Below are 57,671 nucleotides of genomic sequence, written 5' to 3' on the forward strand. Positions count from 1 at the left end.
CATCACCTCGGCAGCGTCCTTCAACGGCTTCGACCGCATCGGCATGGCGCAATACCTGTCACGCATCGCCCTGCTGATGGACGGTAACGAGGAAACCACCCTCAACGCCGCCAAGACCGCCTGGATGGAAAGCCCCGCCTGGCAACCCCTGCGTCACGCCATGGAAGACAGCTTCGTGCTGGATGACTGGTTTGAAATCCTGCTGGCACAAAACGTGATCATGGATGGCCTGATCTACCCGCTGGTGTACGAACGTTTCATCCCCACGCTGGTAGCGCAAGGCGGCAGCACCTTCCTGATGATGACCCAGTTCATGGGCGAATGGCACAACGAAAACCTGCGCTGGACCAATCAGTTGCTGAAAGTCACCGCCGCCGAATCCGCCGAAAACGCGCAACTGCTGGCGACATGGGCTGGTCAGTGGCTGACCCGCATGGAACAGGCCGTCATGCCCATCGCGCAGCTGGCCTTCGGTGACGGCGCGACGCAACAGGTAGCGGAAGTCAAAGCAGAATTGCTGGCGCGGCTGGCAAAACAAGGCATCAAGGTGTGAGGAGGCCGATATGTCTGACAGCAAAGTATTCATGATTTTTCAGGACACGGCGGACGCCCGTCCTTTTATCGACGCACTGGCGCAGGAAAACCCGGCAGCCACCGTCATCCATCAACCCGGTCTGGTGCGTTTCGAGGCCATGGGTGAACTGGGTATCACCCGCAATGTGGTGGAAGAACTGGCAGGGCGTGACATTGACTTGCAGGAACTGCATCTCACGCTGATTTCCCTGTCCGGCAACATCGACGAAGACGACGATTACTTCCGCGTTACACGCCACTAAGGAGGAGCAACGAACATGGCTAAAAAACTCAACATGCGCAAGCGCTACGAACTGCTGACCCGTGGCCTGGGCTGGGAACCAAGCTACCAGCCGCGCGACAAAGTGTTTTCCAACGAAACCTACGAAGGCATCAAGATCACCGACTGGAGCAAGTGGGAAGACCCGTTCCGCCTGACCATTGACGCCTACTGGAAATACCAGGCCGAAAAGGACAAGAAACTGTACGCAGTCATGGACAGTTTCGCCCAGAACAACGCCCACCTGAACCTGGCCGACGCCAGCTACGTGAACGCGCTGAAACTGTTCATTCAGGGCGTGACCCCGCTGGAGTACTCCGCACACCGCAATTTCGCGCGGCTGGCGCGCCAGTTCGGCGGCGAAGGCGCGCAAATCGCCTGCCAGATGCAGTCGCTGGATGAACTGCGTCACGCCCAGACCCAAATCCACACCATCAGCCATTACAACAAGCATTTCAACGGGATGCATGACCCGTTCCACATGTTTGACCGGGTGTGGTATCTGTCGGTGCCGAAATCCTATTTCGATGACGCCAGCTCAGCCGGGCCATTCGAGTTCATCACCTCCATCTCGTTCGCGTTTGAATACCTGCTGACCAACCTGCTGTTCGTGCCCTTCATGTCGGGCGCGGCCTACAACGGCGACATGGCCACCGTGACCTTCGGCTTCTCCGCGCAGTCGGACGAATCCCGCCACATGACCCTGGGGCTGGAAATCATCAAGTTCCTGCTGGAACAGCACGAAGACAACGTGCCGATCGTACAGGGCTGGATCGACAAGCACTTCTGGCGCGCTTACCGCGTACTGGCGCTGGTTTCCGCCATGCAGGACTACATGCTGCCGGAAAGCCCGATGTCCTGGAAGGAAGCCTGGGAAATCTACTTCGTCGAAAACGCTGGCGCGCTGTTCAACGATCTGGCGCGTTACGGCCTGCGGATGCCGAAATATCACGAAGTCGCCACCGCTGAGGCCGAGCACCTGAGCCATCAGGTCTGGGGCACGCTGTATACTTTCGCCCATGCCGCTTCCATGCACTTCTGGCTGCCTAGCGAGAAGAAAATGGATTGGCTGTCCGAAAAGTATCCGAACACCTTCGACAAATACTACCGTCCGCGCTACGAGATGTGGGGGCAAATGGCGAAGGAAGGCAAGCGCTTCTTCAACATGGGTCTCCCGCAACTGTGTCAGGTTTGCCAGATTCCGATGCTGTTTACCGAAGTCAGCAAGGATGATCCGATGCAGATTGCCTACCGCGTCAGTGAATTCAACGGCGAGAAGTTCCACACCTGTTCCGACGGTTGCAAGGACATCTTCGACCACGAACCGGAAAAGTTTGTCCATGCCTGGCTGCCGGTGCACCAGATTTTCCAGGGCAACTGCGGCGGCCCAACGGTTCCGGACGTACTCGGTTGGTATCACTTCCACCCGGAAGACGGTGGCGATTACGCCGGTTCCGCCGACGAAGCCCGCTGGAAAGCCATGCACGGCGAAGCGGCTGAATCCAACCAATCCGAAGCCGCGTAAGGAGGACGACACATGGCAGTCAAAACACTCAAGGGCGAATACCCCATCGTGATGATGGATAGCGTCGACCGTTTCCATGGCAATCAACTCGTCTTTATTGGTTGGGATTACCACACCAGTATCTCTACGGCTGGCGCTTACCCGCTGCCGCCCGACATGCCGTTCGGCGCGCTCACCGAAGCGGTGCTGCCGAGCGTGATGGGGCCGCACCCCGACTTCCCGCAAATCCAGTGGGACAAGGTGGAATGGATGCTGGATGGCGAATCCTTCACCCCCGACATGGGCAAAAGCCTGAAGGACAACGGGGTCGGGCACAAGTCGCTGATCCGCTTCCGGACGCCGGGGCTGGAGGGGTATCAGGGGACGGGGAATTAATAAAGGGAGAGGGGGAGTGATTCCCCCTCCACGGAGGCTATCATGACCTACGAAGTAACCATCGAACCCACCGGCGACACCATCGAGGTCGAAGAAGGCCAGACCCTGCTGGATGCCGCCCTGCGCGCCGGTATCTACCTGCCGCACGCCTGCGGCCACGGCCTGTGCGGCACCTGCAAGGTCGAAGTGCTGAGCGGCGACATCGACCATGGCTCCGCCTCACCTTTCGCGCTGATGGACATGGAACGCGAGGAAGGCAAATGCCTTGCCTGCTGCGCCACGCCCTTAAGCGACCTGACGCTGGAAGCCGATCTTGAGGAAGAACCGGACGCGCACAACCACCCGGTACGCGATTTCACCGGCGTTGTTTCCAAGATCGAAACCCTGACGCCGCGCATCAAGGCCATTTTCATCGCGATTGAAAATGACGGGCTGGAGTTTCAGGCCGGGCACTACATCAACCTGCTGATTCCGGGGCTGGAAGACCAGCCGCGCGCGTTTTCCATCGCCAGCCCGCCTTCCGAAAAGCATTTGATCGAGCTGAACGTGGCGTTGGTGGAAGGTGGCAAAGGCACCACCTGGCTGCACAACGAACTGAAAGTCGGCGATGAAATCCGTTTTTCCGGCCCCTACGGGCGTTTCTACGTGCGCGAATCCGCACCGGAACCGATGATTTTCCTCGCGGGTGGCTCCGGCCTGTCCAGCCCCAAGTCGATGATCCTGGACTTGTTTGAAAGGGGTGAAACACGCCCGATCACCTTCATCTACGGCGCGCGCAACCAAGCCGAGCTGTATTACCGCGAGCTGTTCGAGGAACTGGCCGCCGAGCACTCCAATTTCACCTACCTGCCGGTGCTGTCGAACGAGCCGGAAGATTCCGGCTGGCAAGGCTTGCGCGGCTATGTGCACGAAGCGGCCAAAGCGCATTTTGACGGCAAGTTTGCCGGGAACAAGGCGTACATGTGCGGCCCGCCGCCGATGATCGACGCCTGTATCACCACCCTGATGCAGGGGCGGCTGTTCGAGAAGGAGATGTTCATGGAGAACTTCTACAACCAGGGCAGCCAGGCAGCGACCAAGAGTCCGCTGTTCAAGAATATCTGATTGACTCCTCCCCCTTGCTCCCTTGCGGACAGGGGGTTTTTTAGGAAATACACATGACGACACAGAATCCTGAAATTGCCAACAGCATCAATGCCGCAGGCGTGATGACCAATTACCACGATCAGGGCAGCGGCGCTCCGGTGCTGCTGATCCACGGTTCCGGCCCCGGCGTGAGCGCATGGGCGAACTGGCGGCTGACCATCCCCGATCTGGCGCAACAGTGCCGCGTGATTGCACCCGACATGGCCGGTTTCGGCTTCAGCGAACGTAAGCCGGATGCGGTCTACAACATGGATAACTGGGTCAAACAGGCAGTCGGTCTGCTGGATGCGCTGGAAATCGACAAGGCGTCGGTGGTCGGCAATTCCTTCGGCGGCGCGCTGGCGCTGGCCATGGCGATCCGCCACCCCGAGCGGGTCAACAAGCTGGTGCTGATGGGTAGCGTCGGCGTGCCGTTCGCCATTACCGACGGGCTGGACAAAGTATGGGGCTATGAGCCGTCGCTGGCAAATATGAAGGCGCTGCTCGACATCTTCGCCTACAGCCGCGCGCTGGTGACGGATGAACTGGCGGAACTGCGTTACAACGCCAGCATCCGCCCCGGTTTCCAGGAATCATTTTCCAGCATGTTCCCCGCGCCGCGTCAGCAGTGGGTGGATGCGATGACCAGCCCGCAGGAAGCAATCCGCGCGCTGCCGCACCATACGCTGATTGTGCACGGGCGCGATGACAAGGTGATTCCGTTACAGAATGCCTATGACTTGGTGAACCTGATCGACCGTTCCGAACTGCATGTGTTCGGGCAATGTGGGCACTGGACGCAGATTGAACATGCTGCGCGGTTTAATGCGCTGGTGGTGGGTTTTTTAGGGTAGCTCTTTGTTGTTAGTTATTCAGGCGTTACAGTATCCCGTTACTTACAATAACTTCATGACATATATAGGATAAGCGCTATGTCTTACACACATTCATCATACTCTTAATTAATAAAAAATCCTCAGCCCTCGCAAGTATAGCGGTCACCTGGTTCCTTCCGGGTGACTTTTTTTATAGATGCGAAAAAGTGCCGTCATTCCGGTGCATGTAACAAAATTCTGTTACTTTGATACCTTGTTGATAGTTGATAAATTTTCACTACTATAAAGGAAGTCGCATAGGAACGATCAGAATAATGAAATACCACCACCCATCTCTTGCCATTGCAGGAACCAACCTTGCTACCTGTCCTAACTGTAATTCCCCAGCTCGCCGAGTCCGGCCGAACTGGTGGCAGCGTTTATTTTCGCGTCTGAAATTTCACTATCACTGTTATTCCTGTGGAAGGCGTTTTTCACATAATGGTTAATGGATAAGTTAATTTTGCATCGAAAACTGCCATTCTGGATAACGGAACGCCTTGAAGAATAAATAATAACTTAAAGACATATTATGGTAGATTAATAAATAAAGTTATAAATCCCACTTTATGAAATATTCGATAACATTAGTCGGGCAAGCTGTCGTTGTTACGCACCATGGAAATTGATAATCATATTATACAGTCCGCGCTTAAACGGATTTTAACAAGCCGTTGTTTTCGATCACGTAAAATTCTGTGTAAATTTCTGGATTACATTGTTCAGGAAAGCATGGCAGGCAGACAATCTGAAATCACGCAATACGCAATAGCTACCAATGCGCTGCATAGACCGCCAGATTTCGAGGCTGGAGAAAATCCGTTGATCCGGGTGCAAGCCGGGCGTCTGCGTGATCAGCTGAGTGAGTATTATTTGACCGAAGGGCGCTTTGATCCAATCCGTATTGATTTACCGCTGGGTAGTTACTGCCCGACTTTCCAATGGCAGACAGACACGGCATTTCAATTACCAAGCCTGCGGGAAGGAACGGCATTCAGTCAGTCGTCGGGGCCCGGTGTTGCTTGCATTCCCCGCAATTTCATGACGAATGAGGCAGTTGGCTGGGCATTTATCACCCGTCTGACCCGTGATTATGTAACTGCGCTGACCCATTTCAGCTTTTGTCAGGTTATGTTTGCTGACGAAAATCTCTATCGTCAAACCAGCCCGTCAGAGGATATACCGCTCCAGTGCGATGCGGATTTCATATTATTTTTTGATTTGCATGTAAAAGATACTCACAACCAGCCCGTCAGAGGATATACCGCTCCAGTGCGATGCGGATTTCATATTATTTTTTGATTTGCATGTAAAAGATACTCACTTCAACCTGAAATGCAGTCTGGTGCATAGCCTTAACCAAAGAATTGTATGGGCGCATACATTTGAACTGGGTGAGTCTTACCCCGATGAGTTGACTTGTCAGCAGGTATTCAAGCGTATTTCCCATGACACTATAGGCTTTGAAAAAGGCATTGCACACGATCATTGGGCGCGTCAGATTCTGGAGTCAGGCAGACCCATTCCCCCACACCAGCAAATTCTGGTGGCATATCGCCAATACTGTTGGGGCTTGTCTCAAGACGGTTTCCATACGGCTTTGCATATCTGTAAGAAGCGGTTGGAATTGCATCCACAGGATGTAACAGCCCTTATCCTGTTTGGTGATTATTGTGGCTGGGAATATATAATGAAATATCAGGCCATTAGTCACATAGAAGAGCATGTTGAACAAATAGCCGCCGCCCTGCTACGACTTGCCCCAGGTAATGCTTACTCACATTTTTTCTATGCCTTAGCCTGTATGTTCAATGGGGAAGACGCTGCCGCTGTGGAAGCTATGATGCGCTCACAAGCCATTAATTCACTGGACAGCCACCTCAACAATTCCATCGGTCTGCTCCATATCGCGTTGGAACAATGGGAGGCAGGGGTCGAACTCATCCAGGACAGTATCAATATCAGCCCGATTTACCCTAACTGGTATCATCTTGCGCTATGCATCTACCATTATCGGGAAGGCCGCCATCTGGCTGCCATGCGGGAAGCCAACAAGGTCAAGTTTCGGCATCTGTGGGGGTCAGTGTTACGGGCAGCCATTTCTCAACATGTTCACCTGCCGGAAAAGAGTACTCAGGAATACGGGCAATTAAAAAAAGAGGCTCATTATGTGTTTCGGGGTCTTGCCGAATGCCCCTTGAAATTGGCAACGACCTCCCCCAACTGATAACCATCCGATAAGCCAGAATAGGGAAGCCGGTGGGGAGTTTGATCAGCATAGCCAGCCTGACCAGTGATGAAGCCTGCTACCAGCAAGTCCGCGCGTTGCACTGGCCTGATGGGGTGGTGTGCCCGCATTGCGGTTCACGGGAAACCATCCGCCGGGGCAAAGATGACCGGCAGCCGGAACGGCAACGCTACCAGTGCAAAGGTTGCAACAAGCGTTTTGATGACCTGACGGGGACGGTGTTTGAGGGGCATCATCAGCCGCTGAAGGTATGGATATTATGCCTGTACCTGATGCCGCTGAACCTGTCCAACCAGCAAATCGCCCACGAACTGGGATTGAACAAAGACGATGTGCAGGCCATGACGGGCCAGTTACGGCAGGGTATTGAGAAAAAAAACACCGGTAAGCCTGTCTGGGAATGTTGAATTGGATGAAGTTTACGTCAAAGCTGGGCATAAGGGACACCCGGCAGCCGTTATGCGTGCAGGCCGCAAGGGGCGGTGCCGGGGGCTGAAAGGCGCACCGGGGCGCGGCACGCTGGAGAAAGACAAACCGCCCATCTTTGGCATGATCCAACGCTCTGGGGAGGTAGTGATCCGTATGTTGGCGAACGTCAAACAGGCCACGATCAAGCCCCTGATACTGGAAGCCGTGGCGGCTGGCACGCTGGTGTATACCGACGAGTACAGCATTTACAGCCAGTTGGAAGAGTGGGGTTACGATCATAAGACAGTCAACCACGGCGCGGGTGAATATGCCCGTGATGAGGATGGCGACGGTTTCCATGAAGTCCACGTCAACACCATGGAAGGTTTTGGCTCTATGTGAATCGTAGTGGGTAGATTATCCTAAGGGTATGAACAGCGACACACTATTTGGAATGGCCTTGGGGCTGACCTCACCTTGGCAGGTGGACAGCATCGACTTCAGCGGGACGGAAGGACGCCAGGAATTGCACATCCGTATCAGCTTCGCGCGTGGCAGCCGTTTTGCCGACCAAAGCGGGGAACCTTGCCCGGTGCATGACACGGTGGAGCGGCGTTGGCAGCACCTGAACTTCTTTGAGCATACCTGTTACCTGCATTGCCGTGTCCCGCGCATCCGCACCGGATCGGGTCAGGTTGAGACGGTTGCCGTCCCCTGGGCGCGTCCCGGAAGTGGCTTCACGCTGCTGTTTGAGGCGCTGGCCATGGCACTGATCGAACGGGAGATGCCGGTCAACCGGGTGGCGGAACTGATGCGGGTCAACCCGCAACGCATCTGGACGGTGTTCAACCACTGGGTTTGTGAAGGCCGCCAGCAGGATGACCCGTCCGGCATCACCCGGCTGGGGGTGGACGAGACCTCCACCCGCAAAGGGCACAACTACATCACCGTGGGGGTTGACCTGGATGCCCGCCGCGTCGCCCATGCCACCGAAGGCAAGGGCAAGGAAACGCTGTCCCAGATCCAGAAACACCTAGCCAGCCATGAGGTGAAACCGTCACAAATCACCGATGTCAGCATTGACCTGTCGCCTGCATTCATTGCCGGAGTAGGGAAGCCTTCCCGGATGCCGCCATCACCTTTGACCATTTCCACGTCACCCAGTTGCTGAACAAGGCCATGGACAAGGTGCGCAAGCTGGAGCGCAAGGAACATGCCGACCTCAAAGGCCACAAGTACACCTTCCTGAAAAACTACGATAACCTGTCAGAACAGCAGGAGCAGTCACTGGCAGCGTTCATCACCCTCTACCCCACGCTGGGTACTGCCCACCGTCTCAAGGTGCTGTTCAACGACCTGTGGACAATGCCCGACAGGAAAACGGCGGAAGCCTTCCTGCAACAATGGTGTGATGAGGTGGATTCTGCTGGCATCCCGGCCTTCCAGACGTTTGCCAACACCGTCCGGGCGCACTGGTCGGGGATCATCCGGTTCGTTGAATCACACATCTCCAACGGCATCCTCGAAGGCATCAACCACAAAATACAGTTGGCCAAACGGCGGGCGCGGGGGTTCCGCAATACCCACAACCTCATCAACATGGTTTACTTCCTGTGCGGCAAACTGGAGTTCAGTTACCCACGGTATTCCACATAGAGCCAAGGTTTTTGGTCGCTGCTACGTTCATGGTTACGCCCGCACCGGGGCATTTCCCAGGAAAAACTGCCGTGTTACCTCGCCTTCTTCGAGTGCCTGCACAACATCAGGAAACGCGGACAAGCTGCTCTACATTCCTTGTTGTCCCTGCTGATGGGCTAAGACCCTGAAACACATAATGAGCCAAAAAAGAATACCCCAACTTCGTGCAGGATAGTCTTAAACTGACCCAGGGGCTACCGCAAACAACCACCCGGGTTGTGCATAAACTATGGGCAAAACTGCTAAAAAGTACGCCTTCAAACTGAACCCTTCATCAAGAATCCCAAACATAAGCATCCATCGCCAGCCCGCCATAACAATACTCCGGCGTTAGACGGGTCAGCGACTCGTCTTCGCCGCTTGCACCCAAAGCCACAAACAACGGTAGCAAATGTTCCTCGGTCGGGTGCGAATCCACCCCATGCGGAGCCTGCCGCCGGTAATCCAGCAAAGCTGGCAGGTCGCGTGCCGCCAGCTTTTCCCCCAGCCAGTCGCTGAAAACCTGCGCTTGCGGCAACGGCGTCTGCGTCCGGCTCAGCCAGCCGAAATTGTGCGTTACCGCGCCGGAAGCCATGATCAGGATGCCTTCTTCACGCAAGGGGCGTAGCGCCTGCCCTAGCCGCCAGTGCCATTCCGTACCCGCGTGCGGCTGAATGGAAAGCTGTACAACCGGTATATCCGCCTGCGGATACATATTGCGCAGTGGAATCCATGCGCCGTGATCCAACCCGCGCTGCTGATGTTCTCCCAGCGTGAAGCCACCAGCCGCCAGACATTCCCCAACCCGTTGCGCCAGTTCCGGCATCCCAGCTGCGGGATACTGCATCTCATACAGGGTGCGCGGAAACCCGCCGAAATCATGGATGGTCTGCGGCTGCGCTGCGGTGCTGATCATCGGCTGGGCAGTTTCCCAATGTGCCGACAGCAGTAGGATGGCACGCGGACGCGGCAATTCTTGCCCCAATTGTTGCCAGCACTGCACGGTTGCACCGTCCTGCAAGGCTACATCAGGGGAACCGTGAGAGATGAATACTAACGGGCTGAGCATGAGCTTTTCTTCCTTTCAGCATGAATGTACTCATTGTTGCGCTGAAATAGAGGTTGATAAAGATAGAAAAAGTACATTTATTATGAAAAAAAGGTTAATAACCTCAAGAAAAAAGCCACAAGGATAACCGCTTGTGGCCAAGAAGGAGTCAATCGTTTGTGCTCGGCATTTCGTTATCGACAATTTATAAAAATATCGATATTATTAATTTAAGCGATAATTGTGCTGTTTGTCGAGTGTTTTTCTCTGTATTCAGGTAGCTTGATGAAATGCTTATTCCGGCTTGCGGATTTCATCAATTAGTCATGCCAGAACTTACTCATGAAATAGCAAGTTATTGAAATTAAAGGTTTTAGTAGGCTGGCATACGGCTTGCTAAAACAGCTATACAGGGCGTCAAGAGGAGGCGTCCGAATACAACGGTTTTACATTCATCTGGAGGAGGATGATTCATGAAGAGAATTCTGGCGGCTGTTGTTCTGGGCAGTATTTCAGTGGGGGTTCATGCGGAAGGTCACTACGTACCCGGTATCGAAGGCGTCAAGGCAGCCAGCGTACCACCCGCCGGTAATTACTACATCGGTTATCTGGTCAACTACAACGTCGACTCGCTGAAAGCACCCGGCACCAGTGATGATATTCCTGTCAGCAATACCGGCACGGTGACCGCGTTGGCGCATCGTTTCGTGCACATGACTGACAAGAAGGTGCTGGGCGCGGATTACGGCGTGGAAGCCATCGTGCCGATGATCAAGAAAGATTTCGATTTCCAGGCAGCTGGTTACAACAACGATAAGTCGGGCATCGGCGATGTGTATGTCGGCCCGCTCGTACTGGGCTGGCATGGCGATAACTGGGACGCAGTGGGTGCCGCCGGTGTCTGGCTGGATACCGCCAACAGCGATGAGCTGGCTTCCCCCGGCAATGGTTACAAGGGAACCATGCTGACTGGCGGTGGCACGGCTTATCTCAACGCTGACAAGAGTGTTTCCGCCTCCGGTCTGATGCGCTATGAGCTGAACGGCAAAAAGGATGGCGGCTTTGAGCCGGGTGACCAGGTTTCCCTGGAATGGGGGTTGGGCAAAAAGGTCAGTGAAACCACTGAACTGGGGCTGGTTGGCTACGACCAGTGGCAAGTCAGCAAGGACAAGGGTACCGGTGCTACTGACGACAAGTTCAGCAGACATGCCGTGGGTGTTGAAGGCAGTTATCTGGTGAAAAGCCTGGGAGGCATCCTCAAGGCCGGTTACTACGACGAGTACAAGGTAAATGCGGGTAGTGGCCCTGCCCCAACCGGCAACCTGTTCCGCGTCAATTTCGTCAAGCCGTTCTAACACCTTGTAGCAAAGGAATTCCGCCATGTTCGGATTATCAGCCCACAAGGTCGCTATCCCGGAAACGGGCGAAAGCTTTTCCTGCAAGGACAAGGAAGCCCTGCTGGCCGCCATGGTCAAGCTGGGGCGCAAGGGTATCCCGGTCGGCTGCCTGAACGGCGGCTGCGGGGTGTGCAAGGTGCGCGTCCTGCAAGGTGATGTAACGCCCACCGGCCCGATCAGCCGCGCGCATGTTTCTGCAGAAGAGGAAGCATCGCACATCACGCTGGCTTGCAGGGCCACCCCGACGACCGATGTATCGCTGGAAATTCTGGGCAAGATGAAAAAATCATTTCTTGCCCAGTGCGGTAAGCCCAAAGCGGGCTAACTCACAATTCATCACGTTACGTAACTCGAGAGAGAGGAGATTATTATGGGAGTGATGCGAATCGGCCATATCAATATCAATATCATGGATATGGAGGCTGCCCTCAACCACTATGAAAAAGTGTTGGGGATGAAAACCGTTCATACGGATGAGGCGGGTAACAAATACCTGAAATGCTGGGATGAATGGGATAAATACTCCCTGATTCTTCAGGAAACCGATCAGGCTGGCCTTAACCACGTTGCCTACAAGGTGGAAAAGGAATCCGACCTGGATGAACTGCAACAGCGTATCGAAAATTCTGGCGTCAGTACGGAAATGCTGCCAGAAGGCACCATGCCATTCACTGGCCGCCTGCTGAAATTCCTTCTACCCAGCGGTCATGAAATGCGCCTGTATGCGACCAAGGAATGCGTCGGTACTGACGTAGGCTCCACCAACCCTGATCCGTGGCCGGATGACATTAAGGGTGCGGGCGCGCATTGGCTGGATCACTGCCTGTTGATGTGCGAAATGGACCCTGAAAAAGGCGTAAACAAAGTAGTGGAATCCACCAACTTCATGATGAATGTGCTGGACTTCAACCTGGCAGAACAGGTCATGGTTGGGCCGGAAGGCAACATTCAGGCGGCAACCTGGTTGTTCCGTACCTCCACCCCGCACGACATCGCTTTCGTGGCTGGCTCGCGCATGGGTCTGCACCATTTCGCCTTCTTCCTCGACGGCTGGAGCGACGTGCTGAAAGCGGCTGACATCATGGCGAAAAACCGTGTCAAGGTCGACGTGGCGCCAACCCGTCACGGTATTACCCGTGGTGAAACCATTTACTTCTTCGATCCATCCGGTAACCGTAATGAAACCTTTGCCGGTCTGGGTTACATGGCACAACCTGACCGTCCGGTTATTACCTGGACGGAAGACCAATTGTGGCGCGGTATTTTCTTCCACTCCGGGGAAGAGTCCGGTTCCTTCACGACGGCTTACACTTGATACCCATGAACAGTATCAGTGTCAGCCAGACCTTGATCGACTGGCAGGCTGCTGCCACTGCCGCGCAAGCGGCGGTGGCGGAAGCTGCCGCCATCGGGGTAAAAATCAACGTGGCGGTGGTCGACCCCTCCGGTACATTGATGTCATTCCTGCGGATGCCGGGTGCGCCACTGCATTCCGTCGAGATTGCCATCGATAAAGCCTACACCGCCGCCAGCTTTGGTTTACCCACCCATTTGTGGCAGGAAGCGTTACAGGAACATTCGCCTGGTGTTCAGGACGGCATTCCGCGTCGCCCGCGTTTTGTCGCTTTCGGCGGTGGTTTGCCAATCATGCATAACGGTGAACGCATTGGCGCGATCGGTGTTTCCGGTGCCACTGAGGAACAGGACCAGCAATGTGCACAGGCCGGATTACGGGCTATCGGAGCCGATGGCGCCTAGTGGTTTCTTGCTTTCTCCTCATTACCGCCCTGTAATCAAACAACAGCCACTAATGGTTACGGGGTATGGGTGATGATGAAACAGGGCAAAACATGGCGGATAGCCGTCATCGGTGCAGGTGGTATCGGCTGCTATTACGGCGCAAGGCTGCTGACTCAAGGCCACGATGTCTGGTTTGTGGCGCGGGGTGCACATTTGCGCGCCCTGCAAGCCACCGGCCTTAGCCTCAGTCACCCTGATTTCAATTTCAACGGCAAGGTGGAGGCGTGCAGTCTGAATGAGTTACTGGCGCAACAACAACCCGCTGATCTGGATGCATTGCTGATCTGCACCAAGGCAACCGCAACACAGGAAGTGGCAGCACTCCTGCATGACTGGTTTACGCGAACCGGCCAAAAAGTGCCGGTCATTTCCCTGCAAAACGGTATCGATAACGAACCACAACTGGCTGACATGCTGGGTGCGGATTGCGTTATCGGTGGTCTGGCGGTACGTATTGGCGGGCACATCACCTGCCCCGGTGTGGTGGAAGCAACCGGTGTGGCACAGGTGATTATGGGTACATGGCCTCATGCAGGCAGTGTTGCCGACCAGTGTTTTGGCGAGTTGCTGCCACCGTTGGTGGAGGCGTTCAATCAGGCAGGCATCCCCACCCGGCAAGTGACTGACATCCGCCGCGAACTGTGGCGCAAGCTGCTGATCAACAACGGGGTCAATCCGCTGTCGGCGCTGACCGGGCTGGATACTCGCACCCTCAGCAACCACCCGCAATTCGGCTCCATCGTCCATCAGCTCATGCTGGAAGCCGCTTCGGTCGCCCGCGCTGACGACGAGCCGCTGACCACGCAGGATGCGGATGAAATGTACGAGCTGATCCGCGCCTTCGACCCCATCAAAACCTCGATGCTGGTCGATCTGGAAAAAGGCCGCCAACTGGAAGTCGACGCCATCAGCGGCGCGGTTATCCGGCGCGCGCGGCAACTGGGGCTTGCCGTTCCCTATACCGAAACCGTACATGCCCTACTTAAACATCAACTGGAAGGAACATAACTCATGGATCTGCAATTGCAAGGCAAACGCGCCCTGATTACCGGCTCAACCGCGGGTATTGGCTTTGCCAGCGCCCGTGAACTGGCCGCCGAAGGAGCCAGCGTTGTCATCAATGGCCGCAGTGTTGATAGGGTAGAGACAGCCCGTCAACAACTTTTGGCTGAATTCCCCCAGGCTAATGTACGGGGTGTCGCCGCAGACTTATCGACAGCTATCGGGGTTTGGTCGTTGGTGAATGCTGTGCCAGAAGTTGATATTTTGGTCAACAACCTGGGTATTTTTGATCCCCAGCCGTTTGAAGCCATTGAGGATGAAGAATGGTTTCGCTTTTTCGAGGTCAATGTCATGAGTGGTGTGCGTCTTTCCCGCCAGTATTTGCCACGCATGAAAGCGGCCAATTGGGGGCGGATCATTTTCATCTCCAGTGAATCCGGCCTGTGCCCGCCAGCGGAAATGGTGCATTATGGCATGACCAAATCCGCACAGTTATCTGTGTCCCGTGGGCTGGCGGAAACTTGCGCTGGCACCAATGTCACTGTCAATTCCGTCTTGCCTGGCCCGACCCGTACCGAGGGTGTGGGTGACTTTTTCGGCAAACTGGCGGCAGAAGCCGGGCAGACACTGGCGGAAACCGAAACGGACTTTTTTGCCAACGCCCGCCCGACGTCGATCATCAAACGGTTTATCGAGCCGCAGGAAATTGCTGCGATGGTCACTTACCTGTGTAGCCCGCGTGCTGCTGCGACCAATGGGGCGGCCGTGCGGGTGGAAGGCGGTATTGTTCGCGCCCTGATGTGAGGAATGTGTATGACTGCACCGACTACCAATGATTTGCTGGATTGCCCCCCCGGTCAGGAATGCCCTGTCACCGTCAGTGTCGCCCGTAAAGTCAAAGCGGGTAAGGAAGCAGCCTACGAAGACTGGCTGCATGGGGTAAACGCGGCAGCGCATCGGTTTCAGGGGCATCAGGGTTCTAATGTGTTTCGTTGAAAAACGCCGCAGGATTGTTGAGACTGCACGGCTTGTCCGTTTGAAAAAGTTTTCTTCCATGTTGTCACGACTGGTTTCCTCCGGTGTTCTCGCCAGCGTTTGTCTGCTGGGCATGGCGCTGGGCAGCGTCCTGCATTTGCTGGTTCCCGCCGTTCCCTTGTGGGTCAGTGGCCTGTGCGGTTGGTCGGCGCTGGTTTTCATGTTGCTGGGCAGCCGTTCGTTACAGCCTTTTACCCAGTTTTTCCTGCTGGCGGGTGCGGGGGGATTGCTGCTGGTGTGGGGTATCCTGCGGGGCGGGCATGTATCCACGACCGATATTCTGCTGCAAAACAACGGGCTGCTGGTGATGCTGTATTGCGTCGGTTTCTTGCGTCTGATTGCAGCGGGGGAGGGTGCGGTGCAAGAGTCTCTCCCCATGGGTAGAAAGGCTTTTCTGCAAACCTTGCTGGGAATGCAGTTGCTGGGTGCGGTGATCAATATTTCGATCCTGATGCTGATGGCGGAACGGCTGCGTGCCGGTGGCGCACTGGACAGGCGGGCAGCAGTCGTGCTGAGCCGGGGATTTTCCATGGCGGCTTACTGGTCGCCGTTTTTCGCGGCAATGGCGGTGGCTTTGACTTATGCACCGGGGGCGCAACTGTATTCGGTGGTGCTGACGGGGCTGGGGCTGATGCTGGTTTCCCTGCTGGTTAGCGTGCTGGAACTGGGTGGGTGGCGGTTGCAAAAGGTGGCGGACTTTCGCGGGCATCCGTTGCATTTTTCCAGCTTGATTATTCCGTTGATGCTGGCGGTTAGCGTGATGGTGCTGCACGCATGGCTGCCATCCGTGCCGGTACTGATGGAGGTCAGTATCACTTCAGTGTTGCTGACCGTGGTATTTCTGTGGATCAAGCGTCCGCAGAGCGTGCGGCGGGAACTGACGGCGCATGTACAAGCCAGCGGTGCGCGGATGGCGCGGGAGGTGTCGCTGTTTCTGGGCGCGGGGTTGTTAAGCGTCGGTGTCCAGACCCTATCCGGCACGTTCGATTGGCAGCCATTCAGCCACTTTGGCGGATTGCAGGCGAGTCTGGCGCTGGCGGCCGCCATTCTGGTATCGCTGTCCGGGGTGCATCCGGTGGTCAGCGTTAGCGTGCTGGGTTCGCTGCTTACCTCGCTGCCTGTTGATCCGAATATGCTGGCGGTGTTGTTCCTGTGTTTCTGGAGTTTGGGCGTGGTGGCCAGCCCATTTTCCGGGCTTAACACCGTTCTGCGCGGCCAGTTCGATGTATCCGGGATGGCGTTGTTCAAGGGCAACATCCGCTATGTGCTGCTGATGTGGCTGGTCGCTTCTCTAGTGTTTTTTGGAAAAATGGGATAGGCGGCAAGAAAGTCTGGTGCAGGAATATGCGGGTAAAGGCATTACCGCCAATCTGGTGTGCCCCGGCCTGACCCGCACGGCACGGCTGGAAGCGTTAATTGCGACGACATCCACCCGTACCGGTCAGGATGAGGCAACTTTTCCTTTTTCGTGCAGGTGATTGATGGAGAAATAAAATCTTGACAATTTGTTTGCACCAACTAATATTAACGAACGTTAATTAATTTTCTATTCCATGAAAACCAATCAAACCAAACCACATCTATTGGAAACCGCTATCACTTTGTTTTCCAAAAAAGGTTACAACGGCGTTTCCATGCGGGACATTGCCAAAGAAGTGGGGATTAGCCCGCCTGCGCTTTATAACCATTTTGACAGCAAGGAAGCGCTTTACCGTGCGGCGATTTCGACAACATTTGAAGACAAGTCCACCCGTTTGCTGGCAACCATGTCAGCCAGCGATGAACCGTTGCAATGTCTGCGGCTCTTCATCCAGATCCTTGTTGAAGAAATGCAGGCAGACCGACGGTTTCATCGCCTGATACAGTGGGAATTTCTTGATGCTGATGCAGAGCGCCTGGCTTTCCTGGGAAATTTTATCTTTAACAAGGTGCACCAGCCGTTCATCCATTTACTGGAAAAACTGAAACCGGGCTGTGATGCGGTATTGCTGTCAGACATGATTTTTGGAATGGCAAAACAGCATTTTGAGATGGAGCCCGTGTTGCCTTACATGTCAACGTATGAGGCCGGGAAACGAACAGCTACCGAAGTGGCTGACATGATGCTAACTGTCCTCACCCCTTTTTTCCATACGGTGGACAAATGATCCGGCCTGAAGATTTACCTTTGTTTTCCATGAGGTTGCCATGAAACTTCCCAGTACACTACCCGCATCTGCTGTTCTTGGCCTGATGCTGCTGTTTCTGGTTGGCTGTCAGTCAGACCAGCAGGCCGCAGCTAACGGGGCGGATGTTGCCCGTCCTCCGGCTGCCGTTGATGTCAGAACGTTGGTCGCCAAAGATATTGAACTGAAAGAAACCAGTTCAGGGCGGGTGGCTGCCTTCCGGGAGGCGGAAGTACGCCCCCAGATTAGCGGTATTATCCAGAAGCGCCTGTTTGAAGAAGGCAGCACCGTCAAAAAAGGGGATGTTCTGTATCAGGTTGATCCAGCCCCCCTACCAGGCAGCGTTGGAAAGTGCCAAGGCTGGGCTGGCGGTAGCCCAGGCCGATCTGAACAGTACCCGTAACAAGGCTGAGCGTTACCGTAAGCTTGCGGCGCAATTGGTAGTTAGCAAACAGGATACAGAAGATACCACCGCAGCCTGGAAGCTGGCGGAAGCCCAGATACAGGTTGCCAAGGCTGCTATCCAGAGCGCCAATATCAATCTGGGCTATACCCGGATTACTGCACCGATCAGTGGTGTTATCAGCCGCTCCAGTGTTACCGAAGGGGCGTTGGTGTCGGCACAGCAAACAACAGCACTGGCAACCATCCGCCAGTTGTCACCTGTATATGTAGACATAAAGCGTAATGCGCTGACGGCTATGAAATCCAGCCAGCAAACCGCCCCGGAAGTTTTACTCACCCTGGAGGATGGGACAGCTTACCCTGAAACAGGCGTGCTCAAGTCCTCTGAATCCAGCGTGGATGAGGGAACCGGTATGCTGAATGCCCGTGCCCTGTTTGAAAACAAGGATGGTTTGTTATTGCCGGGGATGTTTGTCCGCGCCAGCCTTGCCACGGAAACTGTCAGAAATGCCCTGTTGGTTCCCCAGCAGGGTATTCAGCGAACCCCGAATGGTGGCACGTCTGCCTTGGTGGTTAATACGGAAAACAAGGTGGAAAGCCGTGAAGTCGTCGTTACTGAGGCCATTGCAGATCAATGGCTGGTTCGTTCCGGCCTGGTTGCGGGTGACCGGGTGATTTACTCCGGACTGCAAAAGGTCAAAGTAGGTGACACCGTACAACCGCTTGAGGATGGTAAACCTGTTGATGATGGTTCCAAGGCTACAGGAAGCGGTGAATCAGACGATGACGATGCAGGCAACCCCGCTTCCGGGCAAAAACAGGAGTAGGTCATGGCTAACTTTTTTATTGACCGCCCGGTTTTTGCCTGGGTGATTGCCATCGTCATCATGATGGCGGGTATTTTGTCGCTCAACCAGTTGCCGGTACAGCAATACCCCACTATTGCGCCACCTGCCATTTCCGTCACTGCCTATTATCCGGGGGCTTCCTCCAAAACGCTGGAAGACAGCGTAACCCAGGTCATTGAGCAAAGCATGACGGGGTTGGATAACTTGCTGTATATGTCTTCCCAGAGCGACAGTTCCGGCAATGCGACGGTTTCACTGACCTTTGCGGCGGGAACTGACCCGGATATTGCCCAGGTGCAGGTGCAAAACAAGCTGAAAGCGGCAGAAGCGCTGTTGCCTAATTCAGTCAAACAGCAAGGGGTCAATGTTACCAAGTCTTCCAGTGCTTTCCTGATGGTCGTGGGGTTGGTATCCAGCGACGGTAGCATGAGTCGTTACGATCTGGCTGACTATGCCTACAGTACCTTGCGTGATCCCTTGTCACGGGTAAACGGTGTCGGCAGCCTACGTATTTTCGGTTCCCAATACGCTATGCGAATTTGGATGAATCCGGAGAAACTGACAGCGTTTGGCCTGACGCCCGTGGATGTGGTGAATGCCGTTTCCGCCCAGAATACCCAGGTTTCTGCTGGTCAACTGGGTGGGCTGCCTGCGGAAAAGGGGCAACAGCTTAATGCCAGTATCATTGCGCAGACCCGTTTTGAAAGCAGCCAGGAATTCGAAAATATCCTGCTCAAGGTCAACACAGACGGCTCACAAGTCCGTCTGAAAGACGTGGCGCGTGTCGAGCGGGGTGCGGAAATCTATGGCGCGGATGCCCGCTATAATGGGCAGGCTGCTTCCGGTATGGCGATCCAGCTGGCAACTGGCGCGAATGCTCTGGACACGGCTGAACGGGTCAAGGCCAAACTGGATGAGCTGAAAGCCTTTTTTCCGGCAGGGCTAGAAGTCGTTTACCCTTACGATACGACACCGTTTGTAAAAATTTCCATTGAAGAAGTGGTATACACCCTGCTTGAAGCGGTTGTGTTGGTATTTCTGGTCATGTACCTCTTCCTCGGTAACCTGCGCGCGACCCTGATTCCTACCATTGCGGTGCCGGTGGTGTTACTGGGTACATTCGGCGTGCTGGCGGCGTTCGGCTTCAGTATCAATACACTGACGATGTTCGGTATGGTGCTGGCCATCGGTTTGCTGGTTGATGATGCCATCGTGGTAGTGGAAAACGTTGAACGGGTGATGGAGGAAGACAAGCTCTCTCCGCGTGAGGCAACCCGCAAATCCATGGGGCAAATTATCAGTGCGTTGGTGGGTATTGCTCTGGTGCTGTCGGCAGTGTTTATACCCATGGCATTTTTTGGTGGTTCGACCGGGGCAATTTACCGGCAATTCTCCATTACCATCGTGTCGGCCATGATCCTGTCGGTAGTCGTGGCGGTGGTGTTGGCTCCCGCCCTGTGCGCAACTATCCTCAAACCGGCCGAACATGCCGGGGAAGAAGCCAAGGGCTTCTTTGGCTGGTTTAATCGTTTGTTCGGCCGGGCAACCCGGGGTTATGGGCGGGGTGTGTCTGCTATCATTAAACGCCCTGTTCGCCTGATGCTCATTTACCTTGTGTTACTGCTGGGGCTTGGGTTCATGTACCAGCGTTTGCCAACCTCCTTTCTGCCGACAGAAGATCAGGGCGTGATCATGACCCTGGTGCAACTCCCCGCTGGCGCAACCCAGGAACGCACACTGGGTGTATTGGGGCAAGTTAACGACTATTTCCAGCAAGAGGATGACGTGGTTTCGGTATTTACCGTAGCGGGCTTCAGCTTTGCCGGGCAGGGGCAAAACATGGGCATGGCGTTTGTCAAACTCAAGGATTGGGATGAACGCCCATTGCCGTCGCAAAGTTCCAGTACTCTGGTCGGCAAGGCGTTTGTGGCATTAAGCCAGATCCGTGATGCCACTATCTTCCCGATCAACCTGCCACCGATACCGGAATTGGGTACGGCTGCCGGTTTTGATGTCATGCTTCAGGATTACAGTAACCAGGGCCACGCAAAGTTGATGGCAGCACGCAACCAGTTACTGGGAATGGCGGCGCAGGATGCCCGGCTGACCGCCGTCCGCCCTAACGGGATGGAGGATGTCGCCAACTTCCGCATCGATATTGACGAAGAAAAGCTGAGTGCACTTGGTTTGAGCATCACCGATGTGAATACAACCCTGAGCGCCGCCTGGGGGTCTGCCTATGTCAATGACTTTATTGACGAAGGGCGGGTGAAAAAGGTCTTTGTCCAAGGTGACGCCGCTTACCGGATGAAGCCGGAAGATCTGGATCAGTGGCATGTGCGCAATGCATCTGGCGAAATGGTGCCATTCAGCGCTTTTGCCAGCACGCATTGGGACTACGGCTCCCCCCGGCTGGAACGTTTTAACGGCTCCCCGTCGGTGAACCTGCAAGGGCAGGCCGCACCGGGTTTAAGGTGATTTACCTCAAAGACATTACCCAAAAACAGGGCGAATCAGAATGTCCCATTTTGGTAAAGCAGCATTTCTTTCCAGCCTCGCCTCAACAGCCTCCATAGCTTTTTTGCTGAGGGTCACACCCTTCTCATAAACCTTGTGGCTGAATTCGACCATGGGGTTGATGCCTTTCCAGGTCATGGTTTTTGCCCATTCCAGCAGGGTTTCGGCATCCTTGAGCTGGGTGCCGTTCCAGTGTTGTTCCAGAATCCCCCAGCAGCGTTCAATCGGGTTGTACTTGCTGTGGTAAGGCGGGTAGTACAGCAGGTGGACTGTCTTACCGGTATGGTTGGCGAATTCCACCATGCGCTTGAGGAATTGCGTCCTGATCCCGCTGCTTTCCGGGCCATTGTCCGCTTTGATCTGGATGCACTGGCAGAGGCGTCCTTGTCAGCAGAAGGCATCTGTTCCCATACCCGGCACAGGGAATCCACGATGAAGTCACTGGTTTTGCTGGAACTGCCGAAGGTCAGGTAAACCTGCCCACTGTCCTCATCCAGTACGCCAAAAGGGATGTATTTCTCTTTGCAGCCCATCTCATGGTCAGCGGCTTTATTGTCACCCCGTGTTTTCCCGCCCCGTGAGTAGTCACCGATGTTGACGGTCGCCTTGCAGTCCATGCTCAGGCGTTTGACCGCCCCATCGGCAAACTGCCCATCGTTGGCCTGGATATTGGCGAAGATGGCGTCGGTTTCTGGAATTTTTTTTGCGGCTTGGCTTTCTCCACCTTGCGCAGGCGGTAGCCATTCCGGTTGAGTATCCGCGCCATGGTGCTGGGGGCGGGCACTTGTCCACCGCTGAAACCCATGGCCTGTAACTGCCGGATGGCTTCCGCCGCCGTCAGGCGGGTGTAGGCGATGCTGCTGCGGAATGTCGGGTCTTGCTGGCTATGTGCTTCCGCCAGCGCCAGCAAGGCGGCTGCCGCTTCCGGCTGGGTTTCCTCCCAGCGCTTCTGGCCACAATACGCCGCCTGCGCACCCACGCAAACCATGCCGCTGCGCTGTTCCTCCAAACCCAACTGCACCCCCTCCCGACCCCAGCCAAAACACCTTTCAGTCTGGCGGGCGTTGCCTGCACAATATTTCCGGCTCATGTCCGCCTGGAACGCACGGCGGGTGCTGCCAGACATTTTCGAGGCCGCCAGTTTCAGGTCGGCTATCTGGGATTCACTCAGGATCGGGTTAGCTGTTTGGGGTTCGGGGGGCATGGGGATAGGGACTCCGCTTGTCGATAAGACAAGTGTAGCCATTGCGGGGGAATCTTTCAGGGAAATCCCCTAAGTACGGGTGATGCCTTGAACGCCATTGAGGAACTGGTTGCCCGCTTGCCCAGTGGTTTTGGCTTGTCCTGGTCGGGGATGTCCTTCCAGGAAAAGGCGAGTGGTTCGCAGACAATCCTGCTGTACGGTATCTCCTTGCTGGTGGTGTTCCTGTTTCTGGCTGCATTGTATGAAAGTTGGTCGGTACCGTTTGCCGTCATGCTGGTTGTGCCGCTGGGTATTCTGGGGGCGCTGGCGTTGACGATGGCTCGCGGGTTCAACAATGATGTGTACTTCCAGGTGGGCTTGCTGACCACTATCGGTTTGTCGGCCAAGAACGCCATCCTGATTGTTGAATTTACCAAAGCGCTGGTGGATGAAGGTATGGGCGTCGTTGAGGCTACCCTGCAAGCTGCCCGGATGCGTTTACGCCCAATCCTTATGACTTCGTTGGCCTTCGTATTCGGCGTGTTGCCATTGGCTATCAGTACTGGTGCGGGCGCTGCCAGCCGTCAAGCCATCGGCACGGCGGTGGTTGGAGGGATGCTGTCGGCAACCTTCCTGGCTATATTCTTTGTACCCCTGTTTTACGTCCTGATCATGCGTTTGGTGCGCCGTAAATCTACGCCAGTCAGCGAGGAGAGCCAGCCATGATTGTCCGTTTTGTTCCTTTGCTTGGCATAGTGCTGGTGGCAGGTTGTGCTACCAGCACGTCCTGCCCTTCCCGTCAATCATACAGCATAATATCCCCAATCGACTGCGCCCACTGGGCAAATTCCGGGATGCTGAAAATATCATCCCCGATGGCACGCAACATGTCCGACACCAACATCACGCCCATTTCCTTGAGCGGGAAAGCTTTGGCGTAATTGAGGATATGCCCGTAAGTGACCGCCGCTTCCGGCGTGCCCTTGGCGCGGATAGCGCGGCCTACCAGCGAAGACGCTACCGCATACTGCAAATCCACTTCCTTGGGAGCCTTGATGTCTTCACCGCGCAGGATTGCGTCCAGATCGGGCATCTGGTCAAGGCTGTCGACGAAAGCTTTCAGCTCAATCCCCGCCGCCGGGCCGACGCAGGCTTGCAGCGTCCCCAGCAACAGGGCAGGGGAGCTGTCGAATTTTTGCAGGGCACGATGGGCAAATTCCCACGAACGCGGTGTTGGGAACGCCACCGGGTTATGCGCCGGGTCGAAGTTGAACAACTGCTCCGGGCGAAAACGCAGGAAACCGATGATGCGTTCGTCGATATTGTGTTTGTACGCCCACGCCACCCAGTCATCCAGATTCAGGTCGACCTCGAAATGCGAAAAGCGGTTCGCCAGCGGTGCAGGCATGGTGTAGGTCACGCCGCGGTCGCCCTGACGGTTGCCTGCCGCGAAAATCGCCCAGCCATCCGGCACGCGGTAATCCCCCAACCGCCGGTCCAGGATTAACTGATAGGCAGCAGCGGAAACGCTCGGCACAGCAGAGGTAATTTCATCCAGAAACAGGATGCCCATCGCCCCATGCCGCTCTTCATCCGGCAGCATGGAGGGGATCGCCCATTCCACCATCTCCTTGTCACGGAACGGGATGCCGCGTAAATCACTCGGTTCCATCTGCGACAGACGGATGTCGATCACCGGCACACTATGGCGTATCCCCACCTGCGCCACTATCTGCGACTTGCCGACGCCGGGCGGCCCCCACAACATGACCGGGGTGTGATGCCCTTCCAGAGTACCGAGAAATTCTTTATCGAGGATGGAACTGAGGTGCGCTGGCCGCATGAGGAATCCTTATTTTGCTGTCACAAAGCGTTTGATGATAAGGCGTGTTGACAAAGGTGTGCAAATTGACGCAAAAGCCGCGTATCATTTCACGTTTCCGTAACGTTCATCACGATCATGGCCAAAGCAAAAAAGAAAGCCGCCCCCGGCAGCAAAACCATTGCCCTCAACAAACAGGTGCGGCACGAATATTTCATTGAGCAGACCTACGAGGCCGGTCTGGTGCTGCAAGGTTGGGAAGTGAAAAGCCTGCGCGACGGGCGCATCCAGCTGAAAGACAGCTACGTGATCCTGGAAAAGGGCGAAGCCTTCCTGTTCGGGGCGCAAATCAGCGCGTTGCTGTCCGCTTCCACCCACATCATCCCCGACTCGCGCCGTACCCGCAAACTGCTGCTGCACGCGCACGAAATCGAGCGCCTCAACAACGCCGTCGACCGCAAGGGTTACACCGTCGTGCCACTGGCCATGTACTGGAAAAACAACCGGGTAAAAGTTGAAATCGGCTTGGCGAAAGGCAAGCAGTTACACGACAAGCGTGACACCGAAAAAGCCCGCGACTGGGGTCGGGAGAAAGCCCGCATCATGAAAAAAGGCTAAATTTCTTGGGTCTTAAAGCCCTCCTCCCCTTGAGGGTCGACACCTCAAGGGGAGGGGTGAGGGGGCGACTACCTCCCAGCCTCCCGATCCAGCTCACCGCTATGCAGCTTCACCAGATAATCATTCAGCGCTTTTTTCACCTTGCCACTCAGCAAATACAAACCGATAAAGTTCGGGAACGCCATCGCCAGCACCAGCAGGTCGGTGAAGTCCAGCATATTGGCCGCGCTGGCAATCGATGCCAGTACGATAAACACCAGGAACATAACCTTGTAAACGATGGAAAGCTTTTCCCCAAACAGGTATACCCAGCAACGTTCCCCGTAGTAAGACCAGGAAATCATCGTACTGTAAGCGAATAGGAACACTGACAGGGTCAGGATCAGCGGGAACCAGTCAGAAACTGTGCGGAAAGCCACTGCTGTCAATGCAGCGCCCTGGCTGGCGGCACGGATGCTTTCGGTTTCCGGCGCGTTGTAAACCCCGGTCAGAATAATAACCAGCGCTGTCATGGTGCAAATCACGATGGTGTCGATGAAAGGTTCATACAAAGCCACCATGCCCTGACGGACAGGGTATTTTACGGAAGCAGTGGAATGCACGATCGCCGCAGAGCCAAGTCCCGCCTCACTGGAGAACACTGCCCGCTTGAAGCCCTGCACGATAGCCCCAACTACACCGCCAGCAACTGCCATAGGCGAGAAGGCTTCCGTGACGATCTTGCCCAGTGCCGCCGGTACGCCACCGATATTGTTGAGGATGATCCACAAACAGGCCAGCAGGTAAATGATGACCATGGTTGGCACAATGGCTTCCGCCGTATGCGCGATGCGGCGCAGGCCACCGATGATGACCAGACCGGTCAGGATTGCCATCAGCAGGCCATACATCCAGCGGTTGTCAGCAAAGAACGGGATGACCTCTTTCACTGCACCCAGCGACTGGCTGACCTGGAAAGCGCTGCCCGCGCCAAACGAGCCGAAAATGGTAAAAACCGCAAACATGGCGGCGAGGAATTTGCCCAGTCCAACCATGCCGTGTTCCGCAAAGCCCTTGGACAGGTATTCCATCGCCCCGCCCATCAGACGGCCATCGGGACGTACTTCACGATACATTTGCGCCAGGGTTGCTTCGGTAAACTTGGTGGTCATGCCGAGAAAGCCTGCCACTATCATCCAGAAAGTTGCGCCGGGGCCGCCGAGTGAAATGGCAATAGCCACACCCGCGATGTTGCCCAGACCGACAGTGGCCGACAGTGCCGTGGTCAGGGCCTGGAAAGAGGTAACCTCACCCTGATCATCCGCCGTGCGGTATTTGCCGCGCATGACGCGAAAAGCATGTCTCATCATGCGCAGGTTGACGAAACTGAAACGCAGGGTCAGAAACACTGCGCCGACAATCAGCCATGCCACGATGAAGGGCATGGATGGCTCGCCCGGAAATACGTCAAAGAAAATGATTTCCGACAGCCAGCCATTGATGACGCCAAAGACGTTGTTGATGCTCTCACCGATGCCGCCGCCTCCAGCCAGCACCAGTCCCGGTAACAGCGCCAGCAACAGGGCGGTTACTGCGGTGTATCGACAGTTTGTTCTCATTCGTGGACTCCTCTCCAACCGATTCATTTATTGGTCATATTGCCTCAAAGACTATAGCATAGTGCGTTGGCGAGTCTTGGCCGCCAAGCGATGAATTTCAGCAAAATACCCGACGGATAACAACACTGTGCCTTATTCAACCCTGCAAAACCTGTGCATCGTCATGGTCGAAACTTCCCACCCCGGCAACATCGGCTCGGCGGCGCGCGCGATGAAAACCATGGGCATCCGCGACTTGCGGCTGGTTTCCCCGCGCAAACCGTATTCACAGGAAACCTGGGCGCTGGCTTCTGGTGCCAACGACATCGTGGAACAAGCAAAAATCACGCCATCCCTGCCCGAAGCGCTGGCGGATTGCCAGTATGTGATCGGTGCCAGCGCGCGTTCCGAACGTACCCTGCAATGGCCGCAACTGGATGCGCGTGAATGCGGCCAGCACGTGGCGCAACACCTTGCCCAGCAAAAAATTGCGTTGGTATTCGGGCGCGAACGCACCGGCCTGAGCAATGAAGAACTGGAACACTGCAACGCGCTGGTGCATATCCCGATGGCATTCGACTACCTGTCGCTGAATATCGCCATGGCGGTGCAGGTGTTGTCTTATGAATGCGCGATGGCGGCAAGGCAGGCCATTACCGTGCCTGCTGCCTCTGAAGAGGGTGAAGAGCTGGCGAACGCACAAGCCATGGAAGGCTTCTACGTCCATCTGGAACAGTCCCTGATCGACGTGCGTTTCCTTGACCCGGAAAATCCGCGCCTGCTGATGCGGCGGTTGCGGCGGCTGTTCGGGCGGGCAGGGGTGACGGTAAGCGAAATGAATATCCTGCGCGGGATGTTGGCGGCGTTTGGGGGAAGCAAGTTCCGCGAACGTGCCTGATGCCGGATAACCTTTCAGTACACCTGAAACAGCTGGCGGTGATGGTTGGTCTGGGCGCAAATCCGGCAATATTGCCGCACGGCATTGTCACTGACAGGATAATGGAACGTACAGCCACACGCCTTGCAACTTGCCTGTATCAATTCAACCCTGTCGTTTTTGACTTGTCCCATCGGTTTGATGTGTATGGCCTGCTGGTCACAGGCATTTTCACACACAAGGCAGCCGGTGCAGTGGTCGGCCTGAATCCGATAGGCCAGCGCCAGCCCGTTTTCCGTCTTTTCCAGTTGCAGCGCCTGATGCGGGCAAAGCTGCACGCAGGCGTCGCAGCCATTACAGCTTGTCGCTTCCATGACTGGCACAAACGGGAAGATCGCCTGATGTGGGGCATCCTCTGAGGGTGTTGGCAAGGTCGCAGGCCAGGGCAAGCTGTCATCCGGCTCCGGCGTGCTGGCTCCCGACTGCTCCAGCCCCTTTTCCACCGCAAACGTAATCGCCTGCCGCAAAAACTGCCGCCGCGAAACCTCACCCTCTTTCCCCCCCCTTTGCAAAAGGGGGGCCGGGGGGGATTTTCTTCTCTCAACCCATTCCATTGGTAAGACTTGCGCGTGCCTGATGGTAGGGGCATCCCGGCTGGCCAGCAGCACATTCAGCAGCGCCAGCTGTTCGCGGAAAGGATCCCCACCCCCGTAGCGGGGGCAGGTTTCGCAATTTCCGCGACAGGACAACACCTGCCTGTAACCAGCGCGGTAATGCTCCAGCAACAGGCTGGCATCCAGTGCGTGGAGGCAGGGAACCACACCGTCACCTGTGTACCCTTCCCCAAGCATTTCACAGGCGAACAGCAGGGTTTTCCGGCCTTCCAGCAAACGTGCAGCCGGTAGCAGGGGCTGCCCTAGCGCGGACTCAGTACAGGCCGCGACGCACAGGCCGCAGCCATCACACAGCCCGGTGTCAATTTGCAGGCTGTCGTCATCCAGTATCCAGGCATCCCTGGGGCAGACATCCACGCAACGGGTGCATTCCGCCACTTCGCAGCGGGCGTGGACGCAACGCTCCGGGATGATTTCCGGAATCACCCAATCCCGTTTCAATTGCTGGAACCAGCCAGTCCGTAAACCCATGCTTTACCAGCTTGGCGCAGCGCCGGGGAAATATTGCATGGGTTGGGGCGTGGTAGCACTGATCCGCTGCGCCTTCAGCCGCGCTTCAATGGTTTCGTGGCTTTCACGCGGAACCTCCAGTATGTCGGCCAGCAGGTCACGGATGTGTTCCGCATACAGCGCGGTCAATAGGGCTAGTGAGGCGTAAAACGGGGTGGCGCAGCGCTGTGCTACCCGCCTGCCGAAGGGTAACAGCCAGCGCAGCAGGTGTTCGTCCATGAATCGGGTAGTTTCTTGTAACAGGGGCTGCTGCGCCGGACTGTGGGATGCCTGTTCCAGCAGATGCGCTACGAACAGTAATTCATTCACCAGATGGTCGTCGGCCATGATCCGCCAGTTGGGGGCGGCCAAGCCGTGACGCTGGTAGTATTCGCGTACCTCAAACATGGGTTGTTGGCAGGTCAGCTCCTCGTCATCCAGCCAGACCGATTCGCTGGGGTGGGCGTGCAGGCTGCCGTTGAGGTAAATGCTGGCGAAATCGGTAGCCAGCGCGTTTACCATGCTGGCTGGCGGTTCCTGCGGCCATTCCTGCACAGTGGTTTGCAGGACATGGACTGCCAGTTGGAAGTCCTGGTCAGGAATATCCAGCAACAATGGCTCAGGGAAGCGCAATGATTGCAAGCCGTGCATCTGTTCCGAAGTCAGCTCACTGGCGTGCAGGTCGGCCAGCAGGCGCAAATCTTCGCTCGCACCCTGGCAGAAAGCCTGGATCAGGTTAGTGTCTTCAGCCATTGCCACCCCCTTTGGCTGGAGTGGCAGGCGTAGGCGCTACTGCCGGTTGTTGTTGGGGCGCAGCCGCCTGTTCAACCTTGCCCTGACTATGTGCCACAAACACAATCGAGGGTTTGGTCAGTTCCGGGTTGGCCATGCTTTTGACCTGCCCGACCAGATTGTCCTTTTCGTGCGGAGCCATCGCCTTGGTGGGGTAAGTTCCGGCGCGCAACTGGTCGATCGGGCCGATGTCCAGTACCCGCATCATGCAGGCCATCACGCAGTACGGTTTGCGCCCTGCGTCAATTTCATCCACGCACATGTTGCACTTGGAAACGATGTTCTGCTCGGGGATGAACTGCGGCGCGCCAAACGGGCAGGCGGCTTCGCAACGGCGGCAGCCGATGCACAGGCTGGAGTCGATGTCGACGATGCCATCCTGCTTGCGCTTGAAAATCGCGCCGGTTGGGCAGGTCGGCAGGCAGGCCGGTTCCGCGCAGTGGTTGCACGACATGTTGACCTTGTAAGCGTAGACAGCCGGGTAAGTCCCGCCTTCTACATACATGACACGGCGAAAACGCGGGCCAGGTGGCAGGCCGTTTTTGTCTTTGCAGGCGATTTCGCAGGCGCGGCAGCCGATACAGTCAACGTTGTTGTGGATGAAACCGAACTGCTGTTCAGGGACTACCGGCGTGTAGACCTCTTTCTTGCGGCGTTTGATCGCCTCCTTGATGGCTCCCTTGTCCTTTGCAGCATTGTCATTTGCCATGGGAAAGTTCCTCCTGAGGATTACAGGTCACGCCGGAAGACGTGGCTACGGGCGGTGGCCAGCCTGTCCCAACCGGGTTTGTGTGCCAGATCGGTTTTCTGGATGTTGCACAGCACCGTGTTGTAGGCGAAGGAACCTGCCGGGCTGGGTTCATCCAGTGTCAGCATATCCGGGTTGCCGGAGCGGTCTACGCCGTTTTCATCCAAGTCCAGCCATGCGCCTTCGTGCAATACCAGCACGCCCGGCATACAACGCTCGGTGACATAAGCGGGGACTACCACCTTGCCACGGTCATTGAACACTTCCACCGTATCGCCGGTCTTGATGCCGAGCTTTTTGGCGTCAGAGGCGTTGATGGTGACTTCCTGTTCATAAGTTTCACGCAGCCAGCCGATGTTGTTGAAAATCGAATGGGTACGCCAGCGCGGGTGCGGTGAAATCAGGTGGAAGGGGTGCTTGACGGTCTTTTCCTTGTCGCCCAGGTATTCCCACGGCACGATCCACTTGGGGATGGCGGGGATTTCATGCCCATAAGCGGTCTTGGTCCAGTCGTCATAGCGCGCCAGGGTGGTGGAAAAGATTTCGATCCTGCCGGATGCGGTAGGCCAGGGCAGACCTTTTTCCACGTTGTCCTGGAAGGCGACATGCGGGCGCGGCAGGATGAACTTGTAAATGCCGCGCTGCTGGAACTCATCCCAGGACATATCCACATGCTGGTGCGCCATCACCTTGTGTTCCCACCAATCCTTCAGGTAAGCGTTATCCACAGCGTCGTTGTGGTGGAAGTATTCGCGGTTGGCCTTGGGGTTATATCGCCTGCCAAAACCTTCGCCGCCCAGCCGGTAGGCCAGTTCGGTGTAGATTTGCAGGTCGGTTTTGCTTTCCCCTAGCGGTTCGATGACTTTGGGGCGGTGGATGTAATAATGCCCCTTGTACCAGGGCAGCGCCACGTCATGGCGTTCGAAGTGGGTCGCCACTGGCAGCAGCACATCTGCGTACAAGCCGGAGGGGGTAATGGTGGAGTCATTGCACACTACCAGATCCAGCTTATTGATGGCCTGAATTTCCTTGTTGATATTGGTCAATTGGTTGAACCAGTCGGAACCTTGCCAGAAAATGCCACGGATGTTGGGAATGACGCCATCGCCAGCCCGCCCATCTGGCCACAGGCCGATGTCTTCCCGCTTGACGTTCGGGTAGTTGAGTACGCAATGTGCCCAGCGGTCAGACTTGATGGATTCATAGAATACGTTGGCAAATTCGTCGTAAGGGTAAGCCACCCCTTCCGCGTGCCACGCCTTGCCGATACCTTCCGCACAGCCGCCCAGCACGCCAATGTTGCCGGTCATGGCTTGCAATGCGGCAGCCATGCGGTTGTACTGTTCGCCGTAAGCGTTGCGCCCCGGTGCCCAGGAAGCTTTCAGCGCCGCTGGTTTGGTGGTGGCGTACATCTGTGCCAGCTTCTTGATGTCCTCCGCCGACACGCCGCAGATTTCCGCCGCCCATTCCGGGGTTTTGGGGGTGTCGTCGTATTTGCCGAGGATGTAATCCTTGAAGTTTTCCTGACCCTTCGCCCAGTCCGGCATGGTGCCAGCGTCCATACCTTGCACGAAGCGGTTGATGAAGTTTTGGTCTTGCCAGTTGTTGGCGAAAATGTGGTGCGCCATCCCTGCCATCATCGCCGCGTCGGTGTTGGGGCGGATTGGAATCCACCACGCATCGTAAGCCGAAGCCGAGTCAGTGTATTGCGGGTCAACCAGCACGAACTTGCAGCCCTGCTGTTTCGCCATGCGCATGTAGTAGAAGGTATTGCCACCGTGGAAGGTATATGCCGGGTTCCAGCCCCACATGATGATCAGTTTGGAATGGGCGAAAGCGTCATCTTCGTTGCCGTCTTCAATCGTGCCGTAGGTAATGCGTGAGCTGAATTTGGTTCCCTCATACGATGGCACTGACCAGGAACTGGTGCGGCAGCCGTACATGCCGAGGAAGCGCCCCAGCAATCCCTCAATCTGGTCAGACTTGTGCAGCACGCCGTAGGATGCGCCCGCATAACTCTGGTCGAGCAGGGCGGTGGGGCCGTATTTGGCTTTCAGCTCTTCCATCTTTTCCGCTACATGATCCAGCGCCGCATCCCAAGAGGCACGTTTGAACTTGCCTTCGCCGCGCGCACCGGTACGTACCATCGGGTACAGCAGGCGTTCCTGCGAATACAGGCGGGAACGGTAGGAGCGCCCGCGCAGGCAGGCGCGCACTTGCGGCTCCTCGAACGTATCCTTGCCGAATTCGCCACCTTTCTGATAACGGCCATCGTCGGTGGACAGGCGCACGATCACGTCACCTTTCTTGTGTGCCACCAACATGTGGCGGGAACCGCAGTTATGCGCGCAACTGGTGACGACGGTGGTCAAGTCATTGTCGCGCGGATAGGGTTCGTAGGCGAAGGCTTTGGCTTCCTTTGGTTTGAGCGTAAGCCCTCCGGCAGCTACCGCAGCGGAACCCAGCACCGTGGTTTTGAGGAAGTTGCGCCGATCCATTTTCAGCGAGGACTTCAGTTTGTCTTTCCAGTCTTGTCCGCTCATGGCTTGCTCCCTTCAATCAAAAAACGCAGGTCAGATTCGGTGGGGCGGTCTTTTGCCCAGTCAGGCGCGGGGGTAGCCCCTGGCCACGGGTGGCGTGGGTAGGGGAAACTGATCCGGTACCAAGCCCGGCCACCGTGGCAGCCGTAGCAGGTGTCGCTGTTGGCTGCACCTTCCTTCTCAATGGCTTCAGCATTGAGGAAATTAACCTTGTGGCGCACGGTGCGGATACCGGCATGGCACAGCAGGCAGTTGTTCTGGAAGGCAACGCCGCTTTCATGCCATGGCCCCGATAGACCCATGTTCACGTAGGGAAACTGGCCGTGGCACATCAGGCATACATTCGGGTCGACCATCTTGCGCATGGTCAGGTTCGTGGGGGAATCCGCTGTGCCAAAATTGGTTTCTTCACGCGGGTCATTGCCCTGATGGCAGGTGGTGCAGCTCATATTGGCGATTTTCTTGATGAAAGGCGCAGTCAGGTGGCGCTGATGGAAGGTCATCTGTTCGCCTTCGTAAGTGTCCAGCGTTTGGTACCAGGCGAGGGTGTCAGCGGTTTTTAATCCTGCTGGTGAGGCTTCGCGCACCTTGGTGTCGAGCACTTCCTGATGGCATTTTAGGCAGTCAGCATCCGTCGCCTTGTCGATGGCAGGCTTGAAATGGATGGGATCCCTGCGGGTGCGTCCGTAATCGCTGGTGACTGTCGCCGTAGCTGGCTCTGCTGCCGGGGCGCTTACTGGTTGGGAAGATACCTGACTGGTTGCTTGTTCACCCGGTGTCTGGGGTGTTTGTGTGGGTGCAACTGTGGTGCTTGCAGTGTTTGCAGTTGGGGCAGGGGGGGGCGTTGAACTGCCAGCGTTTGACAGGAAATGGATGCCAAATCCTCCCGCGATGGCGATAACTACGGCTACCGCCCCAATCCACCATTTATCCTTGCCTGAATCCATGAACGTGACTCCTGTTGGGTTCCCCATCTTCACAGCCCTTCTCCCGCTGGGGGGAGAAGGGCTTGACGGTTAGTTAGGGTTTACCGGCCTGCTGGAGGCGTCCAGGTTTGGCCTTGCATCCCGGACATGCCGCCCATTCCAGACATGCCGTTCATACCGCCCATGCCGTCCATGCCTGACATTCCGGACATACCGTTCATGCCCGACATACCGCCCATTCCGGACATCCCGTTCATACCACCCATGCCCTGCATCCCGGACATGCCGCTCATGCCGTCCATGCCTGACATTCCGGACATACCATTCATGCCCGACATGCCGCCCATGCCTGACATCCCGGACATACCGTTCATGCCCGACATACCACTCATGCCGCTTTGGGCAGGAACCCATACCCACTGGCCTGCCATACCTGACATCCCGGACATACCGTTCATACCCGACATGCCGCCCATGCCCTGCATCCCGGACATACCGCTCATGCCATCCATCCCGGACATACCGTTCATGCCATCCATCCCGGACATACCGTTCATACCCGACATGCCGCCCATGCCCTGCATCCCGGACATACCGTTCATGCCGCCCATGCCCTGCATCCCGGACATACCGTTCATGCCGCCCATGCCCTGCATCCCGGACATACCGTTCATGCCTTGCATCCCGGACATGCCGCTCATGCCAGTCTGGTTAGGAACCCATTTCCAGTAACCTTGTTGTTGGCCAGCCATCCCGGACATTCCATTCATACCCGACATGCCGTCCATGCCTGACATTCCGGACATCCCGTTCATGCCCGACATGCCGCCCATGCCCTGCATCCCGGACATGCCGTCCATGCCTGACATTCCGGACATCCCGTTCATGCCTGACATACCACCCATGCCTTGCATCCCGGACATGCCGCTCATGCCGTCCATGCCTGACATTCCGGACATCCCGTTCATACCCGACATGCCGCCCATGCCTTGCATCCCGGACATGCCGCTCATACCTTGTTGGTCAGCAAATGCGACCGGGGTGAGCAGGATTGCGCCAACCATGACTGCCAGAGCCTTTTTAACCAATTGCTTCATTTGAAACCTCCTTGAAATGGATTTTGAGTGTGATGCCAAACTTATTCACCGGTATGCCAGCCACGAATGTCGTAGTAGTCAGTCATGCCGGGGTGAGTGAAAGGGGTAAACCAGTTGCCCTGGTTTTCAAGAAAATGCAGCGAGGCGGGATAGGGTTGTTCCACTCCCCGGAGGGAGGCTGTGTACCAAGCCGAATCATGCTGGACTTCGGTGATGACGGGAGCAGTTGCGGGACGTTCCGCCGGGTTTGTACCCGCAATGTAAACAGGTTCATTGGCCTGCGCATTACTGGCAGCCAGCGATAACAGGGTGATTTGCATCAGAGGGTAGATGAAATAACGCATTCGCATATTGAAGTGTCTCCTCTCACTGGTCTTTCACTCACTTGTATTGTTTGCAGTATGCGTGCCAGGCACTGGATAAAAACCACAAGCTAATGAAAACAATAAATTTATTGTTATTTCGGGAAGAGGTTTGCACACTTGTTTAACCTGTTTTTTATGACAGAATGTCATATTTTCGAGTGACATTCTGTCATGAGAAATGATCAGCAGGACATTTTGTCATGAACTGGTTTAAACTCGCATTATCGTTATAACCAGGGAACTCATGTGTATGTCGGATCCTGCACGGATATTTCATGAACAACATCTGAGCCGCCGCTTCATCGTGTTTTTGTTCGGGGTGTTGGGGTTGGTATCGGTGTGCTTCCTGCTGATGTTTTATTATTTCTACAATGCCCAGATTGCCGGGGAGCGTACCCAGGCTTCCCACGCCGTCAGCCTGTTGCTGGAATCTTCGCTGCAACGCGCCATGTTGCGCCGTGACCTGCCGGGTTTGCGTGACATCATCAGCGACCTGGGCAAGGAGGAAAACGTGCGTGAAGTCATGATCCTGAACCCGGCGGGGGAAGTACGCTTTGCCTCCCGGCAGGAACGGTTGGGGCAACAGGCGGGACAGATCATCCAGCAGTTTTGTCCAGGGTGTACCTCCGCCAGCCTGCCGGTGGAGCCAGTAAGCCGCTTTCTGGTGGCAGGGGGAGGCGAAATATTACGTACCTTCCACCCGGTCAGGAACCGGCCAGAATGCATGGAATGCCACGGCAGCGCAGCGGAACACCCTGTCAACGGCATCCTGGTGGTTGACCATGACGCCGCGCCGATCCGCAACAAAGGTCTGATGAACATCTTGGTGCTGGTGGGGGCTGGCAGCATCGCGGTGCTGTTCAGCGCCTGGGCGGCGTGGTGGTTCATGCAGCGTTACGTGCTGCAACCGGTCAAACGTCTGGATACCGCCAGCCGCGCCCTGTCGTGGGGGAAACTGGCGACCCGCGTGCCGGTCAGCGGGCGTGATGAAATGGCGAACCTCGCCGCGACTTTCAACCACATGGCCGAACGCCTGCAACACAGCCACCAGGCACTGCAAAGCCGCGAACAGTTCCTACAGGGCTTGGTCGACGCCGTACCCGATGGCGTGCGCGTGATTGGCCCGGATTACCGTATCGTGGTCGCCAACCGCGCCTATGCCGACATGAGCGGTTTTGCAACGCCCGCCGGGCTGCGCCAGCAATACTGTTACAAGGTGACGCGCCAGGGCGATGCCCCTTGTCCACCATCCCTGCACACTTGCCCGCTGGAGGTGCTCAAGGGGCCGCAGGCCAGCCTGAAATTCATGGAAACCCTGCAACGTCCGGATGCTTCGCTGCTGTCCACTGAAGTCTATGCTGCCTGTCTGCCGGTGGCGGACAGCGCTGGTTTCATGGTGGTGGAATCGGTGCGCGACCTGGAAAAGACCGTGCAATATTCCCACGAACAGAAACTGGCCTCGCTGGGCGAACTGGCGGCAGGCGTGGCGCATGAAATCCATAACCCGCTGGCTTCGGTGCGCATTGCCCTGCAAGCCAGCGACCAGATACTGGATGTTTCCCAGGAAGACGTGACTGAACTGAAAGACTACCTGCATCTGGTGGATGAACAGGTGGAACAATGCCTGGATGTGACCCGCCGCCTGATGAAGCTGGGTACGCTTGCCAGCAGCCACCCCGAACTGGTGGAAGTGAACACCGTCATCCGCGAAACCCTGTCGCTGCTGCGTTTCGAACGCGAACAGCGCGGCATCAAGCAAACGCTGGAACTGGATTCCGGTAACCCGCGCATCCTGACCGCCGACAACAACCTGCGCATGATCATCCTCAACCTGGCGCAAAATGCTTTCCACGCCATGCCGGAGGGCGGCGAACTGGCCATTGCCAGCCGTTATCAGGGTGACGAGGTGCAAATCTGCGTCAGGGACACCGGCACAGGCATTGCCGACGAGGTGTTGCCGCACATTTTCGACCCGTTCTTCAGTCGCCGGGTTGACCAGCGCGGCTCAGGGTTGGGGTTGACCATTACCCGTTCCCTGATCCAGCAGCATGGCGGGCGTATTGAGGTAACAGCACATGCACTGGGCAATACCGAATTCGTCCTGCATTTCCCTGACGCTGATGCCGCCAGCAAGGAGGCCGCATGATCCCCCTGATTCTGGTGATTGATGATGATATAACCCTCAACCGCCTGATGGTTGGGCAACTCAACCGCATGGGCTATGCCGCCGCAGGGGTGCATTCCTGGACAGAGGGGCAGAACTACCTGCAACAGCACGACCCGCATTTGGTGCTGCTGGATTGCCAATTGCCGGACGCCAGGGGCAGGGATGTGCTGCCGCATCTGGTTGCCGATTACCCCGTCATCCTTATCACCGCTTTCGGCAGCGTTAAGGAGGCAGTGGTGTCGATGCAGGCCGGGGCGGCGGAGTATTTGCTCAAGCCGGTCAACATGGATGAATTGCAACTGGTGATTCGCAGGGTACTGGACGCGCACAGCATGAAACGCGAGTTCCTCTACCTCAAAGAACAGGTGCAAAAGCGCAAATCCTTCATGGTCGGCAGCAGTGCCGCGCTCAAGGAAGTTGAACACATGATTGACGCGGTGGCACCCAGCATGATGACTGTGTTGATACAGGGCGAAAGCGGCGTGGGCAAGGAACTGGTGGCGCGCGAACTCCACGAACGTAGCCAGGTCGCCAACCACGGCTACGTGGCGCTGGACTGCTGCACCATGCAGGAAAGCCTGTTCGAATCGGAACTGTTCGGGCATGAAAAGGGCGCTTTCACCGGCGCGGATCGTCAGAAACAGGGGCTAATCGAAAGCGCCGAGGGTGGCACGCTGTTCCTGGATGAAATCGGTGAAATCACCCCCGCCATTCAGGCCAAGCTGCTGCGGGTGCTGGAAACCGGCAGGTTCCGCCGCGTGGGGGGAACCCGCGACCTGACCGCCAATGTGCGCATTGTCGCCGCCACTAACCGCGACCTGCTGGCCATGTCGCGGGAAGGCGAATTCCGTGCCGACTTGTTTTACCGCCTGAATGCTTTCACCATCTATGTGCCACCGCTGCGGGAGCGCAAGGACGACATTACCGCGCTAGTGGAGCATTTCATCAACAACCACGATTTTTCCCGCCGGGTTAACAAACACCTGACGGACAAGGCACTCGACAAGCTGCGGGCTTACCCATGGCCTGGCAATATCCGCGAGCTGAAAAACATGGTGGAACGTGCCATTATCCTCTCTGGCGATGCGGCGAAGATTCAGCCGGAACACATCACCCTCAGCCCCGAAATTTCCCCGGCGACAATGCCATCATCCAGCCGTAAGGGGATCAGTCTGGATTTCGATGAGTTGCCAACCCTGGAAGATCTGGAACGGAATTACCTCAACTTGCTGCTGGACAGGTATGAAGGGCATCGGGGCAAGGTGGCGCGTGCGCTGGGGATCAGTGAACGGAATGTTTACCGGTTACTGAAGAAGTATGATTACATGGAAGCTTGAATTAACTTTTGATTGAATACTTTAATGATAAATGCCAAAGAATACATGGGCGACTTGATCGGCGGCGGCCTGTTGATGGCTGAGAGTCGGATTGTCGCGGAAACCTTGCTGAAAGACCTGCCAGAAGAAGACTGGAAGTGCTTGTTTGAGGTTGAAAACATCCTGCAAAAACCCTCCCGGCATTCATCCATCCGTTATGCGCGCGCCATCCGGCGGCGTTTGACCCCTTTGGGCAAGGAATTCATCCAGGCATTGCTGAAAGCCCCTGAAGCAGAATATGTGCAGATGTTGTTGCTGGCTGTCCTGATTCACTCTCCCGTGCTGGCCGATTTCATGCGTCTGGTAGTGGCGGAACATAAACGGCTGTATAAACTTGTGCTTCCCACAGGATCATGGGATTTTTTTATTGCAGAACGGATTCAATTAATGCCAGACTTGGACAGTTTTTCTGTCTCAACATTGAACAAAATTGGTACAAATGCCGTCAGAGTACTGGTTGAAAGCGGCTATCTGAATTCCAACCGACAACGCGAATTCCAGCCGGTCTACCTGCTTCCTGAAGTGCGCCAGTGGCTGCTGATACTTAACCACCCTGAACTTGAAGATGCCATGGAATGCACAACCTGACTTACCTGCACAACCGGCTTGATCTGATCCTGAAACGGCTGGAAGATCCGCGTTTCCTGCGAAACGACGGCTTGGGCAATGAAATCGGCTTTTGGCTGTTTGATTACCCCGCTGAATATGAAATACAGGTTCGCCAACACGTTGCTCTGTTAACCGACAAGCTCCAGAAACGTAACCGTCAGTTTGTTTGCATGAATATTTTCCAGGTGTTGGTGGAGATGCTGGCGTCACGCAACTTGCTGGAACGTACTTTCGAGCGTGAACGTCAGGTGGGAGCGGATGCCTTGCGCAAGACGCTGGCCGGGCCGCTCAGCCAAGACAAGGTGGCGCGTTACATGGCGGATCAGATCAAGCCGGAAAACCAGGAATTTGTCATCCTGTGGGGCTTAGGCAGCGCATGGCCGCTGGTGCGTGGGCATGAGCTATTAAGCGCCTTACAGGATGTGATGGGCAAAACACCGTTATTGTTGTTTTACCCCGGCACCTACAGCGGGCAAGACCTGCATCCGTTCGGGTTGGTGGAATCACGCAATTATTACCGCGCTTTCAAACTGGTGCCGGAAGACGGCAAAACTACACTTTCCGCGTAAGCTGAAACAAGGGCTTTCATGAACGTCGAACACATTTTCAATAAACCGTTGACCCGTGACATCAACGGGGTGGTCAAGGCCGAACAACTGGATAACGCCAGCGTTTATGTGGAACTGGATGAATATGTGGTAACGCGGGAACTGGAGCAGCATTTCCGCCATTTCTTTGAAACCTACACCCCCTCACTGACCAGCCGTAGCCCTGCCATGGCAGGCAAGATCGGGGTATGGGTATCCGGTTTCTTCGGTTCCGGTAAATCGCACTTCATCAAAATCCTGTCTTACCTGCTGGAAAACCGGCAGACCGATAAAGACGGGCAGCAACGCCGAGCCATCGACTTCTTTCAGGAAAAGTGTGATGCCAGCGCCATCGACGCAACGCTTTACTCCGACATGCATAGTGCCGCGCATCATGCCGCCGATGTCATCCTGTTCAACATTGATTCCCGCGCCAATACCGATGAACAGGAAAACGCCATCCTCAAGGTGTTCCTCAAGGTGTTCAATGAGCGCGTGGGCTATTGTGCTGATTTCCCGCATATCGCCCATCTGGAGCGGGAACTGGATGGCAGGGGGCAATATCAGGCGTTCAAGGACAAATTTGCCGGGCTGACGGGTTCAACCTGGGAAAAGGAACGCGATGCTTTCGACTTTTACCGCGATGAACTGATGACCAGTCTGGCTGCCGCCAGCAAGCAAAGCGAGCCTTCGGTCAGGCAGTGGGTTGAACAACTGGAAAACAATTTCCCACTCGACATCCGCAATTTCTGCAAGTGGGTGAATGACTACATCGAGCACAACGGCGGGCGCAATGTGCTGTTCCTGGTGGATGAAGTCGGGCAGTTCGTGGGCAAGAATTCGCAGATGATGCTCAAGCTGCAAACCATTACCGAAGATTTGGGCACCTATTGCGGTGGCCGCGCCTGGGTTATCGTGACGGCACAAGCCGATATTGATGCCGCCATCGGTCAGCTCGACAAGCGTCAGGGGGATGATTTTTCCAAGATTCAGGGGCGTTTTTACACCCGCTTGCAGCTTTCCAGCACCAATACTGCCGAAGTCATCCAGAAACGTCTGTTGGAAAAAACGGAGCCTGCCAGGGCGCAGCTGGAGGCTCTTTTTGCCGACAAAGGCGACATCCTGCGCAACCAGCTCAGTTTCGACAAAACCACCACGGCGGAACTGAAAAGCTATACCGATACACGCTCGTTCGTCGATAACTACCCCTTCATTCCCTACCATTATGCGCTGGTGCAGAAGGTGTTCGAGTCGATCCGCACCAAGGGGGCAACCGGCAAACATCTGGCGATGGGGGAACGCTCCTTGCTGGATGCTTTCCAGTCCGCCGCCAAGCAGGTCAAGGATCAGGCGCTGGATGTGTTGATCCCGTTCCACCGCTTCTATGCGCCCATCGAAAGCTTTCTGGAGCCTGCGGTCAAGCGCACCATTGATCAGGCGTGTGAGCTGGATTCCCTGACTGCCTTTGACGCCGACATCCTCAAAACCCTGTTTCTGATCCGCTATGTGGAGGCGGTCAAAAGCACGCTCGACAATCTGGTGACGCTCACGGTTGAGCGGATTGATACCGACAAGGTGGCGTTGCGCCGTCAGATTGAAGAGAGTCTGAACCGGCTGGAACGGCAGTTACTGATTGCCCGCAATGGCGATGAGTTCATTTTCCTGACCAATGAAGAGAAGGAAATTGAAAACGAAATCCGCCACACCGAGATTGAGTCATCCGAACAGACCCACAAGCTGTCACAGATCGTGTTTGATACCCTCTTGCAACGCCAAACCGCTTACCGCTACCCGGTCAACAAACAGGATTTCAGGGTCAGCCGCTTCTGTAACGGGCATCCGCGTGATGGGGCGAATCTGGAAGATTTGGTGGTGAAAGTGGTGTCACCGCTAGACCCTGCCTACGACAGTTACCATCTGGAAGCCAATTGCATCAAGCACACGCTGGCAAACGATGGCTGCATCCTGATCAGGCTGGGCGAAAACAAGCGTTTGTGGGATGAGCTGACCACCTTCATCAAGACCGAGCGTTTTCTGAAAGTGGCGTCCGGCCAGCGCCCGGAACAGGAACACCTGTTGCGCGACAAGGCATTTGAAAACACCCAGCGCGAAAAGCGCCTGTATACCGAATTCACTGCCCTGTTCACGGATGCGGATGTCTATGCCATTGGCGCAAGGCTGCAACCCAAAAACACCACACCCTCCACCCTGGTGGATGAAACGTACCGTTATGTGCTGGAGAACACCTTCAGCAAGCTGAACATGCTGCGCCCGACCCAGGGCGACCTCAACCGCGAACTGCAAGCGGTGCTGACTGCTGATGATGTGGCGCAACTGGGGCTGGATTTGAATGTACCGGAATGCAACCCGGAAGCCATGCGCGAAATCGAGAGGTATGTCAGCCTGAAAATCAGCCGCAATGATGCCGTGTACCTGAAAGATGTGCTGAACCAGTTTACCCGCCGCCCGTATGGCTGGCAGGAAAACGAAATCCTGCTGTTGCTGGCGCGGTTGGGGTTGGCGGGCAAGCTCAGTTTTACCCTGCAAGCCGCCGATTTGCCGTTGAAAAAAGCCTATCAGCCGTTTACCAGTGTGCGTTCACGCGCTGACATCCGTCTCCAGAAAATCCGCCAGCATGACGAGCGCCAGCTCCAGAAAACGGCGGCGTTGGTGAAAGACCTGTTCCAGAAACCGTTCACCGGCTCCGGGGAAAAGGAGCTGGCGGAATTGATCCGCCGCGAGTTAAGCCAATGGCATGACAGCCTGAAAACCTTCCGCAGCAAGGCGCAGACCGGTCAGTACCCCGGTAAGGCCGACATCGACAAGGGTATTGTGCTGGTGGTGGGTTTGCTGGAACAAAGCAACAGTTTCACCCTGATTGAGCAGATGTTGCAAGATGCTGCGGCGCTGGAAGACTTTGCCGAAGACTTCGAGGATCTGGACAACTTCTACAACAGCCAGTTCCAGACCTGGCAGACGCTGGCGACAGCCCTGCATAACCAGTTTAAAGACAATCGGCAGGCGCTTGAAAAGGATGACACCGCCCGTAATGCGGTGGCGGAACTAGAAGGCATCTACAACAGCGCATCCCCCTATGGACAGTTACGGCGTATCAGTCCGCTGATTGAACAGGTACAAAAGATCAACCAGCAATTGTTGGAAGAAAAGCGCCCTCATGCGTTGAATCGGGTCGCTCAGCGTATCAACAATATCACCGCTGCCTTGGACGCAGCAGGCGCTCCTTCCGAATTGCGGAACCGCGCTCTGCACCCATTACAACAATGCCGCCAGACTATTGAGAAAGCAGTTTCTATCCCGCTGATCCTCTCCCAACAGACCGAAGCCAATACGCTGGAAGATGAAGCTTACGACCTGATCAACCGCCACATCGAGGAAAAGGTCAAGCAGCCGTCTCCACCACCGCCATCACCCGGCAAAAGTGGTGATACTCCACCACCTCCACCACCCAAGCCCGTTACACCGGTCAAGAAAACCATCACCGTGCGGGCTGTGGGCAGCCATGGGGAAACTATTCTGGAAACCGAGGCGCAGGTCGGGGAATACATCCGCCAGTTGCAGGAGAGCCTGTTGAAAGCTGTCCGCGCCGGGGATCGGGTACGGGTGAAATGACAAACCGGGAAAAATTCTTCATACTTCCATTTTTCAAAAGTTAGTGGAATTTTCTGATGCAAACGCTCACGCAAGTGCTGCTGGAACAGGGTTGGGACAAGCGCGTGCTGGATGATACACAGTTTGCCAGGCTGGTTGGTGGTACGGATGCGCGGCGCTACGGGCTGGTCAACCGCGCCTTGCAGGCAGGCGAGCTGCTGCGCCTGAAACGCGGCCTGTATGTCATGAGTCCACGTTTCCGCCAGAGCTTGCCGCATCCGTTTGTGGTGGCGCAGGCGTTGCTGCCCGCCAGCTATGTCTCGTTTGAAGCCGTGCTGGCCCATCACGGCTGGATTCCTGAAGCAGTCTACGCTACCACGTCGGTGACGCCGGGGCGCAAATCCATCCGCCATGATGTGCCAGGCTACGGACAATTCGTGTTTCACCCGCTGGCGCTGGCAAGCGGTTATTTCCTGAGCGGCGTGCAACGGGTGGAACTGGCGGGGCAACACTGCCTGCTGGCCAGTCCCTTGCGTGCCTTGCTGGACTTGGCGTGCCTGCGCAAGTGGGAGTGGCAGGGGCTGCCTGCATTGCTGGACGGGCTGCGTCTGGATGAGGATGAGCTGTGTAGCGTGACCCATGCCGACATCGTACAGCTTCAACCGGTTTACAAGCATCAGCGGGCGCGGGATTATCTGGACGCGCTGGCGGGTGCGCTCAGCAGCGGGCGGGAGGCGGCATGATCGATATTATCCAGCAGCGGCTGGCCCGCTATCAGGCGGGCAATCTGGCGGAAGAAATGCAGGCGCTCAAGGAAATCCTGCAAGAACTGGCACTGTATGGCTTGTGGCGCGGCGGTTTTTTTGAAGTGGCGGCGTTTCAGGGTGGAACCAGTTTGCGGATACTGCACCAGTTGCCGCGCTTTTCGGAAGACCTGGATTTTATCCTGCGCCAGCCACCCGTGGATTTTGACTGGCAGCCGTATCTGCAACAACTGCTGGCCACCCTGGAACTGTTCGGGCTACAGCCGGAAGTGCTGGACAAAAGCCGCATGGAGCAACCGATCCGCAAAGCCGTGCTGAAAGATGATTCGATTGCCCAGCAACTGAACCTCGCGTTCTATCCGGCACAGGCCGGTAGCCGCGCCACCCCGCACAAGCTGAAAATCAAGCTGGAAATCGACATCAACCCACCGGCTGGCTCGGGGTTTGACTGGCGCTATCTGGATTTTCCGCTGGATTTTGAAGTCTGCCATCAGGATTTACCCAGCAATTTCGCCCTGAAAATCCATGCGCTGCTGTGCCGCCCTTATGTGAAAGGGCGTGACTGGTACGATTTCAACTGGTATGTAAAACAAGGCATCAAACCCAATTTGCCGCACTTGCAGGCCGCCTTGCAACAGGCCGGGCCATGGCAGGGGCAAGACCTGCAAGTCGATGCTGCGTGGTTAAAACAGACCTTGCTGGACAAAATTGCCATAATTGACTGGAAAACCGCCGTGCAGGATGTGGAGCGGTTTGTGCTTACCATCGAACAGGCCAGCCTGCGCCTGTGGAGCGAGCGTTTTTATACCCAGCGGGTGGAACAGTTATTCAAGGAACAACCATGATCACACGTTTCTACATTGACAACTTCAAATCGCTGGTCGATTTTGACCTTGAACTCGCCAAGTTCAACTGCCTGATCGGGCTGAACGGCGCGGGCAAAAGCACCGTGCTGCAAGCGCTGGACTTCGTAAGTCATTGGATGACACAAGGCGGGGTCGAAAAATGGCTAGAACTGCGTGACTGGAATATGAAAGATGTCAAATCCAGCCTCACCAAAAACAAGCACATCAAAATCGTACTTGAGATCAAGCTCAACGATGGCACTAGTAACGCAAACTTCCGTTGGGAGGCAACCTTTAACCCCGGAAAAATGTGCTGTATCAATGAAAAGTTAGTAGTCGTTGGTTTTCCAGTTTCTTTATTTGAATCAGATGGTAAACGTTATTCTATCTGTCAACTATATAATCAGAAACCTCTTACCGTATTTGAAAGTGTGAAATATGAGGAGTTTAATTTCTGCGGAAAATCAAGAGAAAAAAATTATTATAAGTGTGATTACTACAAAGATATTGATTTTGAATATCAGGGTTCACTTTTGTCTCAGTTAACCGACCACCGTCTAGGGGATTTTGTTCGGAGGTTTAAACAGGAACTCAGTCGACTACGTGCATTTGATTCATTTTCCCCTGACTGCTTGCGAGTTGCTGCAAAGAAAGATGAGCAAAATGACAAACAGGATATTGGTATCAACGGCACACAAATCGCCAAATTTATCCGCGATCTAAAGCAGGAAGAGAAAGATAGTTTGCTGAAAAGTTTGCAAGGCTATTATCCGCAGGTCACGGAGATTATCACCAAACTTAACCGTGCAACCGATAGCATTGAGCTGGAAATCGTCGAGCAATACAGCCCGGATTCCAAACCAGTCAGAACCAAAGCCGACCATATCAATGATGGCTTGTTGCGCACATTGGCACTGCTGGCGGAACAATACAGCCCGCTGGAAACCCTGCTATTCGATGAAATCGAAAACGGTATCAATCCCGAAGTCACGGAAAAAGTGGTGGATGCGCTGGTCAGTTCCCCCAAGCAGATTATTGTCACCACCCACAGCCCCATGATCCTCAATTACATGAGTGACGAGGTAGCCAAGGAAGCTGTTACGTTGATTTACAAAAACAGTCACGGTCATACCCACGCTACACGCTTCTTTAATGTGCCATCAGCGGCTAAAAAGCTCACAAGCCTTGCGCCGGGTGATGCCATGCTGGACTTATACCTGCAAGAGGTAGCCCAAGAAGCGGAAGCCACCTATGCTCAATAAAATTGCAGTGACAGGGGAAGGCCCAACAGATATGGGGTGTTGCCGCAACCAGCAGCCTGATTGCACTGGTGACGATTTTGAAGTGGGGGCAGTGGCACATTTGCTGTTTAAACTGGTTTACCACCATTTGCCTGAATGGAATGCCGATTTGCTGGATGCTGCTAATCCTGCCGCGCACATGAGTTTTGTGTTAGGCAGTTGGTTGGGGCAGCAAAGTAGTGCTAGACGCAAAATACGCCCTAGCACACGGGTCAAAAAAGGCTTTGTGGAACACGCCCAACGTGCAGAAGCGTTAGCACAGTACGCTTTGAGCCATCAGCATGAACTGGCAGCTTATTTCCACGATACCGACCGGCTGGAACGTCAGGATTTGGTGGCGGCTATTGAAGAAGGTTTCCGCGCTGCTGAATTTGCCGAGCGCGGCATTGCCCTTGTGCCTAAACCGACTTCGGAGGCGTGGTTCATTTGTGCCACCAAGCCCCACCCTTACCAACATTGCCCCCAGCTTGAGGATGAGCTTTCTGGTAATGACCGCTCACCGCAACGCGCACCTAAAACGGTGCTGGGGCAGTACCTCCAGAACCCGGATTATACCCGCCATGACCTGAATGAGTTGGTCGGGCAGCTTGATGTTACCCGTATTGATATGCCCAGCTTTAATGAGCTGCGTGCCCAAGTCACCACTGCCATCACCGTTGTGTGTGGGCAGTAAAGGAATCACCCAATCTCATGAACACCGGCAAAATCAAAATCTACGCACCCGCTGCCCGCCGCGCTTTCATCGCCGCCGTTACCCAGCGCCTCAACCTGTTCGGCATCAGCGCCGACAAGCAGGGCAAGCTCAGGGTTGAGCCTGCCACGGTCACCGGGTCGGTGCTGCAAATCGGTGGGCAAAGCTTTGACGCCGGGCTGGCACGCCCGCGTGAGCGGCTGGTAGCGCGTGCCCAGGCACAGGGCATGACTTTCTTGGTGGAACAGGTGGCGTATACCTGGTTCAACCGCTTGTGCGCGATCCGCTTCATGGAGTTGCAGGGGTATCTGGAGCATGGTTTCCGCGTGCTGTCGCACCCTGAGCAGGCCAAGGGCTTTCAGGTGCTGGATCATGTGCCGGAAGTGGCGGCGGCACTGGGGCTGGACGTGGAACATCTGGTCGGGCTGAAACTCGCGGGCAATCAGGATGAGGCGCTGTTCCGCGCGATGCTGCTGGGGCAGTGCCATGCGCTGCATCAGGCGATGCCGTTCCTATTCGAGGCGCTGGATGATGACACTGAACTGCTGCTGCCGGACAACCTGACGCGCACCGATTCGCTGTTGCGTCCGCTGGTGGACAATATCCCGGAAGACGACTGGCAGCAGGTGGAGATCATCGGCTGGCTGTACCAGTTTTACATTGCCGAGCGCAAGGATGAGGTGATTGGCAAGGTGGTGAAAAGCGCGGACATCCCCGCCGCCACGCAGTTGTTCACCCCCAACTGGATTGTGCAGTATCTGGTGCAGAACTCGATCGGGCGGCAGTGGTTGCAGACTTACCCGGCGTCCTCCCTGAAGGCGCGGATGCCGTATTACATCGAGCCTGCGCAACAGACGGCGGAGGTGGCGGCGCAACTGGCGGCGCTGACCCCGGAAAGCCTTGATCCTGAACAGTTGAAGGTGCTCGATCCGGCCTGCGGGTCGGGGCATATTCTGGTGGAAGCCTATCAGGTGTTGAAGGCGATTTATGAGGAACGCGGCTACCGTAGCCGTGAGATTCCGCAACTGATTCTGGAAAAGAACCTGTTCGGGCTGGACATTGATGACCGGGCGGCGCAACTGGCGGGGTTTGCGCTGATGATGCTGGCGCGGGCGGATGACCGGCGCATCTTTACGCGGCAGGTGAGGTTGAATGTACTGGCGATGCAGGCTTCGCTGCTGTCTTCCGCCGCATCTTCCCCCCCATCCCCGGCCCTTCCCCCGCAAGGGGGGCAGGGAGCAGGAGCGGACTTGCCGGGTCTGTGGCGGGCGCTGAACCTGCGCGGTGACTGGCAGAAAGGTACGTCCGCCGATTTGTTTGGTGGCGGGCAGATGCAGCTTGCGGATGCCGCCAACGATCCGGTGTATCAGCTGCTGCTGACGCTGGTGGGTTTGTTCCGCGAGGCCAAAACCTTCGGCTCGCTGATTGACGTGCCCGCCAGGCTGCTGCCGGAACTGCAAGCCTTGCAGACCCTGCTGGAAGAGCTGGCGGAACGCGGCGACACCATGCAGCAACCCGCCGCGCGGACGCTGTTGCCGCTGGTGCGGCAAGCCATCATCCTTGCCCAGCGTTACGATGCCGTCGTCGCCAACCCGCCCTACATGGGCAGCAAGGGCATGAATGCCGACCTCAAAACCTTTGCAGGCAAACACTACCCCAACAGCAAGGCTGACCTGTTCGCCATGTTCATGGAACGCGCTTTCGAGCTGTTGAAAGCCAATGGCTATAACGCACAGGTCAACATGCAATCGTGGATGTTCCTGTCCAGCTACGAAAAACTCCGCGAATCCCTGCTGGATACCCGCACATTCATCACCATGGCGCATTTGGGCGCACGGGCATTCGGGCAAATTTCCGGTGAAGTTGTACAAACCACCGCATGGGTATTAGCAACGTCTCACCTTGCCAATTACCAACCTGTCTTTTTTCGCCTCATAGAGGGCAACGAAGAAGAAAAGCAACACGCCTTACTCGCCCGCGAAAATCGCCACAGTCATACCAAGCAAACCGACTTCAATAAAATCCCCGGTAGCCCTATTGCTTATTGGATCAGGGATAATGTTATTAATGTATTTCAATCTACGCAATTGCTTGGTAATGAGTCAGACGTGCGCCAAGGTCTTGCAACTGCGGATGATGACAGATTTCTTCGTTATTGGAGTGAAGTAGGCTATAAGAAAATTGAATTTTATTCAGGCCAAGGTAGTAAGTGGTGTCCCTTTACTAAAGGGGGGGCTTTTCGTAAGTGGTATGGAAATAATGAATATATTGTAAACTGGCAAGATAATGGATTTGAACTTAAGGCATTTGAGCGCTCAGTCATAAGGAATGAATATACTTATTTTGAGGAAGGTTTGACATGGACTTTAATTAGTAGCGGGTCAACAGCCTTTCGATTTGTGCCAAAAGGTTCAGTATATGGTCATAAAGGGCCATGTATTCAATCGAAAAAAAATCATCAAATTCTTTTGTTATTAAACTCTTGTGTTAGTAAGTATATTCTGAATATTTTCAGTAGCGGACTTGGATTTGAAGTTGGGCATTTAAATAAATTTCCGGTTATTTTAAGAGACAACCAATTTTATTCTGACCTTATAAAAGTAGCCAAAGAAGATTGGGATTCGTTTGAGACGAGTTGGGACTTTGCGGAGAATCCGTTGCTGGCGGCGAAGCGCGAGAGCGTGAAGCTGGCGTTTGACGCATGGCAGGCGGCGAACAAGGCCGCCGTGACAGAAATGCAGCAACTGGAGGAGGAGAACAACCGCCTGTTCATCGACGCCTACGGCCTGCAAGACGAACTCACCCCCGACGTACCACTGGAGCAAATCACCCTCACCGTCAACCCCCGCTACCGCTACGGCGGCAACGCCAGCGACGCCGAACTCGCGCAACGCTTCCAGTCCGACACCTGCGCCGAACTGCTCAGCTACGCCATCGGCTGCATGATGGGACGGTATCGCACAGACCGCCCCGGACTGGTCTACGCCCACGCAGGCAATGCCGACTTCCAGAAGATTTATGGGGAAGGGGGTTCTTTCCCTCCGGATGACGACGGCATCATCCCCATCACCGATCAGGAATGGTTCGCCGACGACGCCACCAACCGCTTCCGCGAATTCGTGCGCGTGGTCTGGGGTGAAACCCGCGTGCAGGAAAACCTCGATTTCGTCGCCATGAGCCTCACCCAATACGCGCTCAAGCCCAAACGCGACGAAAGCAGCCTCGACACCATTCGCCGCTACCTCGCCACCCAGTTCTACAAGGATCACCTACGCACCTACAAAAAGCGCCCGATTTACTGGCTGTTCAGCTCCGGCAAACAGAAAGCGTTTGAATGCCTGGTCTACCTGCACCGCTACCACGAAGGCACCCTGGCGCGGATGCGCACCGAATACGTCACGCCCCTGCTCGGCAAATACAGCCACTACGCCGCACAACTCGAACAACAAGCCGATAGCGCCGACTCCACCGCCGAGAAAAACCGCCTGAAAAAGGAGTTGGTCGAACTGGAAAAACGCCGTGCCGAACTCCGCGCCTTCGACGACCAGCTCAAGCACTATGCGGATAGGCGCATCAAGCTCGACCTCGACGACGGCGTGAAGGTGAATTATGGTAAGTTTGGGGAGTTGTTGGCGGAGGTGAAGGCGGTGACGGGTGGTAAGGAGTAAAGGATGAAAAAATTACCCATTGGTATCAGCACCCTGGAGAAAATCATTCAGGATGATTTTGTCTATGTTGATAAAACGGTCCATATCCAGGAACTGACAAAAAAGCCCGGTTATTATTTCCTGTCACGCCCTCGTCGCTTCGGCAAGTCGCTACTGCTCGATACCCTGCACCAGTTATTCGCAGGTAATGAACCCCTGTTTCGCGGTTTGCATATCCACCCCCACTGGGACTGGTCGCTAGCCTACCCGGTTATCCGCCTGAGCTTTGGCAGTGGCATCCCCAAAAACAAGGCGGATCTGGACCGCAGTATTCAGCGGCAGTTACGCCGCAACCAGCAACTGCTGGGTGTTACCTGTACCTCTGAAAACGACAGCGTGGGCTGTTTTGCCGAGTTGATCCAGAAAGCCGCTGACCATTACGGTCAGCCGGTGGTGGTGCTGGTGGATGAGTACGATAAACCGATACTCGACAATGTGACCGACGATGCCACCGCCACGGTGATGCGCAACGGCTTGCGCGACCTTTATTCGGTCATCAAGGATAACGACGCAGATATTCGCTTTGCCTTTTTAACCGGGGTCAGTAAATTTTCGAAGGTGTCGATTTTCAGCGGGTTGAACAACCTCAATGACATTTCCATGGATACCCGCTACAGCGCCTTGTGCGGGTATACCCAGGCGGAGCTGGAACATTATTTTGCCGAACACCTGCAAGGGGCCGATTTCCCGCTGATCCGGGAGTGGTATAATGGTTATGGCTGGCTGGGGGAGCGTGTTTACAACCCGTTCGATATCCTGCTCTTCATTGATAAGAACCGGGAATATTTGTCCTACTGGTTCAGCACCGGCACACCCACCTTTCTGGTGGAGGTGCTCAAGGCCCGCCATTTCCACTTGCCTGATCTGGAATCGGTCAAAATAGGTGCCAATGCACTGGAGGCTTTTGACATCGGCAGGATTGAACTGGTGGCCTTGTTGTTCCAGACTGGTTATCTGACGATAAAAAGCAAGGAAATCACCTTTGGCGGGCAACCCGAGTACACCCTGAGCTACCCAAACCGGGAAGTGCGCTACAGTCTGACCCAGCATCTGCTGGAGAATTATTTGCTGGATCATTCGCAGGAGCGTCACTCAGTTTATCAGGCATTCCTGAAAAATGATTTTGCAGCCCTGGAGCGCCGTTTCCGCACCCTGTTTGACGAAATTGCTCATCAAAATCATACCAACAACCGGTTGGCTGAATACGAAGGTTATTATGCTTCGGTCATGTATGCCTTTTTGTGCTCACTCGGCATGGATACGCGGGCGGAAGAAAGCAGCAATAAAGGCCGGGTTGATATTGCACTGCGTTTTACCCTGCCCGATGGCCAGAAGCAGGTCTATATCTTTGAGTTCAAAATGGTGGAAGGTGATACCGGTGATGGTAGTGCGCTGGCGCAGATCCGAAAAAATGATTACGCCGCCCGCTACCGTGACGGGCAACAGCGCATTTTCCTGATTGGTATTGAGTTCAGCAAACAGGTGCGTAATATCGTTGGGTATCAGTGGGAGGAGGATCTTCCTTGAATCTCGACCAGCTCACCCAAGGCATCCTCGCCAAGTTTGCCAACCACCGCATCGTGTTCTGGCACGACCCGGAACAAAGCTTCCAATCCGACCTGCCAGCCCTGGCGCTGGATGGAATAGCTCTGCTGGACATGCAGGGCCGCTCCCTGTTCGAGACCAAAAAACGCATCGAACTGGATGAGCCGGAGCAGCGTTTCCTGCTGTATTTTCCCTACGCCGAACCTGAGCCGGAAAAGGATTGGCTGCTGGATATGCGCCTCTACAGCGAGCAGTTCTTTGCTGACGCCAGTTCCATGCTGCTGCATGAGCTGGGCATTCCCAAAATGGGGCTGCGCACCCACATCCGCGCACGTTCCGGATTCTTCAACAAGAAAAATACGGCTGCCCTGAAAAAGCTGGTAACGGAAAACGAAGATGAGTTGTCACTCGACCGCAAGATGATGGCTGTGCTGCTCAAGGCGGATTCGGCGGAACTGGCGGATATTCTTCTCAGCCTGTTGAAAGACTATGCGCAGGTATTGGAAGCCGGTACAGATACCGCCAGGCTACCCAGCATGGCCTTGTTGCATAAGCACGGGCTGCCAGATTCCTTGTGGGCACTGTTACAAGCCGAATTCAGCTATCAGGCCAAGGAACCCTCCCTCACTGATTTCACCCTCAAGCTGTTCTGTACCGAGTTGTGGTCACAGATGGATAGCCTGGATCGCGACTGGTTGCTGCAAAACGTCCTCAAGACCGCCGCAGGCCGTTCAACCGCGCTGGCCTTGCTGGTTAACTGGCGGGATAGCCGGAGTTACTCGGAGCATTACCAGACCATCGCCAGCGTGCTGGAGCGGCAACTGGAAATCAGCCGTCGTCTGGAAAATTGCACGCCTGACTATCTGGTATCCTGTAAAACCTTTGAGGCTGTCGAGCAGATCATTATCCGGGGGCTGGTTTCCGCGCTGCTGGAAGCAGACAAGGCGCTGGATCATGCTTACTTCGAGTCCGTGCTGTCAGAACGGCGCACCAGTTACTGGCATCGGGTCAGGGATGGCTACTACGCCCATATCTACACTGCCCTGCAACAGGCCGAGCGGCTATTCGGTTTACGTCACTCGCACCCGGACGGTTTCCACTACGCTTCCGCCCGCGATATGTTCATCGCCTATGCACAGGAACTGTTTGGTTTTGATCAGGCATACCGCCAGTTCAAATTCGCGGTCAGGCAAGTAGCCAACCAGGGTGGCGACATCCTGCGCCGCCTGGATGAGGCTGTTGAGAACCTCTACACCAACTGGTATCTATACGAACTGGGTCTGGCATGGGATCGGCATCTGGCCAGCGAGGAGCGCATGGCTAATTGGGTATTGTCGGGCGTACCTTCCCAGCAACAATTCTATGAACGGCAGATCAGAAGCCTGCTGGCTGGCAAACAGGTCAAGCGGGTCTTCGTGGTGATTTCCGACGCGCTGCGTTACGAGGTCGCGGAAGAACTGGCCAGCCTGATCAATGCCGAGAAGCGCTTCAAAGCCGAGATTGCCAGCCAACTGGGCGTGTTGCCAAGTTATACCCAGCTTGGCATGGCGGCGCTGCTGCCACACAAGCAACTGACCTACGCGAGTGGGCAAGCGGTGGTGCAAGTCGATGGACAGTCATCCGCTGGGCTGGAAAACCGCAACCGGATTCTGACGGCAGTTAACGGCATGGCCGTCAGCAGCAAGGATGTGATGGGCTGGAGCAAGCAGGAAGGCCGTGATCAGGTGCGCGATAAAGCGGTGGTCTACATTTACCACAACACCATTGACGACATCTGTGACAAGCAAGGCGGCGAAGACCGTACCCCAGAAGTATGCCGTGACGCCATTGCCGAACTCAATCATCTGGTTGGGCGTATCGTCAACAACCTCAACGGTAGCCGCATCATCATCACCGCAGATCATGGTTTCCTGTTCCAGCAACAGGCGCTGGAACAAACTGGCAAGACGGAACTGAGCGTTAAACCCGTCAATACCATCGAGACCAAGAAACGCTATATCGTGGGCAGACAGCTCCCCACGTATGACGAATGCTGGAAAGGCCGGATTGCCGACACCGCTGACGGTGGCGATGACACCGGGTTCCTGCTGCCCAAAGGCGCACAGCGCTTCCATTTTGTGGGTGGCGCACGCTTTGTGCATGGCGGCGCAATGCTTCAGGAAATCTGTGTACCGGTGGTGCATATCCGCGAACTGGAAAAGGAATCCATTGCCCAGCATGAAAAACAGCCGGTCGGTGTGGTGGCGGCCAGCCAGCCCATCCGTTTGGTCAACAACATCGACAAAGTGCGTTTCATCCAGACTGATCCATTGGGCGAGCGTTACAAAGCCCGTAAACTGGAAGTCTACGTGCTGGATGCGATGGGGAATGTGGTTTCCAGCCGTGAGCCGCTCAGCTTCGACAGCACTTCCAGCGTGATGGAGGAGCGTATCCGCGAAGCCCGCCTGAAACTGGTGGGTTCCGGGTTTGACCGCCGCAAACAGTACAAGCTGGTGCTGGAGGATATGGACACCCGCACCCGCTACAGCGATTATGCCGTGACCATTGACCTGGCGTTTGGTCAGGACGACTTTTTCTAAGGCAGGCAACAATGAGCATGAATGATCTGGACGGGTTGTTAAACCAGCATTTCAAGGGTCGTGTGGTGCGCAAAGACCTTACCAAACGGCTCAAGGAAGGCGCGAATGTACCGGTCTACGTGCTGGAATACCTGCTGGGCATGTACTGCGCCTCGGATGATGAAGAAGTCGTGCGCGAAGGGCTGGAAAACGTCAAACGCATCCTGGCCGAAAATTACGTGCGCCCGGATGAAGCCGAAAAGGTCAAGTCGCTGATCCGTGAACGCGGCAGCTACAAAATCATCGACAAGGTAGGCGTGCGCCTCAACCAGCGCAAGGACATCTATGAAGCCGCACTTTCCAACCTCGGCATCAATGACGCCCTGATCCGCCCCACTACCGTACAGGACAATGAAAAGCTGCTGACTGGCGGTATCTGGTGCATCGTGACCCTCCAGTATTTCTACGAGGAAGGCCAGAAAACCTCGCCATTTTCGGTCGTAAGCCTCAAACCGATCCAGATGCCATCCATGGACATGGATGAATTGCTGAATGCCAGACAGCCGTTCTCGCTGGAGGAATGGATGGATGTCCTGCTGCGCTCTGTCGGGATGGAACCCGCCAATCTGGAACAGCGGGTGAAATGGCACCTGCTGGCGCGGATGATTCCCTTCGTCGAGAACAACTACAACGTCTGCGAACTGGGGCCACGCGGCACCGGCAAAAGCCATGTTTACAAGGAATGCTCCCCCAACAGCCTGCTGATTTCCGGCGGGCAAACCACGGTCGCCAACCTGTTCTACAACATGAGCAGCCACCGTGTCGGGCTGGTCGGCATGTGGGATCTGGTGGCGTTTGATGAAGTGGCGGGTATCCATTTCAAGGACAAGGATGGCGTGCAGATCATGAAGGATTACATGGCCTCCGGCTCCTTCGCACGTGGCCGTGATTCCGTGGAAGCCAAAGCCTCGATGGTGTTTATCGGCAACATCAACCAGAGCGTGGAAATGCTGGTCAAAACCAGCCACCTGCTCGCGCCATTTCCTGATGCCATGATCGACACAGCCTTTTTCGACCGCTTCCATGCCTACATCCCTGGCTGGGAAATCCCGAAAATGCGCCCGGAATTCTTCACCAACAACTACGGGCTGATCACCGACTACCTGGCCGAATTCATGCGGGAAATGCGCAAGCGCAGTTTCGCTGACGCCATCGACCGCTATTTCAAACTCGGCAACAATCTTAACCAGCGCGACGTAATTGCAGTACGCCGCACGGTTTCCGGCCTGCTCAAACTGCTGTTCCCGCGTGCCGATTACGGCAAGGAAGATGTCCGCACCTGTCTGGTCTATGCGCTGGAACTGCGCCGCCGCATCAAGGAGCAGCTGAAAAAGTTGGGTGGCATGGAATTCTTCGACGTGCATTTCAGCTACCACGACAACGAGACGCTGGAAGAACATTTCGTCAGCGTGCCGGAACAAGGTGGCGGCAAACTGATCCCGGAAGGCGCATTACGTCCCGGCGTCGTGCATCTGGTCACGCAAGGCGGCTCAGGGCAATTGGGTTTGTACCGATTTGAAACCCAGATGGTGGCAGGTACAGGGAAATACTCCGTTACCGGCCTGGGTTCCAGCACCGCCGCCAAGGAAGCTATCCGGATCGGTTTCGATTACTTCAAGGGCAATCTGGGGCGTATCAGCGCCAATGCCAGATTTGCCGAGCATGAGTTCCAGCTTCATGTCGTGGAGTTACACAACACTGCCCCCAGCACCAAAACCAGTCTGGCGGCATTGGTGGCGTTCTGCTCCATCCTGATGAACAAACCCGTACAGGCGCAGATGGTGGTATTGGGCAATATGACCCTCGGTGGCGTGGTGAACCCGGTCGACGATCTGGCGGGCAGCCTGCAAATGGCGCTGGATAGCGGTGCTACCCGTGTGTTGTTACCGATGGCTTCGGCTATGGATATTCCTTCCGTGCCACCTGAGTTGTTTGCCAAGTTTCAGATCAGCTTCTTTGCTGACCCGGTGGATGCGGTGTATAAGGCGTTGGGGGTGCAGTGAACATTTACCATCAGCATTTAATAATATACTCAGTTTGCGCTAGAATGCGGTAATGGCAAGAGTTTTCATTTCCGCAACCCACAAATCCTCCGGCAAGACCACGCTTTCCATTGGTCTGTGCGCCGCTTTGCATGCGCAAGGTCTGAAAGTACAACCGTTCAAGAAAGGCCCGGATTACATCGACCCCTTGTGGCTGGGGGCAGCCAGCGGGCGCGCTTGCCACAACCTCGATTTCAACACCATGACACAGGATGAAATCATTCAGACGGTGCAACACTATTCTCATGATGCCGACATTGCCCTGATCGAAGCCAATAAAGGGTTGTATGACGGTATGGCGCTGGATGGTTCCGACAGCAATGCGGCGGTTGCCAAACTTACCTGTTCCCCGATAGTACTGGTGGTGGATACGCGTGGCATGACCCGTGGTATTGCGCCGCTGCTGCTTGGTTATCAGTCATTTGACCGGGATGTGAACATTGCCGGAATCATTTTCAACCGTGTTGGAGGCGCACGCCACGCTACCAAACTACGCGAATCGGTCGAGCATTACACCGGCATCAAGGTACTGGGCGCAGTCCACAATAATCCCGACATGGAAATCGAAGAGCGCCATCTCGGCCTCATGCCCAGCAATGAGAGCGGCGAGGCGGAAGCGCAGATTGCCCGCATCCGCGATCTGGTGGCGGCGCAGGTAGATTTGGGGTTGTTGCGGGAAATTGCGGTTGGAGCGGTGGAGTTGGAAAGAAACCCCTCCCAGCCTCCCCTTATCAGGGGAGGAGCCGAATACGACTCCGAATCTCTTTCTCCCTCCCCTGATAAGGGGAGGGTTGGGGAG

At 55.5% G+C, this 57,671-nt stretch carries 50 protein-coding genes and 4 pseudogenes (2 of these 54 running past the window's edge); 42 read left to right on the plus strand and 12 right to left on the minus strand.

From position 1 onward, the window contains the following. The 11 genes and pseudogenes from THINI_RS21195 to THINI_RS27420 form a co-directional block, all read left to right on the plus strand. A protein-coding gene (locus tag THINI_RS21195) for an aromatic/alkene monooxygenase hydroxylase subunit beta (protein WP_002710557.1) crosses the window boundary here: on the plus strand, nt 1-553 show its 3' portion. It extends 446 nt beyond the left edge of the window; the window shows 553 of its 999 coding nt (coding positions 447-999); the start codon falls outside the window, past its left edge; the stop codon is at nt 551-553. Nucleotides 554-563: 10 nt separating this feature from the next. Beyond that, nucleotides 564-836, plus strand: coding sequence for an MmoB/DmpM family protein (locus THINI_RS21200; protein ID WP_002710558.1), 273 nt, complete (start codon nt 564-566; stop codon nt 834-836). Between the two features lie 15 nt (nt 837-851). Continuing rightward, complete coding sequence (locus THINI_RS21205; protein WP_002710559.1) at nt 852-2,378, plus strand: aromatic/alkene/methane monooxygenase hydroxylase/oxygenase subunit alpha; 1,527 nt, start codon at nt 852-854, stop codon at nt 2,376-2,378. Nucleotides 2,379-2,390: 12 nt separating this feature from the next. Further along, the gene (locus THINI_RS21210) at nt 2,391-2,753 is read left to right on the plus strand and encodes a phenol hydroxylase subunit P4 (RefSeq protein ID WP_002710560.1); all 363 of its coding nucleotides are present in this window, start codon (nt 2,391-2,393) and stop codon (nt 2,751-2,753) included. 42 nt (nt 2,754-2,795) lie between these two features. After that, nucleotides 2,796-3,857, plus strand: coding sequence for an NADH:ubiquinone reductase (Na(+)-transporting) subunit F (locus THINI_RS21215; RefSeq protein WP_002710561.1), 1,062 nt, complete (start codon nt 2,796-2,798; stop codon nt 3,855-3,857). 53 nt (nt 3,858-3,910) lie between these two features. Continuing rightward, nucleotides 3,911-4,732, plus strand: coding sequence for an alpha/beta fold hydrolase (locus tag THINI_RS21220; RefSeq protein WP_002710562.1), 822 nt, complete (start codon nt 3,911-3,913; stop codon nt 4,730-4,732). A 753-nt stretch (nt 4,733-5,485) separates the two neighbouring features. After that, nucleotides 5,486-6,055, plus strand: a complete 570-nt coding sequence (locus tag THINI_RS21225) for a hypothetical protein (protein WP_040839671.1) — start codon at nt 5,486-5,488, stop codon at nt 6,053-6,055. 43 nt (nt 6,056-6,098) lie between these two features. Then, entirely contained in the window at nt 6,099-6,980 is an 882-nt protein-coding gene (locus THINI_RS25425; protein ID WP_154724474.1) for a tetratricopeptide repeat protein, read from the plus strand. A gap of 32 nt (nt 6,981-7,012) precedes the next feature. Next, a pseudogene (locus THINI_RS27415) lies at nt 7,013-7,808 on the plus strand (IS1595 family transposase); the annotation flags it as partial. 31 nt (nt 7,809-7,839) lie between these two features. After that, nucleotides 7,840-9,065 (plus strand): annotated as a pseudogene (locus THINI_RS21255) (ISL3 family transposase). A gap of 3 nt (nt 9,066-9,068) precedes the next feature. Next, nucleotides 9,069-9,227: pseudogene (locus THINI_RS27420) on the plus strand (IS1595 family transposase); the annotation flags it as partial. A 154-nt stretch (nt 9,228-9,381) separates the two neighbouring features. Here the strand turns inward: THINI_RS27420 and THINI_RS21260 are convergent. Further along, nucleotides 9,382-10,155 (minus strand): DODA-type extradiol aromatic ring-opening family dioxygenase, encoded by a 774-nt coding sequence (locus tag THINI_RS21260; protein WP_002710563.1) that lies wholly within the window; start codon nt 10,153-10,155, stop codon nt 9,382-9,384. A 452-nt stretch (nt 10,156-10,607) separates the two neighbouring features. Here THINI_RS21260 and THINI_RS21265 point away from each other — a divergent pair, with 452 nt between their 5' ends. The 13 genes from THINI_RS21265 (at nt 10,608) to THINI_RS21315 (ending at nt 21,264) form a co-directional block, all read left to right on the plus strand. Beyond that, nucleotides 10,608-11,489, plus strand: a complete 882-nt coding sequence (locus THINI_RS21265; protein ID WP_002710564.1) for a SphA family protein — start codon at nt 10,608-10,610, stop codon at nt 11,487-11,489. 25 nt (nt 11,490-11,514) lie between these two features. After that, the gene (locus tag THINI_RS21270; protein ID WP_002710565.1) at nt 11,515-11,856 is read left to right on the plus strand and encodes a 2Fe-2S iron-sulfur cluster-binding protein; all 342 of its coding nucleotides are present in this window, start codon (nt 11,515-11,517) and stop codon (nt 11,854-11,856) included. 45 nt (nt 11,857-11,901) lie between these two features. Next, nucleotides 11,902-12,846, plus strand: a complete 945-nt coding sequence (locus THINI_RS21275) for a catechol 2,3-dioxygenase (RefSeq protein ID WP_002710566.1) — start codon at nt 11,902-11,904, stop codon at nt 12,844-12,846. A gap of 5 nt (nt 12,847-12,851) precedes the next feature. After that, the gene (locus THINI_RS21280; protein WP_002710567.1) at nt 12,852-13,289 is read left to right on the plus strand and encodes a GlcG/HbpS family heme-binding protein; all 438 of its coding nucleotides are present in this window, start codon (nt 12,852-12,854) and stop codon (nt 13,287-13,289) included. 72 nt (nt 13,290-13,361) lie between these two features. Further along, the gene (locus THINI_RS21285) at nt 13,362-14,339 is read left to right on the plus strand and encodes a ketopantoate reductase family protein (protein ID WP_002710568.1); all 978 of its coding nucleotides are present in this window, start codon (nt 13,362-13,364) and stop codon (nt 14,337-14,339) included. Nucleotides 14,340-14,342: 3 nt separating this feature from the next. Next, nucleotides 14,343-15,137, plus strand: a complete 795-nt coding sequence (locus THINI_RS21290) for an SDR family NAD(P)-dependent oxidoreductase (protein WP_002710569.1) — start codon at nt 14,343-14,345, stop codon at nt 15,135-15,137. A gap of 9 nt (nt 15,138-15,146) precedes the next feature. After that, nucleotides 15,147-15,329: a putative antibiotic biosynthesis monooxygenase gene (locus THINI_RS21295; protein ID WP_002710570.1), complete on the plus strand. Its 183-nt coding sequence runs from the start codon at nt 15,147-15,149 to the stop codon at nt 15,327-15,329. Between the two features lie 58 nt (nt 15,330-15,387). Beyond that, nucleotides 15,388-16,686, plus strand: a complete 1,299-nt coding sequence (locus THINI_RS21300) for a hypothetical protein (RefSeq protein ID WP_154724475.1) — start codon at nt 15,388-15,390, stop codon at nt 16,684-16,686. A gap of 16 nt (nt 16,687-16,702) precedes the next feature. After that, complete coding sequence (locus THINI_RS25435; protein WP_154724476.1) at nt 16,703-16,846, plus strand: hypothetical protein; 144 nt, start codon at nt 16,703-16,705, stop codon at nt 16,844-16,846. 75 nt (nt 16,847-16,921) lie between these two features. Then, nucleotides 16,922-17,515, plus strand: a complete 594-nt coding sequence (locus THINI_RS21305; RefSeq protein ID WP_002710572.1) for a TetR/AcrR family transcriptional regulator — start codon at nt 16,922-16,924, stop codon at nt 17,513-17,515. Nucleotides 17,516-17,555: 40 nt separating this feature from the next. After that, entirely contained in the window at nt 17,556-17,936 is a 381-nt protein-coding gene (locus THINI_RS26820) for an efflux RND transporter periplasmic adaptor subunit (protein WP_245536667.1), read from the plus strand. Beyond that, nucleotides 17,851-18,765 (plus strand): efflux RND transporter periplasmic adaptor subunit, encoded by a 915-nt coding sequence (locus THINI_RS21310; protein ID WP_245536668.1) that lies wholly within the window; start codon nt 17,851-17,853, stop codon nt 18,763-18,765. The genes THINI_RS26820 and THINI_RS21310 overlap by 86 nt, the downstream gene beginning before the upstream one ends. A gap of 3 nt (nt 18,766-18,768) precedes the next feature. After that, on the plus strand, nt 18,769-21,264 hold the full coding sequence (locus tag THINI_RS21315; protein ID WP_002710574.1) for an efflux RND transporter permease subunit: 2,496 nt from the start codon (nt 18,769-18,771) through the stop codon (nt 21,262-21,264). A gap of 15 nt (nt 21,265-21,279) precedes the next feature. Here THINI_RS21315 and THINI_RS27050 read toward each other — a convergent pair whose 3' ends face one another. Further along, the gene (locus tag THINI_RS27050) at nt 21,280-21,669 is read right to left on the minus strand and encodes an ISAzo13-like element transposase-related protein (protein ID WP_342610130.1); all 390 of its coding nucleotides are present in this window, start codon (nt 21,667-21,669) and stop codon (nt 21,280-21,282) included. Between THINI_RS27050 and THINI_RS27055 the strand changes: the two genes are divergently transcribed. Then, on the plus strand, nt 21,586-21,777 hold the full coding sequence (locus THINI_RS27055) for a hypothetical protein (RefSeq protein ID WP_040838814.1): 192 nt from the start codon (nt 21,586-21,588) through the stop codon (nt 21,775-21,777). The genes THINI_RS27050 and THINI_RS27055 overlap by 84 nt on opposite strands. On the opposite strand, the pseudogene THINI_RS26830 reads toward THINI_RS27055, so the two are convergent. Continuing rightward, nucleotides 21,750-22,549, minus strand: a pseudogene (locus THINI_RS26830) (ISAzo13-like element transposase-related protein); the annotation flags it as partial. The gene THINI_RS27055 and the pseudogene THINI_RS26830 overlap by 28 nt on opposite strands. Before the next feature lie 9 nt (nt 22,550-22,558). Here THINI_RS26830 and THINI_RS21335 point away from each other — a divergent pair. After that, nucleotides 22,559-23,212, plus strand: a complete 654-nt coding sequence (locus THINI_RS21335) for an efflux RND transporter permease subunit (RefSeq protein ID WP_154724477.1) — start codon at nt 22,559-22,561, stop codon at nt 23,210-23,212. A gap of 73 nt (nt 23,213-23,285) precedes the next feature. Here the strand turns inward: THINI_RS21335 and THINI_RS21340 are convergent, their stop codons facing one another. After that, a complete protein-coding gene (locus tag THINI_RS21340) occupies nt 23,286-24,329 on the minus strand; it encodes an AAA family ATPase (protein WP_002710576.1) in 1,044 nt (347 codons plus the stop codon). Nucleotides 24,330-24,446: 117 nt separating this feature from the next. Here THINI_RS21340 and smpB point away from each other — a divergent pair, with 117 nt between their 5' ends. Next, a complete protein-coding gene (gene smpB, locus THINI_RS21345) occupies nt 24,447-24,926 on the plus strand; it encodes an SsrA-binding protein SmpB (RefSeq protein WP_002710577.1) in 480 nt (159 codons plus the stop codon). Nucleotides 24,927-24,994: 68 nt separating this feature from the next. Here smpB and THINI_RS21350 read toward each other — a convergent pair whose 3' ends face one another. Further along, a complete protein-coding gene (locus THINI_RS21350) occupies nt 24,995-26,524 on the minus strand; it encodes an alanine/glycine:cation symporter family protein (RefSeq protein ID WP_002710578.1) in 1,530 nt (509 codons plus the stop codon). A gap of 127 nt (nt 26,525-26,651) precedes the next feature. Between THINI_RS21350 and THINI_RS21355 the strand changes: the two genes are divergently transcribed. Further along, the gene (locus tag THINI_RS21355) at nt 26,652-27,401 is read left to right on the plus strand and encodes an RNA methyltransferase (RefSeq protein ID WP_002710579.1); all 750 of its coding nucleotides are present in this window, start codon (nt 26,652-26,654) and stop codon (nt 27,399-27,401) included. 14 nt (nt 27,402-27,415) lie between these two features. Here THINI_RS21355 and THINI_RS21360 read toward each other — a convergent pair whose 3' ends face one another. The 7 genes from THINI_RS21360 to THINI_RS21390 form a co-directional block, all read right to left on the minus strand. Continuing rightward, nucleotides 27,416-28,525 (minus strand): ATP-binding protein, encoded by a 1,110-nt coding sequence (locus THINI_RS21360; RefSeq protein WP_002710580.1) that lies wholly within the window; start codon nt 28,523-28,525, stop codon nt 27,416-27,418. A gap of 3 nt (nt 28,526-28,528) precedes the next feature. After that, complete coding sequence (locus tag THINI_RS21365; RefSeq protein ID WP_002710581.1) at nt 28,529-29,296, minus strand: TorD/DmsD family molecular chaperone; 768 nt, start codon at nt 29,294-29,296, stop codon at nt 28,529-28,531. Then, complete coding sequence (locus THINI_RS21370) at nt 29,289-30,044, minus strand: 4Fe-4S dicluster domain-containing protein (protein WP_002710582.1); 756 nt, start codon at nt 30,042-30,044, stop codon at nt 29,289-29,291. The genes THINI_RS21365 and THINI_RS21370 overlap by 8 nt, the downstream gene beginning before the upstream one ends. 20 nt (nt 30,045-30,064) lie before the next feature. Continuing rightward, nucleotides 30,065-32,626 carry a molybdopterin-containing oxidoreductase family protein gene (locus THINI_RS21375; protein ID WP_002710583.1) on the minus strand — a complete coding sequence of 854 codons (2,562 nt, stop codon included), beginning with the start codon at nt 32,624-32,626 and terminating at the stop codon, nt 30,065-30,067. After that, a complete protein-coding gene (locus tag THINI_RS21380; RefSeq protein ID WP_002710584.1) occupies nt 32,623-33,570 on the minus strand; it encodes an alpha-amylase family protein in 948 nt (315 codons plus the stop codon). The genes THINI_RS21375 and THINI_RS21380 overlap by 4 nt, the downstream gene beginning before the upstream one ends. 80 nt (nt 33,571-33,650) lie before the next feature. Beyond that, nucleotides 33,651-34,646: a hypothetical protein gene (locus THINI_RS25440; RefSeq protein WP_050988101.1), complete on the minus strand. Its 996-nt coding sequence runs from the start codon at nt 34,644-34,646 to the stop codon at nt 33,651-33,653. 41 nt (nt 34,647-34,687) lie between these two features. Then, entirely contained in the window at nt 34,688-34,996 is a 309-nt protein-coding gene (locus THINI_RS21390) for a hypothetical protein (protein WP_002710585.1), read from the minus strand. Between the two features lie 265 nt (nt 34,997-35,261). Here THINI_RS21390 and THINI_RS21395 point away from each other — a divergent pair, with 265 nt between their 5' ends. The 14 genes in view from THINI_RS21395 to THINI_RS21460 are tightly spaced (at most 56 nt apart) and all read left to right on the plus strand, a layout consistent with a single transcriptional unit that may run on beyond the window. Then, nucleotides 35,262-37,157 carry an ATP-binding protein gene (locus tag THINI_RS21395; protein ID WP_154724478.1) on the plus strand — a complete coding sequence of 632 codons (1,896 nt, stop codon included), beginning with the start codon at nt 35,262-35,264 and terminating at the stop codon, nt 37,155-37,157. Further along, nucleotides 37,154-38,515 carry a sigma-54-dependent transcriptional regulator gene (locus THINI_RS21400; protein ID WP_002710587.1) on the plus strand — a complete coding sequence of 454 codons (1,362 nt, stop codon included), beginning with the start codon at nt 37,154-37,156 and terminating at the stop codon, nt 38,513-38,515. Before THINI_RS21395 ends, THINI_RS21400 begins: the two co-directional genes overlap by 4 nt. Before the next feature lie 24 nt (nt 38,516-38,539). Next, entirely contained in the window at nt 38,540-39,142 is a 603-nt protein-coding gene (locus tag THINI_RS21405) for a DUF1819 family protein (protein ID WP_002710588.1), read from the plus strand. Next, complete coding sequence (locus tag THINI_RS21410; RefSeq protein WP_002710589.1) at nt 39,130-39,732, plus strand: DUF1788 domain-containing protein; 603 nt, start codon at nt 39,130-39,132, stop codon at nt 39,730-39,732. The genes THINI_RS21405 and THINI_RS21410 overlap by 13 nt, the downstream gene beginning before the upstream one ends. A gap of 18 nt (nt 39,733-39,750) precedes the next feature. After that, nucleotides 39,751-43,380 carry a BREX system P-loop protein BrxC gene (gene brxC, locus THINI_RS21415; protein WP_002710590.1) on the plus strand — a complete coding sequence of 1,210 codons (3,630 nt, stop codon included), beginning with the start codon at nt 39,751-39,753 and terminating at the stop codon, nt 43,378-43,380. A 56-nt stretch (nt 43,381-43,436) separates the two neighbouring features. Continuing rightward, entirely contained in the window at nt 43,437-44,102 is a 666-nt protein-coding gene (locus THINI_RS21420) for a type IV toxin-antitoxin system AbiEi family antitoxin domain-containing protein (RefSeq protein WP_002710591.1), read from the plus strand. Then, entirely contained in the window at nt 44,099-44,968 is an 870-nt protein-coding gene (locus tag THINI_RS21425; RefSeq protein WP_002710592.1) for a nucleotidyl transferase AbiEii/AbiGii toxin family protein, read from the plus strand. The genes THINI_RS21420 and THINI_RS21425 overlap by 4 nt, the downstream gene beginning before the upstream one ends. After that, on the plus strand, nt 44,965-46,230 hold the full coding sequence (locus THINI_RS21430; protein WP_002710593.1) for an AAA family ATPase: 1,266 nt from the start codon (nt 44,965-44,967) through the stop codon (nt 46,228-46,230). Before THINI_RS21425 ends, THINI_RS21430 begins: the two co-directional genes overlap by 4 nt. After that, on the plus strand, nt 46,220-46,942 hold the full coding sequence (locus tag THINI_RS21435; protein ID WP_002710594.1) for a hypothetical protein: 723 nt from the start codon (nt 46,220-46,222) through the stop codon (nt 46,940-46,942). The genes THINI_RS21430 and THINI_RS21435 overlap by 11 nt, the downstream gene beginning before the upstream one ends. Nucleotides 46,943-46,959: 17 nt before the next feature. After that, nucleotides 46,960-50,628, plus strand: a complete 3,669-nt coding sequence (gene pglX / locus THINI_RS21440) for a BREX-1 system adenine-specific DNA-methyltransferase PglX (RefSeq protein ID WP_002710595.1) — start codon at nt 46,960-46,962, stop codon at nt 50,626-50,628. 3 nt (nt 50,629-50,631) lie between these two features. Continuing rightward, nucleotides 50,632-52,194, plus strand: coding sequence for an ATP-binding protein (locus THINI_RS21445; RefSeq protein WP_002710596.1), 1,563 nt, complete (start codon nt 50,632-50,634; stop codon nt 52,192-52,194). Further along, nucleotides 52,191-54,791, plus strand: coding sequence for a BREX-1 system phosphatase PglZ type A (gene pglZ, locus THINI_RS21450; protein WP_002710597.1), 2,601 nt, complete (start codon nt 52,191-52,193; stop codon nt 54,789-54,791). The genes THINI_RS21445 and pglZ overlap by 4 nt, the downstream gene beginning before the upstream one ends. An 11-nt stretch (nt 54,792-54,802) precedes the next feature. Beyond that, nucleotides 54,803-56,833 carry a protease Lon-related BREX system protein BrxL gene (gene brxL / locus THINI_RS21455; RefSeq protein WP_002710598.1) on the plus strand — a complete coding sequence of 677 codons (2,031 nt, stop codon included), beginning with the start codon at nt 54,803-54,805 and terminating at the stop codon, nt 56,831-56,833. A gap of 52 nt (nt 56,834-56,885) precedes the next feature. Continuing rightward, a protein-coding gene (locus THINI_RS21460; protein ID WP_002710599.1) for a cobyrinic acid a,c-diamide synthase CobB crosses the window boundary here: on the plus strand, nt 56,886-57,671 show its 5' portion. The gene runs 657 nt beyond the window's last position; 786 of the gene's 1,443 nt are visible here — the first part of the coding sequence; the start codon lies at nt 56,886-56,888; its stop codon lies off the right edge, out of view.

Source organism: Thiothrix nivea DSM 5205 (assembly GCF_000260135.1).
GTDB classification, from domain to species: domain Bacteria; phylum Pseudomonadota; class Gammaproteobacteria; order Thiotrichales; family Thiotrichaceae; genus Thiothrix; species Thiothrix nivea.

Excerpts from the sequence above, each read along its gene's own strand:
- THINI_RS21380 (WP_002710584.1), bottom strand. The coding sequence starts at position 33,570 with ATGGATTCAGGCAAGGATAAATGGTGGATTGGGGCGGTAGCCGTAGTT.
- THINI_RS21360 (WP_002710580.1), bottom strand. The coding sequence starts at position 28,525 with ATGGGTTTACGGACTGGCTGGTTCCAGCAATTGAAACGGGATTGGGTG.
- THINI_RS25440 (WP_050988101.1), bottom strand. The coding sequence starts at position 34,646 with ATGAAGCAATTGGTTAAAAAGGCTCTGGCAGTCATGGTTGGCGCAATC.
- THINI_RS21430 (WP_002710593.1), top strand. The coding sequence starts at position 44,965 with ATGATCACACGTTTCTACATTGACAACTTCAAATCGCTGGTCGATTTT.
- THINI_RS21280 (WP_002710567.1), top strand. The coding sequence starts at position 12,852 with ATGAACAGTATCAGTGTCAGCCAGACCTTGATCGACTGGCAGGCTGCT.
- THINI_RS27055 (WP_040838814.1), top strand. The coding sequence starts at position 21,586 with ATGGTTGGCGAATTCCACCATGCGCTTGAGGAATTGCGTCCTGATCCC.
- THINI_RS21435 (WP_002710594.1), top strand. The coding sequence starts at position 46,220 with ATGCTCAATAAAATTGCAGTGACAGGGGAAGGCCCAACAGATATGGGG.
- THINI_RS21300 (WP_154724475.1), top strand. The coding sequence starts at position 15,388 with ATGTTGTCACGACTGGTTTCCTCCGGTGTTCTCGCCAGCGTTTGTCTG.
- THINI_RS21285 (WP_002710568.1), top strand. The coding sequence starts at position 13,362 with ATGATGAAACAGGGCAAAACATGGCGGATAGCCGTCATCGGTGCAGGT.
- THINI_RS21290 (WP_002710569.1), top strand. The coding sequence starts at position 14,343 with ATGGATCTGCAATTGCAAGGCAAACGCGCCCTGATTACCGGCTCAACC.
- THINI_RS21225 (WP_040839671.1), top strand. The coding sequence starts at position 5,486 with ATGGCAGGCAGACAATCTGAAATCACGCAATACGCAATAGCTACCAAT.
- THINI_RS21395 (WP_154724478.1), top strand. The coding sequence starts at position 35,262 with ATGTCGGATCCTGCACGGATATTTCATGAACAACATCTGAGCCGCCGC.
- THINI_RS21215 (WP_002710561.1), top strand. The coding sequence starts at position 2,796 with ATGACCTACGAAGTAACCATCGAACCCACCGGCGACACCATCGAGGTC.
- THINI_RS21265 (WP_002710564.1), top strand. The coding sequence starts at position 10,608 with ATGAAGAGAATTCTGGCGGCTGTTGTTCTGGGCAGTATTTCAGTGGGG.
- THINI_RS21205 (WP_002710559.1), top strand. The coding sequence starts at position 852 with ATGGCTAAAAAACTCAACATGCGCAAGCGCTACGAACTGCTGACCCGT.
- THINI_RS21305 (WP_002710572.1), top strand. The coding sequence starts at position 16,922 with ATGAAAACCAATCAAACCAAACCACATCTATTGGAAACCGCTATCACT.
- THINI_RS21390 (WP_002710585.1), bottom strand. The coding sequence starts at position 34,996 with ATGCGAATGCGTTATTTCATCTACCCTCTGATGCAAATCACCCTGTTA.
- THINI_RS21210 (WP_002710560.1), top strand. The coding sequence starts at position 2,391 with ATGGCAGTCAAAACACTCAAGGGCGAATACCCCATCGTGATGATGGAT.
- THINI_RS21410 (WP_002710589.1), top strand. The coding sequence starts at position 39,130 with ATGCACAACCTGACTTACCTGCACAACCGGCTTGATCTGATCCTGAAA.
- THINI_RS21370 (WP_002710582.1), bottom strand. The coding sequence starts at position 30,044 with ATGGCAAATGACAATGCTGCAAAGGACAAGGGAGCCATCAAGGAGGCG.
- smpB (WP_002710577.1), top strand. The coding sequence starts at position 24,447 with ATGGCCAAAGCAAAAAAGAAAGCCGCCCCCGGCAGCAAAACCATTGCC.
- THINI_RS21260 (WP_002710563.1), bottom strand. The coding sequence starts at position 10,155 with ATGCTCAGCCCGTTAGTATTCATCTCTCACGGTTCCCCTGATGTAGCC.
- THINI_RS21425 (WP_002710592.1), top strand. The coding sequence starts at position 44,099 with ATGATCGATATTATCCAGCAGCGGCTGGCCCGCTATCAGGCGGGCAAT.
- pglX (WP_002710595.1), top strand. The coding sequence starts at position 46,960 with ATGAACACCGGCAAAATCAAAATCTACGCACCCGCTGCCCGCCGCGCT.
- THINI_RS21220 (WP_002710562.1), top strand. The coding sequence starts at position 3,911 with ATGACGACACAGAATCCTGAAATTGCCAACAGCATCAATGCCGCAGGC.
- brxL (WP_002710598.1), top strand. The coding sequence starts at position 54,803 with ATGAGCATGAATGATCTGGACGGGTTGTTAAACCAGCATTTCAAGGGT.
- THINI_RS21295 (WP_002710570.1), top strand. The coding sequence starts at position 15,147 with ATGACTGCACCGACTACCAATGATTTGCTGGATTGCCCCCCCGGTCAG.
- THINI_RS21365 (WP_002710581.1), bottom strand. The coding sequence starts at position 29,296 with ATGGCTGAAGACACTAACCTGATCCAGGCTTTCTGCCAGGGTGCGAGC.
- THINI_RS21340 (WP_002710576.1), bottom strand. The coding sequence starts at position 24,329 with ATGCGGCCAGCGCACCTCAGTTCCATCCTCGATAAAGAATTTCTCGGT.
- THINI_RS21275 (WP_002710566.1), top strand. The coding sequence starts at position 11,902 with ATGGGAGTGATGCGAATCGGCCATATCAATATCAATATCATGGATATG.
- THINI_RS21270 (WP_002710565.1), top strand. The coding sequence starts at position 11,515 with ATGTTCGGATTATCAGCCCACAAGGTCGCTATCCCGGAAACGGGCGAA.
- THINI_RS21420 (WP_002710591.1), top strand. The coding sequence starts at position 43,437 with ATGCAAACGCTCACGCAAGTGCTGCTGGAACAGGGTTGGGACAAGCGC.
- THINI_RS21375 (WP_002710583.1), bottom strand. The coding sequence starts at position 32,626 with ATGAGCGGACAAGACTGGAAAGACAAACTGAAGTCCTCGCTGAAAATG.
- THINI_RS21350 (WP_002710578.1), bottom strand. The coding sequence starts at position 26,524 with ATGAGAACAAACTGTCGATACACCGCAGTAACCGCCCTGTTGCTGGCG.
- THINI_RS26820 (WP_245536667.1), top strand. The coding sequence starts at position 17,556 with ATGAAACTTCCCAGTACACTACCCGCATCTGCTGTTCTTGGCCTGATG.
- THINI_RS21200 (WP_002710558.1), top strand. The coding sequence starts at position 564 with ATGTCTGACAGCAAAGTATTCATGATTTTTCAGGACACGGCGGACGCC.
- THINI_RS21400 (WP_002710587.1), top strand. The coding sequence starts at position 37,154 with ATGATCCCCCTGATTCTGGTGATTGATGATGATATAACCCTCAACCGC.
- THINI_RS21315 (WP_002710574.1), top strand. The coding sequence starts at position 18,769 with ATGGCTAACTTTTTTATTGACCGCCCGGTTTTTGCCTGGGTGATTGCC.
- THINI_RS21445 (WP_002710596.1), top strand. The coding sequence starts at position 50,632 with ATGAAAAAATTACCCATTGGTATCAGCACCCTGGAGAAAATCATTCAG.
- brxC (WP_002710590.1), top strand. The coding sequence starts at position 39,751 with ATGAACGTCGAACACATTTTCAATAAACCGTTGACCCGTGACATCAAC.
- THINI_RS21405 (WP_002710588.1), top strand. The coding sequence starts at position 38,540 with ATGATAAATGCCAAAGAATACATGGGCGACTTGATCGGCGGCGGCCTG.